The sequence below is a fragment of the Sphingomonas sp. IC-56 genome (assembly GCF_021043375.1).
Taxonomy (GTDB): domain Bacteria; phylum Pseudomonadota; class Alphaproteobacteria; order Sphingomonadales; family Sphingomonadaceae; genus Sphingomonas.
Genome location: NZ_JAJNDV010000001.1, coordinates 222,013 through 276,527, shown reverse-complemented (window position 1 = coordinate 276,527; position 54,515 = coordinate 222,013). Strand labels below are relative to the sequence as shown.

64 protein-coding genes and 1 riboswitch (2 of these 65 only partly in view) are annotated in these 54,515 nt (G+C 64.9%); of the genes, 46 read left to right on the top strand and 18 right to left on the bottom strand.

Going from position 1 to position 54,515, the window contains the following annotated elements; genetic code table 11:
- The 6 genes from LQ953_RS01490 to LQ953_RS01465 all read right to left on the bottom strand — a co-directional run.
- Positions 1-897: the 5' portion of an acyl-CoA dehydrogenase family protein gene (locus tag LQ953_RS01490; RefSeq protein WP_231028671.1), read on the bottom strand. The gene continues 249 nt to the left of window position 1, outside the view; 897 of the gene's 1,146 nt are visible here — the first part of the coding sequence; the start codon lies at positions 895-897; the stop codon falls past the left edge of the window.
- 4 nt (positions 898-901) lie between these two features.
- Positions 902-2,434: a CoA-acylating methylmalonate-semialdehyde dehydrogenase gene (locus LQ953_RS01485; protein ID WP_231028670.1), complete on the bottom strand. Its 1,533-nt coding sequence runs from the start codon at positions 2,432-2,434 to the stop codon at positions 902-904.
- Between the two features lie 100 nt (positions 2,435-2,534).
- Positions 2,535-3,311, bottom strand: a complete 777-nt coding sequence (locus tag LQ953_RS01480; protein ID WP_231028669.1) for an ABC transporter ATP-binding protein — start codon at positions 3,309-3,311, stop codon at positions 2,535-2,537.
- Positions 3,302-4,273, bottom strand: a complete 972-nt coding sequence (locus LQ953_RS01475; RefSeq protein ID WP_231028668.1) for a FecCD family ABC transporter permease — start codon at positions 4,271-4,273, stop codon at positions 3,302-3,304. Before LQ953_RS01475 ends, LQ953_RS01480 begins: the two co-directional genes overlap by 10 nt.
- A complete protein-coding gene (locus tag LQ953_RS01470; RefSeq protein ID WP_231028667.1) occupies positions 4,270-5,019 on the bottom strand; it encodes an ABC transporter substrate-binding protein in 750 nt (249 codons plus the stop codon). The genes LQ953_RS01475 and LQ953_RS01470 overlap by 4 nt, the downstream gene beginning before the upstream one ends.
- A 71-nt stretch (positions 5,020-5,090) precedes the next feature.
- Complete coding sequence (locus tag LQ953_RS01465) at positions 5,091-7,061, bottom strand: TonB-dependent receptor plug domain-containing protein (protein ID WP_231028666.1); 1,971 nt, start codon at positions 7,059-7,061, stop codon at positions 5,091-5,093.
- A 47-nt stretch (positions 7,062-7,108) separates the two neighbouring features.
- Positions 7,109-7,296, bottom strand: a riboswitch (cobalamin riboswitch).
- A 105-nt stretch (positions 7,297-7,401) separates the two neighbouring features.
- Here LQ953_RS01465 and LQ953_RS01460 point away from each other — a divergent pair.
- From LQ953_RS01460 to tuf, 6 genes are all read left to right on the top strand, one after another.
- Positions 7,402-8,724: a methyl-accepting chemotaxis protein gene (locus LQ953_RS01460; RefSeq protein WP_231028665.1), complete on the top strand. Its 1,323-nt coding sequence runs from the start codon at positions 7,402-7,404 to the stop codon at positions 8,722-8,724.
- 75 nt (positions 8,725-8,799) lie between these two features.
- Positions 8,800-9,402, top strand: a complete 603-nt coding sequence (locus LQ953_RS01455; RefSeq protein WP_231028664.1) for a DUF4142 domain-containing protein — start codon at positions 8,800-8,802, stop codon at positions 9,400-9,402.
- A gap of 306 nt (positions 9,403-9,708) precedes the next feature.
- Positions 9,709-10,080, top strand: a complete 372-nt coding sequence (rpsL, locus tag LQ953_RS01450; protein WP_147044308.1) for a 30S ribosomal protein S12 — start codon at positions 9,709-9,711, stop codon at positions 10,078-10,080.
- A gap of 63 nt (positions 10,081-10,143) precedes the next feature.
- Positions 10,144-10,614, top strand: coding sequence for a 30S ribosomal protein S7 (gene rpsG, locus LQ953_RS01445; protein ID WP_231028663.1), 471 nt, complete (start codon positions 10,144-10,146; stop codon positions 10,612-10,614).
- Between the two features lie 192 nt (positions 10,615-10,806).
- Positions 10,807-12,900: an elongation factor G gene (fusA, locus tag LQ953_RS01440; protein WP_231028662.1), complete on the top strand. Its 2,094-nt coding sequence runs from the start codon at positions 10,807-10,809 to the stop codon at positions 12,898-12,900.
- A 97-nt stretch (positions 12,901-12,997) separates the two neighbouring features.
- Positions 12,998-14,194, top strand: a complete 1,197-nt coding sequence (gene tuf / locus LQ953_RS01435; protein ID WP_231028661.1) for an elongation factor Tu — start codon at positions 12,998-13,000, stop codon at positions 14,192-14,194.
- Between the two features lie 588 nt (positions 14,195-14,782).
- On the opposite strand, the gene LQ953_RS01430 is transcribed toward tuf, so the two are convergent.
- Positions 14,783-15,370, bottom strand: a complete 588-nt coding sequence (locus LQ953_RS01430) for an arylesterase (RefSeq protein WP_231028660.1) — start codon at positions 15,368-15,370, stop codon at positions 14,783-14,785.
- A 205-nt stretch (positions 15,371-15,575) separates the two neighbouring features.
- Here LQ953_RS01430 and rpsJ point away from each other — a divergent pair, with 205 nt between their 5' ends.
- The 31 genes from rpsJ to LQ953_RS01275 all read left to right on the top strand — a co-directional run bounded on the left by rpsJ (position 15,576) and on the right by LQ953_RS01275 (position 34,668).
- Positions 15,576-15,884: a 30S ribosomal protein S10 gene (rpsJ, locus tag LQ953_RS01425; RefSeq protein WP_184084671.1), complete on the top strand. Its 309-nt coding sequence runs from the start codon at positions 15,576-15,578 to the stop codon at positions 15,882-15,884.
- A gap of 334 nt (positions 15,885-16,218) precedes the next feature.
- On the top strand, positions 16,219-16,968 hold the full coding sequence (rplC, locus tag LQ953_RS01420) for a 50S ribosomal protein L3 (protein WP_231028659.1): 750 nt from the start codon (positions 16,219-16,221) through the stop codon (positions 16,966-16,968).
- Complete coding sequence (gene rplD, locus LQ953_RS01415; protein WP_231028658.1) at positions 16,969-17,580, top strand: 50S ribosomal protein L4; 612 nt, start codon at positions 16,969-16,971, stop codon at positions 17,578-17,580. It begins immediately after the preceding gene.
- Positions 17,573-17,887 carry a 50S ribosomal protein L23 gene (locus LQ953_RS01410; RefSeq protein WP_231028657.1) on the top strand — a complete coding sequence of 105 codons (315 nt, stop codon included), beginning with the start codon at positions 17,573-17,575 and terminating at the stop codon, positions 17,885-17,887. The genes rplD and LQ953_RS01410 overlap by 8 nt, the downstream gene beginning before the upstream one ends.
- 4 nt (positions 17,888-17,891) lie before the next feature.
- Positions 17,892-18,743, top strand: coding sequence for a 50S ribosomal protein L2 (gene rplB / locus LQ953_RS01405; RefSeq protein ID WP_231028656.1), 852 nt, complete (start codon positions 17,892-17,894; stop codon positions 18,741-18,743).
- Between the two features lies 1 nt (position 18,744).
- Positions 18,745-19,020 carry a 30S ribosomal protein S19 gene (rpsS, locus tag LQ953_RS01400; protein ID WP_029936458.1) on the top strand — a complete coding sequence of 92 codons (276 nt, stop codon included), beginning with the start codon at positions 18,745-18,747 and terminating at the stop codon, positions 19,018-19,020.
- The gene (rplV, locus tag LQ953_RS01395; protein ID WP_231028655.1) at positions 19,020-19,397 is read left to right on the top strand and encodes a 50S ribosomal protein L22; all 378 of its coding nucleotides are present in this window, start codon (positions 19,020-19,022) and stop codon (positions 19,395-19,397) included. Before rpsS ends, rplV begins: the two co-directional genes overlap by 1 nt.
- The gene (gene rpsC / locus LQ953_RS01390; protein ID WP_231028654.1) at positions 19,397-20,107 is read left to right on the top strand and encodes a 30S ribosomal protein S3; all 711 of its coding nucleotides are present in this window, start codon (positions 19,397-19,399) and stop codon (positions 20,105-20,107) included. The genes rplV and rpsC overlap by 1 nt, the downstream gene beginning before the upstream one ends.
- 14 nt (positions 20,108-20,121) lie before the next feature.
- Positions 20,122-20,553 carry a 50S ribosomal protein L16 gene (rplP, locus tag LQ953_RS01385; RefSeq protein WP_231028653.1) on the top strand — a complete coding sequence of 144 codons (432 nt, stop codon included), beginning with the start codon at positions 20,122-20,124 and terminating at the stop codon, positions 20,551-20,553.
- A gap of 4 nt (positions 20,554-20,557) precedes the next feature.
- Entirely contained in the window at positions 20,558-20,761 is a 204-nt protein-coding gene (gene rpmC / locus LQ953_RS01380; RefSeq protein WP_231028652.1) for a 50S ribosomal protein L29, read from the top strand.
- Positions 20,762-20,771: 10 nt separating this feature from the next.
- Positions 20,772-21,041: a 30S ribosomal protein S17 gene (rpsQ, locus tag LQ953_RS01375; protein ID WP_184084646.1), complete on the top strand. Its 270-nt coding sequence runs from the start codon at positions 20,772-20,774 to the stop codon at positions 21,039-21,041.
- Positions 21,042-21,125: 84 nt separating this feature from the next.
- The gene (rplN, locus tag LQ953_RS01370; protein ID WP_184084643.1) at positions 21,126-21,494 is read left to right on the top strand and encodes a 50S ribosomal protein L14; all 369 of its coding nucleotides are present in this window, start codon (positions 21,126-21,128) and stop codon (positions 21,492-21,494) included.
- Positions 21,494-21,811, top strand: coding sequence for a 50S ribosomal protein L24 (gene rplX / locus LQ953_RS01365; RefSeq protein WP_231028651.1), 318 nt, complete (start codon positions 21,494-21,496; stop codon positions 21,809-21,811). The genes rplN and rplX overlap by 1 nt, the downstream gene beginning before the upstream one ends.
- Positions 21,804-22,388 carry a 50S ribosomal protein L5 gene (gene rplE, locus LQ953_RS01360; RefSeq protein ID WP_231028650.1) on the top strand — a complete coding sequence of 195 codons (585 nt, stop codon included), beginning with the start codon at positions 21,804-21,806 and terminating at the stop codon, positions 22,386-22,388. The genes rplX and rplE overlap by 8 nt, the downstream gene beginning before the upstream one ends.
- A 19-nt stretch (positions 22,389-22,407) precedes the next feature.
- The gene (rpsN, locus tag LQ953_RS01355) at positions 22,408-22,713 is read left to right on the top strand and encodes a 30S ribosomal protein S14 (protein ID WP_231028649.1); all 306 of its coding nucleotides are present in this window, start codon (positions 22,408-22,410) and stop codon (positions 22,711-22,713) included.
- An 11-nt stretch (positions 22,714-22,724) separates the two neighbouring features.
- Entirely contained in the window at positions 22,725-23,120 is a 396-nt protein-coding gene (gene rpsH, locus LQ953_RS01350; protein ID WP_184084631.1) for a 30S ribosomal protein S8, read from the top strand.
- Positions 23,120-23,653, top strand: a complete 534-nt coding sequence (rplF, locus tag LQ953_RS01345; protein ID WP_231028648.1) for a 50S ribosomal protein L6 — start codon at positions 23,120-23,122, stop codon at positions 23,651-23,653. Before rpsH ends, rplF begins: the two co-directional genes overlap by 1 nt.
- A complete protein-coding gene (gene rplR / locus LQ953_RS01340) occupies positions 23,653-24,012 on the top strand; it encodes a 50S ribosomal protein L18 (protein ID WP_231029224.1) in 360 nt (119 codons plus the stop codon). The genes rplF and rplR overlap by 1 nt, the downstream gene beginning before the upstream one ends.
- A gap of 2 nt (positions 24,013-24,014) precedes the next feature.
- Positions 24,015-24,776: a 30S ribosomal protein S5 gene (gene rpsE / locus LQ953_RS01335; protein WP_231028647.1), complete on the top strand. Its 762-nt coding sequence runs from the start codon at positions 24,015-24,017 to the stop codon at positions 24,774-24,776.
- Between the two features lie 6 nt (positions 24,777-24,782).
- Complete coding sequence (gene rpmD / locus LQ953_RS01330; RefSeq protein ID WP_231028646.1) at positions 24,783-24,962, top strand: 50S ribosomal protein L30; 180 nt, start codon at positions 24,783-24,785, stop codon at positions 24,960-24,962.
- 124 nt (positions 24,963-25,086) lie between these two features.
- Positions 25,087-25,617, top strand: a complete 531-nt coding sequence (gene rplO / locus LQ953_RS01325) for a 50S ribosomal protein L15 (protein ID WP_231028645.1) — start codon at positions 25,087-25,089, stop codon at positions 25,615-25,617.
- 165 nt (positions 25,618-25,782) lie between these two features.
- Positions 25,783-27,144, top strand: a complete 1,362-nt coding sequence (gene secY, locus LQ953_RS01320; protein WP_231028644.1) for a preprotein translocase subunit SecY — start codon at positions 25,783-25,785, stop codon at positions 27,142-27,144.
- Between the two features lie 31 nt (positions 27,145-27,175).
- Complete coding sequence (locus tag LQ953_RS01315) at positions 27,176-27,835, top strand: adenylate kinase (RefSeq protein ID WP_231028643.1); 660 nt, start codon at positions 27,176-27,178, stop codon at positions 27,833-27,835.
- A 94-nt stretch (positions 27,836-27,929) separates the two neighbouring features.
- Complete coding sequence (locus LQ953_RS01310; RefSeq protein ID WP_231028642.1) at positions 27,930-28,223, top strand: hypothetical protein; 294 nt, start codon at positions 27,930-27,932, stop codon at positions 28,221-28,223.
- A gap of 243 nt (positions 28,224-28,466) precedes the next feature.
- Positions 28,467-28,835, top strand: a complete 369-nt coding sequence (gene rpsM, locus LQ953_RS01305) for a 30S ribosomal protein S13 (protein WP_231028641.1) — start codon at positions 28,467-28,469, stop codon at positions 28,833-28,835.
- Between the two features lie 61 nt (positions 28,836-28,896).
- Positions 28,897-29,286: a 30S ribosomal protein S11 gene (gene rpsK / locus LQ953_RS01300; protein ID WP_066579261.1), complete on the top strand. Its 390-nt coding sequence runs from the start codon at positions 28,897-28,899 to the stop codon at positions 29,284-29,286.
- A gap of 96 nt (positions 29,287-29,382) precedes the next feature.
- A complete protein-coding gene (locus LQ953_RS01295; protein WP_231028640.1) occupies positions 29,383-30,450 on the top strand; it encodes a DNA-directed RNA polymerase subunit alpha in 1,068 nt (355 codons plus the stop codon).
- A 353-nt stretch (positions 30,451-30,803) separates the two neighbouring features.
- On the top strand, positions 30,804-31,382 hold the full coding sequence (locus LQ953_RS01290) for a CGNR zinc finger domain-containing protein (protein WP_269141216.1): 579 nt from the start codon (positions 30,804-30,806) through the stop codon (positions 31,380-31,382).
- Positions 31,383-31,494: 112 nt separating this feature from the next.
- Positions 31,495-31,917 carry a 50S ribosomal protein L17 gene (gene rplQ, locus LQ953_RS01285; protein WP_231028638.1) on the top strand — a complete coding sequence of 141 codons (423 nt, stop codon included), beginning with the start codon at positions 31,495-31,497 and terminating at the stop codon, positions 31,915-31,917.
- Between the two features lie 78 nt (positions 31,918-31,995).
- Positions 31,996-32,418, top strand: a complete 423-nt coding sequence (locus LQ953_RS01280) for a c-type cytochrome (protein WP_330999365.1) — start codon at positions 31,996-31,998, stop codon at positions 32,416-32,418.
- 102 nt (positions 32,419-32,520) lie between these two features.
- Positions 32,521-34,668, top strand: coding sequence for a prolyl oligopeptidase family serine peptidase (locus LQ953_RS01275; RefSeq protein ID WP_231028636.1), 2,148 nt, complete (start codon positions 32,521-32,523; stop codon positions 34,666-34,668).
- A gap of 82 nt (positions 34,669-34,750) precedes the next feature.
- Here the strand turns inward: LQ953_RS01275 and LQ953_RS01270 are convergent, their stop codons facing one another.
- A complete protein-coding gene (locus LQ953_RS01270) occupies positions 34,751-36,271 on the bottom strand; it encodes a serine hydrolase (protein WP_231028635.1) in 1,521 nt (506 codons plus the stop codon).
- A gap of 118 nt (positions 36,272-36,389) precedes the next feature.
- Between LQ953_RS01270 and guaA the strand changes: the two genes are divergently transcribed.
- From guaA to LQ953_RS01225, 9 genes are all read left to right on the top strand, one after another.
- Positions 36,390-37,949, top strand: coding sequence for a glutamine-hydrolyzing GMP synthase (guaA, locus tag LQ953_RS01265; RefSeq protein WP_231028634.1), 1,560 nt, complete (start codon positions 36,390-36,392; stop codon positions 37,947-37,949).
- 108 nt (positions 37,950-38,057) lie between these two features.
- Positions 38,058-38,684: a hypothetical protein gene (locus tag LQ953_RS01260; protein WP_231028633.1), complete on the top strand. Its 627-nt coding sequence runs from the start codon at positions 38,058-38,060 to the stop codon at positions 38,682-38,684.
- Entirely contained in the window at positions 38,669-39,106 is a 438-nt protein-coding gene (locus LQ953_RS01255) for a GNAT family acetyltransferase (protein WP_231028632.1), read from the top strand. The genes LQ953_RS01260 and LQ953_RS01255 overlap by 16 nt, the downstream gene beginning before the upstream one ends.
- Before the next feature lie 73 nt (positions 39,107-39,179).
- Entirely contained in the window at positions 39,180-39,527 is a 348-nt protein-coding gene (locus tag LQ953_RS01250) for an arsenate reductase (RefSeq protein ID WP_231028631.1), read from the top strand.
- A gap of 45 nt (positions 39,528-39,572) precedes the next feature.
- A complete protein-coding gene (gene panB / locus LQ953_RS01245) occupies positions 39,573-40,430 on the top strand; it encodes a 3-methyl-2-oxobutanoate hydroxymethyltransferase (protein ID WP_231028630.1) in 858 nt (285 codons plus the stop codon).
- Positions 40,431-40,485: 55 nt separating this feature from the next.
- Complete coding sequence (locus tag LQ953_RS01240; protein ID WP_231028629.1) at positions 40,486-41,196, top strand: tetratricopeptide repeat protein; 711 nt, start codon at positions 40,486-40,488, stop codon at positions 41,194-41,196.
- Complete coding sequence (locus tag LQ953_RS01235; protein WP_231028628.1) at positions 41,193-42,515, top strand: outer membrane protein assembly factor BamB family protein; 1,323 nt, start codon at positions 41,193-41,195, stop codon at positions 42,513-42,515. The genes LQ953_RS01240 and LQ953_RS01235 overlap by 4 nt, the downstream gene beginning before the upstream one ends.
- Before the next feature lie 173 nt (positions 42,516-42,688).
- On the top strand, positions 42,689-44,077 hold the full coding sequence (gene der, locus LQ953_RS01230; RefSeq protein WP_231028627.1) for a ribosome biogenesis GTPase Der: 1,389 nt from the start codon (positions 42,689-42,691) through the stop codon (positions 44,075-44,077).
- A gap of 83 nt (positions 44,078-44,160) precedes the next feature.
- A complete protein-coding gene (locus tag LQ953_RS01225; protein WP_231028626.1) occupies positions 44,161-44,574 on the top strand; it encodes an Hpt domain-containing protein in 414 nt (137 codons plus the stop codon).
- Positions 44,575-44,580: 6 nt separating this feature from the next.
- Here LQ953_RS01225 and LQ953_RS01220 read toward each other — a convergent pair whose 3' ends face one another.
- The 10 genes from LQ953_RS01220 to LQ953_RS01175 form a co-directional block, all read right to left on the bottom strand.
- Positions 44,581-45,588, bottom strand: a complete 1,008-nt coding sequence (locus LQ953_RS01220; RefSeq protein ID WP_330999370.1) for a glycosyl hydrolase family 43 — start codon at positions 45,586-45,588, stop codon at positions 44,581-44,583.
- Between the two features lie 138 nt (positions 45,589-45,726).
- Complete coding sequence (gene bfr / locus LQ953_RS01215) at positions 45,727-46,212, bottom strand: bacterioferritin (RefSeq protein ID WP_231028624.1); 486 nt, start codon at positions 46,210-46,212, stop codon at positions 45,727-45,729.
- A 93-nt stretch (positions 46,213-46,305) separates the two neighbouring features.
- Positions 46,306-46,476 carry a (2Fe-2S)-binding protein gene (locus LQ953_RS01210; protein WP_231028623.1) on the bottom strand — a complete coding sequence of 57 codons (171 nt, stop codon included), beginning with the start codon at positions 46,474-46,476 and terminating at the stop codon, positions 46,306-46,308.
- Between the two features lie 76 nt (positions 46,477-46,552).
- A complete protein-coding gene (locus LQ953_RS01205) occupies positions 46,553-47,815 on the bottom strand; it encodes a DUF418 domain-containing protein (RefSeq protein WP_231028622.1) in 1,263 nt (420 codons plus the stop codon).
- A gap of 11 nt (positions 47,816-47,826) precedes the next feature.
- Positions 47,827-48,501, bottom strand: a complete 675-nt coding sequence (locus LQ953_RS01200) for a nitroreductase family protein (protein WP_231028621.1) — start codon at positions 48,499-48,501, stop codon at positions 47,827-47,829.
- A 57-nt stretch (positions 48,502-48,558) separates the two neighbouring features.
- Positions 48,559-48,930, bottom strand: a complete 372-nt coding sequence (locus tag LQ953_RS01195; protein WP_231028620.1) for a DUF3052 family protein — start codon at positions 48,928-48,930, stop codon at positions 48,559-48,561.
- Between the two features lie 63 nt (positions 48,931-48,993).
- Positions 48,994-51,213 (bottom strand): phosphoribosylformylglycinamidine synthase subunit PurL, encoded by a 2,220-nt coding sequence (gene purL / locus LQ953_RS01190; RefSeq protein ID WP_231028619.1) that lies wholly within the window; start codon positions 51,211-51,213, stop codon positions 48,994-48,996.
- Between the two features lie 205 nt (positions 51,214-51,418).
- Positions 51,419-53,641 carry a catalase/peroxidase HPI gene (gene katG, locus LQ953_RS01185; RefSeq protein WP_231028618.1) on the bottom strand — a complete coding sequence of 741 codons (2,223 nt, stop codon included), beginning with the start codon at positions 53,639-53,641 and terminating at the stop codon, positions 51,419-51,421.
- A gap of 96 nt (positions 53,642-53,737) precedes the next feature.
- Positions 53,738-54,232 carry a hypothetical protein gene (locus tag LQ953_RS01180; protein WP_231028617.1) on the bottom strand — a complete coding sequence of 165 codons (495 nt, stop codon included), beginning with the start codon at positions 54,230-54,232 and terminating at the stop codon, positions 53,738-53,740.
- Positions 54,233-54,252: 20 nt separating this feature from the next.
- Positions 54,253-54,515 carry the end of a TIGR00266 family protein gene (locus tag LQ953_RS01175; RefSeq protein ID WP_231028616.1) on the bottom strand. It continues 571 nt past the right edge of the window, so the window shows 263 of its 834 coding nt (coding positions 572-834); its start codon lies off the right edge, out of view; its stop codon occupies positions 54,253-54,255.

The following is a 54,515-nucleotide window of genomic DNA, read 5'->3' as shown; positions in this document are numbered from 1 at the left end:
GAGGAGGGCGCGGGCAGCCTCCAGCTCGGTGGCCATGTCGGCCAGGGTGAACTGCGTGTTCTGGAAGTCGGCGATGGGCTTGCCGAACTGCTGGCGATCCTTGGTGTAGCGGACTGCCTCGTCGAGGCAGCGCTGGGCGCCGCCCAGGCTGCACGCGCCGATGTTGAGGCGGCCGCCGTCCAGGCCCATCATGGCGATGCGGAAGCCTTCGCCTTCGGCGCCGACCAGGTTCTCGACGGGCACGCGGACTTCCTCGAGGATCACCGCCGCAGTAGGCTGCGAGTGCCAGCCGAGCTTGCGCTCCTGTGCGCCGAAGCTGACGCCGGGCATGTCCTTTTCGATCACCAGCGCCGAGATGCCCTTGGGGCCTTCCTCGCCGGTGCGGACCATGGTCACGTAGACCTCGTTCTCGCCGCCGCCGGAGATGAACTGCTTGGTGCCAGTGACGACATAATGGTCGCCATCGCGGACCGCGCGGGTTTTGAGCGCGGCGGCGTCCGAGCCCGAGCAGGGCTCGGTCAGGCAGTAGCTGGCCAGCCGGTCCATGGTGACGAGGCTGGGGAGATACTTGTCCTTGACGGTCTGCGATCCGAAGCGGTCGATCATCCAACTCGCCATGTTGTGGATCGAGATGAACGCGCTGGTGGAGGGGCAGCCATAGGCCATCGCCTCCATGATCAGCGCCGATTCAAGCCGGCCGAGGCCGATCCCGCCGCTTTCCTCGGACACGTAGATCGAGGCGAAGCCGAGTTCGGCCGCGGCCCGAATCGTGTCACGCGGGAAGATGTGCTTGTCGTCCCACTCAGCCGCGTGCGGCGAGATGCGGTCGGCGGTGAATTGCTGCGCCATTTCCTGGATCTGGCGCTGCTCGTCGGTGAGGTCGAACTGGTGTGTCATTGCTTCAGCCCATGGTGGGGATGACGAAGGCGTCCTGGATACGGCTGGGGCCGCCATCTTCGCTGCCGCGGGGCAAGTCGACCGAGCCATCAGGCCAGCGCTGGGTGACCGTCTTCGTCTTGGTCCAGAAGCGGACGCCCTCCATCCCATGCTGGTTAATGTCGCCGAACGCCGAGCGCTTCCAGCCACCGAAGCTGTGATAGGCGACGGGCACGGGGATTGGCACGTTGATGCCGACCATGCCGACATTTACCCGGGCGGCGAATTCGCGTGCAGCGTGGCCATTGCGGGTGAAGATCGCGACGCCGTTGCCATACTGGTGCTCGCTGGGCAGGCGAACCGCGGTTTCGAAATCGGGCGCGCGGACGATCTGAAGGACGGGGCCGAAGATCTCTTCCTTGTAGGCGCTCATGTCCGGGGTCACGCGGTCGAACAGCGAGGGGCCGATGAAGAAGCCCTGCTCATGACCTTGCAACTGGAAGCCGCGCCCGTCGACGACGAGCTCTGCGCCTTCGTCGACGCCGGTCTGAATCCAGTTCTCCACGCGCTGCTTGTGCGCGGCATTCACCACCGGGCCGTAATGCGCTTCCGCATCGGTGGAGACCCCGACGCGCAGGGCCTGGATTGCCGGGATCAGCTTCTCGCGAAGGGCGTCGGCGGTCTTCTCGCCGACCGGCACCACGACCGGAAGCGCCATGCACCGCTCGCCCGCCGAACCGAAGGCTGCGCCGGACAGGTCGGCGACAACCTGGTCGAGATCGGCGTCGGGCATGACGATGCCGTGGTTCTTGGCGCCGCCCATCGCCTGGACGCGCTTTCCGGCCTCGACGCCGCGGCGATAGACATAGTGCGCGATGTCCGAGGAGCCGACGAAGCTGACAGCGCTGATGGCGGGATGATCGAGGATCGCGTCGACCATCTCCTTGTCGCCATGCACGACCTGGAGGATGCCTTCGGGCAGGCCGGCCTCCTGGAACAACTCGGCAAGGCGGACGGGAACGCTGGGGTCACGCTCGGACGGCTTGAGGAGGAAGGCGTTACCAGTGGCGATGGCGATGCCCGACATCCATAGCGGGATCATCGCCGGGAAGTTGAACGGGGTGATGCCAGCGCCGATCCCAAGCGGCTGGCGCATGCTGTAGACGTCGATGCCGGGGCCGGCGCCTTGGGTGTATTCGCCCTTCAGGACATGGGGGATGCCGCAGGCGAATTCGATGACTTCCAAGCCTCGCTGGATGTCACCCTTGGCGTCGGCGATGACCTTGCCGTGCTCGGACGAGAGCAGGTGGGCGAGGGCGTCCATGTTCGCCTCGACCAGCTCCTTGAAGCGGAACATGACGCGGGCGCGGCGCTGCGGATTGGTGGCGGCCCATGCCGGTTGCGCAGCCTGCGCGGCGGCGATGGCGCGGTCGAGATCGGCCTGGGTGCCGAGCGAGACTCTGGCCTGGACCTGCCCGGTGTTGGGATCGAAAACGTCGCCGGTACGGGTAGCGGCGCCACCCGCGTTGCCGACGATGAAATGCTCAATGGTGCGCATCAAACTCTCCTGCGGCGGGCTCGCTGACCCGACTCGTCATGTAATTTTGTTGCGCAATGACACAGCGGCGACCGGCACTCAACCGTCGGCTGCGTGAGGGTCAGCCGGTAAGGCCGATGGGCACGGGCAGGAGCCGGCCTTGCTCGTCCGGGACGATCATCACCTCAACACCAAAGGCGTCGCGGAGCGGTTGATGGGCGAGCGCTTCGCGCGCGGGGCCGAAGGCGACGACCTTGCCATCCTTGAGCAGCAGGACGTCGTCTGCTGCACGGGCGGCCTGGATCAAGTCGTGCAGGACGATCACCACGCCCATGCCGGCGGCGGCGAGGGCGCGCAGCTGGTCGAGCAGGCCCAGTTGGTGGACCGGGTCGAGGCTGGCGAGCGGTTCGTCGGCGAGGAGCCATTGCGGCTCGCCGGCAAGAACGCGAGCGAGGAGTACGCGGGCGCGTTCACCGCCCGAGAGGGCGTGGGTGTCGCGGTCGGCGAGGTGGGTAGTGCCGGTCGCGCCCAGCGCGGCGCCGATCGCCATGGCATCCGCGGGGGAGGGGCCCGCGAAGGGCGAGCGGTGGGGCAAGCGGCCGAGCGCGACGAGTTCGCGGACGCCGATGTTCCAATGCACGGACGCGTCCTGGGGTAGATAGCCGAGCAACTGTGCACGCTCGCGTGTGGGGATGCGGTTCAAGTAGCGCTGGCCGAGGCGGACATGGCCGTGATCGGGGTCGAGCAGGCCGGCCACCGTGCGGATCAGCGTGCTCTTGCCCGAACCGTTCGCGCCGAGAATCGCAGTCACTCGGCCCGGGCGGAACCGGGCAGTGACGCTTTCGAGCACGCGGCGCGCGCCTAGGCTAACGCTGAGATCAGTGACGCTCAGATCCATGACGTGCGGCGTCCCTTAAGCAGGAGCACGAAGAAGAAGGGCGTACCGATCAGCGCCATGGCGACGCCCAATCGGATCTCGGTGGCGCCGGGACTGAGGCGGACCAGACTGTCGGCGGCGAGGACCAGGGCTGCGCCGCCGAGTGTGCTGGGCAGGAGCAGGGCGGAGGGCTTGGCACCGGTGAGCGGGCGGAGGAGGTGCGGGACGATCAGGCCGACGAAGCCGACAACGCCGGTGACGGCGACGGAGGCGCCCACCGACATTCCGGTGCCGAGCACGACGAGCAACTGGACGCGGGCGAGGCGAATGCCAAGCGAGCGGGCGGCGTCTTCGCCCAGCGTCAGGGCGTCGAGAGAGCGGCCGGTGAGGAGGAGGAGCGCGCAGCCAAGCGCGATGAAGGGAAGGGCGAGCTGTACTTCGCCGAAGCTGCGGTCGGTTAGGGCGCCCATCAGCCAGTCGATGATCTCTGCGGTCATCCAGGGATTTGGGGCGACCGAGATGAGGAAGGCGGTGAGTGAGCCTGCAAGGGTGGCGAGGACGGTGCCGGCGAGGATGAAGGCGACGGCGCCCTCCGACCGCCAGGCGAGGGCGGCGAGGAGGAGCATGGAGGCGCTGGCCACTATCATGGCGACGCTGAAAATGACGAGGGGGGCCGTGGCCGATAGGAGGACGATGGCCCCTACGGCACCTAGTGCTGCACTGGAGGATATCCCTAACACAGTCGGGTCGGCGAGCGGGTTGCGGAGATAGCCCTGGAGGACGGCGCCGCTCAGGCCGAGGGCGGCGCCGATGGCTGCGCCGAGGATCGCGCGGGGGAGGCGGAGTTCGACGATGATCCACCAGCGGGGATCGCCGGAGAACCAGGCGTCGAAGGGTACCCATGCCTTGCCCGCCATCAAGGAAGCGGCGAAGAGCAGAACGACCACCAAAAGCAGCGATACATTGAGCAAGAAGCGGCTCATTGCGCGATTCCGCGGCGAATCTGCGCCAGTCGCGTCATGGCTGAGGCGATTACCGGGCCGCCGCAATTGACCAGCTGGCGGGGGAAGTTGGCCTGCGTGACCTTTGCGCCGCTGCGGCGAATGGCCCAGCGGCGGAGCTGTGTGGCGCGCGCACCGGCGTCGCGGCCGGGCGCTTCGGGGGCGATCATCACGCGGGGCGGATCGGCAACAACATGCTCGATCGGGAGGTAGCCGGTATAGGTGAGGCCATAATGGGCGGCGTGGTTGCTGAAGCCGGCGGCCTTCATCATTTCATCAAGCAAGGTCTCGTCTCCCGTCGCGAGATTGCCGCCGATCCATAACAGCGCCGTGACAGGTGGCGCCGTGCTGGCGGCGTCGCGGACCGCGGCATCGATGCGCGCGACCATAGCTTCGCCCTGCGCCTTTGCGTTCAGGGCGGCGGCGAGTTCGCGCACCTGTGCCTTGCTTGCCGCAAGCGTTGAGGGGCTATCGAGATAAAGCACTTTCAGCCCTGCGCGGGCGAAAGCCTCGCGCGTGGCGGGCGCGGTGTAGCTGGTTGCGATCACGAGAGCAGGGCGAAGGGTTATCACCTCCTCCGCAGTGCCGGTGGTGCCGGGGAAACGTGCCGCCACATCGGCGGGGATCGACGTGGCGGCTGGATCCTTCGAATAGCGGCTGATTGCCGTGATCCGATCGGGAGGCACCAGTTCCACCAGCATCGCGTCCGCACAAGGATTGAGCGACACGATCCCGCCGGTGCGGGACGGGGGCGCCGCGCATCCTGCCAGAACCAAGCAGAGAAACGCGGCGCACCGCATCAGTAGCGCAGCCGGATGCCGCCAAAGGCCGAGCGGCCATAGGTGCCGTAGCCCGACACGACCTGATACTGCTCGTCGGTGATGTTCTCGACCCGGCCATAGACCGAGAGGAGCGGGCTGATCGGCATTTCGGCGCGGATGCTGCCAAGCGCGAAGCCGTCGAGACGGGTGCGGTTGGCCGCGTCGTTGAAGCTGTCACCGATCATCGTCACCGTGCCGCCGAGCGACAGGCCGAAGGGGAAGCGATAATCCGCCGAGACACTGGCGGTGTCGCGCGGGCGGCGGGCTAGGTCGTTGCCGACAAGGCCGGCCGAGCGGTTCTCGGTATCGGTATAGGTGTAGTTGGCAGTGAAGGTCAGCGCATCGACTGGCTTCAGCGCGAGTTCCACCTCCAGACCCTCGGCATGCGCGCGGGCGATGTTGTCATACGTGCCGAACGGGCGCTGATAACAAGCAGAGGCGGGAGTCGCCACGTCGGCGGCGCGGCAGGAGATGAAGTCGATCTGATTGCGCGTGTTGCGGTTGAACCAGGTCACGCCGAGCTTGGCTGCGCCATCGAGTGCCGACTGTTCGATGCCCACGTCCCAGCTTTTGGCGGTTTCCGGTGCCAGGCCTTCGTTGCCATAGGACGGTGCGAACAGCTGGTAGAGCGTCGGCGCCTTGAAGCCTTCGCTGTAGCTGGCGCGCAGCAGCGTGCCACCGAACGGGCGGATCGCCGTGGAGGCGCCCCAGCTGGTGAAGTCGCCGAAGCGGTTATGATTGTCGTTGCGGACGCCGCCGGTGATGGTGACCTGCTCGATCGGGGTGACGATCGCCTGACCGAAGACGCTGGTGATATTGGCGCGGAACGTGTCGGCACCGTCGTAGAAACGGAGATTTTCCTGCTCGGCGCCGAAGGTCAGACGGACCTGGTCCGAAAGCGCCGCATCGCCGCGATACTCATAGCGCTCGCTCCGGCCGCGGTAGAGATAGACCGGCGTGTCGGCAAAGCCGTTCTGCGGATCGAAATTGTCGCGGTTGATGTCGGCGATGGAGAAGGCGAGCCGGTTGGACACCGGGCCGATATCGGCGAACAGGCCGGCATAGCCGTAGAGTTCCTGCGACGTAGAGAATTCGTCGGTGTCGGCGAAGCTGTAGGCCGGGGCCGGATAGCCATCGAGTTCGACGCGCGAGTCGGCGTAATAGCCGCGCAGATCCATGCCCACGCCGGGGGCGAACTCGACGCGGAGGCGGCCGCTGGCATTGTACTGGCGGAAGCCGTCATTCTCGGTGCCGCTGGCGGCCTGCGAGATGCCGTCGGTCCGGAAATAGCCGGCCGTGAAACCGCCCTGGACACTGTGAGTGCCGCCGGCGATCGCGGCGTTGGCCGAAACCTGGTCGGCATAGCCATATTCGGCGTTGGCGCGGGCTTTGATCCCGCCGATCGGGCTTTCGGTTACGACATTAACGACGCCACCGATCGCCTGGCTGCCCCAGACAACGGAGTTGGCGCCGCGCAGCACCTCTACCCGCTCGATCGAGCTGGTCAGCAGGCTGCCGAAATCGAAGGCGCCGGCGGGCGCGGACGGATCGTTGACGCGCACGCCATCGATCAGCACCAGCGTCTGCGCGTCGTCGGCGCCGCGGATGCGGACGGCGGCCAGTCCGCCCGGCCCGCCATTGCGAGTGGCGCTGACGCCAGGCGTGGTCAGCAGCAAGTCGGAGAGCGAGATCGTCTGACGCCGCTCGATCGTCTCACGATCAAGGACGGTGACGGCACGGCCGGTCACATCGGCGTTCTGGGGCACGCCGCTCGCGACGACGACGATCTGCTCGTCGTCGGGGATTTCCGTCTGGGCGAAAGCGGGGGCGGCGGGCACGAGCGCCGCGCCGGCGTAAAGGAAAAGCTTGAACGTCTTCACTGCAAGACACCTTTGTATAAGGTCGTCTGCCGTGAACATGGCGCGGCGACCCGATTGGGTGTCGCTCACGCGGGGATTTCTCTCCCCGTTCGCCCGGTGCACCCCGCCCGCGCAAAGGAATCGACAGGCAACAGGCAGGTCTCCTGGCTCCCGGGTCTTCGCCTGTTCGCGCCGCCTTCCCAGGTTACCCCAGTGGTACGATGCACGACAACTCGCCGGTTACAGTTGCGGGGGCAGCGTCGGTTTCGCACCGACTTCCCATTTTCATCCTCCAGAAGGAGGACACCTGTTGCTGCGCGGCGCTCTAGAACCTGTCTGAGAATGCTGCAACAGCGAAAAACTTCGCATTGTCTCGGTAGTGTAACTAACCAGCAAGTTCGTCTTTACCGAGCCATGGTCTATGGCGGCTATGCCATCCGCTGCTCTTTCCCTGCGCTCCTCCGATCCGGTCGCCGCCGATGCGTGGCTGCTGGGGTGCGAGATCGATCCTCCTTCGCTGTCGATGGAGGACAGCGTGTTCAAGGCGGTGGAGGCGTTCACCGCCGACCCCGATCTGCGCGTGATGCCGGTGCTGGACGGCACACGGCGGCCGGTGGGCGCGATCTTTGAAAAGGATGTGCGGCGCCTGCTGCTCAATCCGTTTGGCCACGCACTGCTGCGCAACCCGAGCTATGGGCATGGAGTGGCGCGGCATGTGCGGAGTTGTCCGGTAGCGGAAGCGTCGCTGGACATCGGCGCGCTGATCCACGCCTATCGCGGCGCCCATGGTTCGGAAGGCATGATCATCGTGCGGGACGGACGATTGCATGCGGTGGTGAACAACCGGCGGCTGGTGCACCTGGCGGCTGAGCATGAGCGCGAGGCGGCAACGCTGCGGGTCGCGCGGGCCGAGCGGATCGAGCGGGCGAGCGAGCGGTTCGAAGGGCAGGTAGAGGCTTTGGTGGAGGCGATGCGCGGCCTCGCCTCCCAGCTTCAGCAAGGGGCGGCGGACACGGCCGAGCGCGCAGTGAAAGTGGGCGAGCGGGCGACCGCGGTGGCGGCGGCGGCGGCGCAGACCGGCGGCAACATGGCCGAGATCGCCGCGCGGGGCAGCGGGCTCGCCGTGACGCTGACAGAGATCGGGCGGGAGGCGAAGGCGGCGAGCGCGGCGGCGGAGGATGCCGCGGCGTTGGTGCAACTGGGGAGCGAGCGTACGCGCGATCTGCTCCACGCCGCACAGACGATCGACTCGGTCGTCAGCATGATCGGCGACATTGCCGGCCAGGTGAACCTGCTGGCGCTCAACGCCAGCATCGAGGCGGCGCGTGCCGGCGAGGCGGGCAAGGGCTTCACCGTGGTTGCGAACGAAGTGAAGCAGTTGTCGGCGCAGACCCGAGTGGCGGCGGCCAGCGTGGCCGCGCATGTCGGCGACATCCGTTCCGGCATCGAGGACGTGGCGCAGGGCCATGGCCAGGTGGAGCGGGCGATCGGGTCCATGGCGAGCGTGGCGGCCCGCGTCCGCTCGGCGGTGGAAGCGCAGGAAGCGGTCACCCGCGGGATCGCGCAGAATGTCGCTGAGGCGGTGGAGGCAGGGGAGGGCATCCGCATCGAAGTGGAGGCGATCGGCGGATCGTCCCAGAATGCTTCGGCAAGCGCGCGCGACATGGCCGGTGTCGCGCAGCGGCTGCAAGGCGAGGCGGAGGCGCTGTCGAGCCAGGTGGGCGGCTTCCTCGCCGAGCTTCGGGCGCTGTAGGCGGGCGTTCGTCTCGCGGGCGGAACATTCGGGGTGTTTCCGCGTTGTGGCAGCTTCGGAGGAGGACTGCCTAACATGAAGAAGATCCTGACCCTCGGGCTGTTGCCCGCGCTGGCGCTTGCGGCCTGCAATGGCGGCACGACCGAGAACGGCACCGCCAACACCAGCGACACCGGCGTGGCCAATGCAGGTCTGGCGACCGATACGATGACCCCGGGCAACGAGGCCGACAACGCGCTGATGACGGGCGAGGCGGCGACGCCGTCGCAGAAGTTCGCCAACGATGTCGGCGCCAGTGACTTCTTCGAGATCCAGTCGGGCAAGATGGCGCAGGAAAAGGCGCAGAACCAGGCGCTGAAGGATTTCGGCGGCATGATTGTGCAGCACCACACCGAGTCGACTCAGAAGCTGACCGCCGCGGGCGCCAAGGCGGAGCCGGCGATCGTGCCGAACCCGGCGCTGAACGCCGAGCAGGAAGCGAACCTGGCCGCGCTTGAAAAGGCGGAAGGCGCAGCGTTCGATACGCTGTTCAAGCAGCAGCAGGCGATCGCGCACGAAAAGGCGCTGACCCTGCTCAAGGGCTATGAGTCCTCGGGCGATGTCGCGGCGCTGAAGACCTTTGCCGCGGACGCGCAGAAGGTGGTTCAGTCGCACCTGACCAAGATCAAGAGCCTGTAAGCTTTCGATCCACTTTGACAGGAAGGGGCGCGCTTCTGCGGGGAGCGCGCCCTTTGCCGTTTGTGGCGCCGTGGCGCGGGCGGGCAGGGGCATTGACCGCTACCCGCGCGACAGCTATAGGCGCGACCGTTCCGCGAGGAGGCTTTTGGCCGCTAAGCCTCGGGGAGCAAAGAGCTGAACGTTGCTGGGGACGCAATGGCGCGGGGGATCTTCGGACACCCGGCGCTTTTTCGTATTCTCTTCTCTAGGGCTCCAGCAAAGTAACCGCCGGGTTCGCCCGGTAACGTCGAAAAGGTGAAGGGCTTCATGCCAACAATCAACCAGCTGATCCGCAAGGGTCGCGAGCCGCAGAAGGCCAAGTCCAAGGTCCCTGCGATGGAACAGAACCCGCAGAAGCGCGGCGTTTGCACCCGCGTCTACACGACGACCCCGAAGAAGCCGAACTCGGCACTTCGCAAGGTGGCCAAGGTTCGCCTGACCAACCAGCGCGAAGTCATCAGCTACATCCCGGGTGAAGGCCACAACCTTCAGGAGCACTCGGTTGTGCTGATCCGCGGCGGTCGTGTGCGCGATCTTCCCGGTGTGCGCTACCACGTGCTGCGCGGCGTGCTCGATACGCAGGGCGTCAAGGACCGCAAGCAGAGCCGTTCGAAGTACGGCGCGAAGCGTCCCAAGTAATCCAGCCATAGTAAGCCCCAGACGTGTTCTGGAATCGGCTGAAGATTTAGAAGGAAGTTCAAGATGGCTCGTCGTCGTCGTCCCGAAAAGCGGGAAATCCTGCCTGATCCCGTGTACGGGGATGAGGTTCTGTCCAAGTTCATGAACTCGGTGATGCTGGACGGCAAGAAGTCCGTCGCCGAGAACATCGTCTATTCGGCGCTCACCACCGTCGAGCAGCGCGCCAAGCGCGAGCCGATCGGCGTGTTCCATGACGCACTGAACAACATCAAGCCGGGCATCGAAGTCCGCAGCCGCCGCGTCGGCGGTGCGACCTACCAGGTCCCCGTCGAAGTGCGCCCCGAGCGCGCCCAGGCGCTGGCGATCCGCTGGCTGATCGCTTCGGCCCGCAACCGCAGCGAGCACACCATGTCGGGCCGCCTGTCGGGCGAACTGATGGATGCCGCCAACAACCGCGGCAACGCGGTGAAGAAGCGCGAAGATACCCACCGTATGGCCGAAGCGAACCGCGCCTTCAGCCACTACCGCTGGTAAAAAGCGACACTATATGGGGTGGGAGTTTAGGCTCTCACCCCAATCACCGTTCGCCCTGAGCTTGTCGAAGGGCTGTTCTTCTTCCCCAGGGAAGAAGGAAGTACAGGGCTTCGACAAGCTCAGCCCGAACGGGCTGAGGTACGGCCCAAACCAGGTTTCAGCCCGCCCCACTGGCGGCATTGGAGAAGACACATGGCCCGCAGCCATCCCCTCGAGCGCTACCGTAATATCGGCATCATGGCGCACATCGACGCCGGCAAGACCACGACCACCGAGCGTATCCTTTACTACACCGGCAAGTCCTACAAGATCGGCGAAGTGCACGAAGGCACCGCGACGATGGACTGGATGGAGCAGGAGCAGGAGCGCGGCATCACCATCACCTCGGCGGCAACCACCTGCAAGTGGCGCGCCGAAGAGGGCAAGGGTGAAGAGCACCTGATCAACATCATCGACACCCCCGGGCACGTCGACTTCACCATCGAAGTCGAGCGTTCGCTGCGCGTGCTCGACGGTGCGGTTGCATGCTTCGACGGCGTTGCCGGCGTTGAGCCGCAGTCGGAGACGGTGTGGCGCCAGGCGGAAAAGTACAAGGTTCCGCGGATGTGCTTCGTCAACAAGCTCGACCGCACCGGCGCCGACTTCTACTTCTGCGTCAACTCGATCATCGAGCGCCTGGGCGCGCGTCCGGCCGTGCTGTATCTCCCGATCGGCATGGAAGGCGGCTTCAAGGGCCTGGTCGACCTGGTCGAGAACCGCGCGATCATCTGGCTAGAAGAGTCGCTGGGCGCGAAGTTCGAATATCAGGAAATCCCGGCCGACATGGCCGAGAAGGCCGCGAAGTATCGCAGCGACCTGATCGAAATGGCCGTCGAGCAGGACGATGCCATGATGGAAGCGTATCTTGAGGGCAATGAGCCGTCGGTCGCCGACCTCAAGGCGCTGATCCGCAAGGGCACGCTGAACTTCTCGTTCGTTCCGATCGTCTGCGGTTCGGCGTTCAAGAACAAGGGCGTGCAGCCCCTGCTCGACGCCGTTGTCGACTATCTGCCCAGCCCGCTGGACATTCCGGACGTGGAGGGCGTGAAGCTCGACGGCGAGACCCCGGATTCGCGCCCGGCCTCGGACGACGCGCCGATGTCGCTGCTGGCGTTCAAGATCATGAACGATCCGTTCGTCGGCTCGCTCACCTTTGCCCGCATCTACTCGGGCACCCTCACCAAGGGCGGCTACCTGAACTCGGTGAAGGACAAGAAGGAAAAGATCGGCCGTATGCTCCTGATGCACGCGAATTCGCGTGAGGACATCGAAGAAGCACGCGCTGGCGACATCGTCGCGATCGCGGGCCTCAAGGAGACCACGACCGGCGACACGCTGTGCGATCCGGCCAAGCCGATCATCCTCGAGCGGATGGAGTTCCCCGAGCCCGTGATCGAGCTGTCGGTGGAGCCTAAGACCAAGGCCGACCAGGAAAAGATGGGCATCGCGCTCAACCGCCTGGCTGCCGAGGATCCCTCGTTCCGCGTTTCGACCGACCATGAGTCGGGCCAGACCATCATCAAGGGGATGGGCGAGCTCCACCTCGAGATCCTGGTCGACCGCATGAAGCGCGAGTTCAAGGTCGAGGCGAACGTGGGCGCGCCGCAGGTGGCGTACCGCGAGTACCTCAAGAAGGCCGTGGACATCGACTACACGCACAAGAAGCAGTCGGGTGGTACCGGCCAGTTCGGTCGCGTGAAGGTGAAGCTGACGCCGGGTGAGCGCGGCGCAGGCATCATCTTCAAGGACGAGATCAAGGGCGGCAATATTCCCAAGGAATATCTGCCGGCGATCGAAAAGGGCTTCCGCGAGACGGCAGCCACCGGTTCGCTGGTCGGCTTCCCGATCATCGACTTCGAGATCGTGCTGTATGACGGCGCGTACCACGACGTCGACTCCTCGGCCCTGGCGTTCGAAATCACCGCGCGCGGTGCGATGCGTGAAGCGGCCCAGAAGGCTGGCATCACGCTGCTCGAGCCGGTGATGAAGGTCGAAGTCATCACTCCGGAGGACTATCTGGGTGACGTCATCGGCGACATGAACAGCCGTCGTGGCCAGATCCAGGGCACCGACACGCGCGGCAACGCGCAGGCGGTGACTGCAATGGTGCCGCTGGCGAACATGTTCGGCTATGTGAACTCGCTCCGCTCGTTCACGCAGGGCCGCGCGAACTACTCGATGCAGTTCTCGCACTACGACGAGGTTCCTTCGAACGTCGCCGAGGAAGTGAAGGCCAAGCTGGCGTAAGCGCCGGGCTGGCAATCGGTTAAAACAGTCGTTATGGGGCTCGCCTTCCGGCGAGTCCCTTAGCGGCGCGGATATTCAGATCAGAAGGTAGGGAAAAATGGCCAAGGCAAAGTTTGAGCGGAACAAGCCGCACCTCAACATCGGCACCATCGGTCACGTCGACCATGGCAAGACGTCGCTGACCGCTGCGATCACCAAGATTCTGGCCGAGAACGTCGCGGGCAACGCGGCGGTTGATTTCGCCAACATCGACAAGGCGCCGGAAGAGCGCGAGCGCGGCATCACGATCTCGACCGCACACGTCGAGTATGAGACCGATTCGCGTCACTATGCGCACGTCGACTGCCCGGGCCACGCCGACTATGTGAAGAACATGATCACCGGCGCGGCGCAGATGGACGGCGCGATCCTGGTTGTGGCAGCGACCGACGGTCCGATGCCGCAGACCAAGGAGCACATCCTGCTCGCCCGCCAGGTCGGCGTTCCGACCATGGTGGTCTTCCTCAACAAGGTCGACCTGGTCGACGACGAGGAAATCCTTGAGCTGGTCGAAATGGAAATCCGCGAAGAGCTCTCCAAGCGCGAGTTCGACGGCGACAACATTCCGATCATCCGCGGTTCGGCGACCGCAGCCCTTTCGGGTTCGGACGACAAGCTGGGCAAGGACGCGATCCTGGCCCTCATGGCAGCAGTCGACGAGTCGATCCCGCAGCCGGAGCGTCCGCTGGACAAGCCGTTCATGATGCCGATCGAAGACGTGTTCTCGATCTCGGGCCGCGGCACCGTGGTCACCGGCCGCGTCGAGACCGGCGTTGTGAAGGTTGGCGAGGAAGTCGAGATCGTCGGCATCCAGGAGTCGGTCCGCAAGACCACCGTCACCGGCGTTGAAATGTTCCGCAAGCTGCTCGACCAGGGCCAGGCTGGCGACAACATCGGCGCGCTGATCCGCGGCGTCGCTCGCGACGAAGTGGAGCGTGGTCAGGTTCTGGCAAAGCCGGGCTCGATCAAGCCGCACACCGAGTTCCAGTCGTCGGTGTACGTCCTGTCGAAGGACGAGGGTGGCCGTCACACGCCGTTCTTCGCGAACTACCGTCCGCAGTTCTACTTCCGCACGACCGACGTGACGGGCACGATCGAACTGCCGGCCGGCACCGAAATGGTGATGCCGGGTGACGAAGTCGCTCTGGGCGTCAAGCTGATCGCGCCGATCGCTATGGACGTTGGCCAGCGCTTCACGATCCGCGAAGGCGGCCGCACCGTCGGTGCAGGCGTTGTCGCTGAAATCGTCAAGTAATCAGCGCCCGCAAGGGCTCTGAAAAGAAAGCCCGGTCTTCCGAAAGGAAGGCCGGGCTTTTCTTTTGCAGATTGGGATGGGGCGACTCGCGTAGCCAGTGCGCATGTCATTCTTCGGCAACCGTTCCGCTATCCTGGTCCATCTCAGCGCCACCATGCGGCGATAATGATCGCGCTGCTCCCGGAGCGGGACCGCTGGCCAATCCATGTTAATTCCGTGAACTCTCGCGTCCGGAGATGGTTCGCGGGGCATGCAGTATGCAGCACAACTGGAAGGGCTCAGAGCCCTCATCGAAGAGTCTAAAGCCGCAGCCGAACGCGCAAAGCATGACTTGGCGGACTCTTTGGCACGCATCTCTGAGGCTGAGCGCTTGGTCAGCGAAATCGAAGGGCTTCGTGAGGCTGAGGCCGACAAGGGGTCCACGGAGCATTGACGTCCGCTTAGAAGTTGCCGTTCGGCTTTGCTTCCCCTGGCCAGCAAAGGCGCGAGGGCGGCGCATTGAAGCGTAGCTAACGTGGCGGACGGGACATCTGAGTTCTGCCGCCCCCGCCGCGCACTGGAGCCTGCTACTGGCCAGTGAGCTTCATGCTAGGCGGCTTCAGCGCTGTTTCGATTGAGCGCTGCGGTGACCGCCGGCAGGAACGCCGCCGCGATCAGCTCCACGGCATGCGCGTTGGGGTGCAGGCCGTCTGGCAAGACCAGGTCGGGGTGGCCGAGCACGCCGGGTGGGAAGAAGGGGGCGCGGGCGGTGCGGTGCTTGGCGGCGAGCGCTTCGTACATGCCGTCGTAGCGTGCGGCGAGTGGGGTGAGGAAGCGCGGTACCTCGAAGGTGGCGAGAAGCGTGGGGATGCCGCACTGGCCGAACTGCTCGAGGATCGCGTCCAGGTTGGCGCGGGTGCGGTCGGGGGCGATGCCGCGCAGGAGATCGTTGGCGCCGAGCTCGACGATGGCGAGATCGGGCTTGCGCTTCAGGCTGGCGAGCAGGCGAGGCAGGCGGCGTAGGCCGCCTTCTGTGGTGTCGCCCGACACGCCGGCATTCTGCACCGTTGCGCCGGGGTGTTGACGGCGCAGCAGGGCCTCTAGCTGGGATGGAAAGGAGGCGGGGCGGGGCAGGCCGTAGCCGGCCGTGAGGCTGTCGCCGAACGCGAGAATGTACGGCGTTGAGGGGACTGGCATAAGTCGTATGTAGGTACGCCAGCGGTGTTTCGCCACGATCCGGCCTGCCGCCCGCGCCTGCAGGTGTTTGTGCGAAGGGGTTGGCGGAAGGCGGTTTTGAGGCTTGATCCCAAGGCCTTCGATGTGTAGAGGCGCCCCTTCGGTTTTTCGCTCAACAGCAAGAGCCGCGTTTCGCGCGGCCCGCTCTTTCGCATCGGTAGGGACTATGGACAGCAATATCCGCATTCGCCTGAAGGCGTTCGATCATCGCGTGCTCGACCAGGCGACCGGCGACATCGCCGACACTGCGCGCCGCACCGGCGCACTCATCCGTGGCCCCATTCCGCTGCCGACCAAGACGGAGAAGTTCACCGTTCTCCGCGGTCCGCACATCGACAAGAAGTCGCGCGAGCAGTTCGAGGTCCGCACCTACAAGCGGATGCTCGACATCGTGCAGCCGACCCCGCAGACCGTTGACGCGCTGATGAAGCTCGACCTGGCTGCCGGCGTCGACGTCGAAATCAAGCTTGCCTGATTCATTGTCCGTCCTCGCATGCGCGGGGGTGGACAGGGAAGGCGTGCTGACGTAAAGGCGCGCCTTCGCAAGAGTTTCGCGAGTCCCGCAGTGGATTCGCTGGTTCCTCGACAGGGTCTTCCCGATCCGACGCAAGGAGCCGAGAGCGCCATGCTGGCGCGCTCATGACGACATAGGGATACCGCCGGCCTCCTTGGAGTGTCCGGGTCTGCGTCCCCCGTCTCCCTCGCTTCGGCAAGGGTTCAGCCCGGACGGGGGCTCGCACTACAACAGGGCTGAAGCACGCACCCGAGGGAATGGTCCCGCGGGTGCCTATGCATAGGAGCATAAGATCATGCGCACTGGCGTGATCGCGAAGAAGTTGGGGATGACCCGCCTGTTCCAGGACGACGGCCGCCACGTGCCGGTCACCGTTCTGGCTCTCGAAGGCGTTCAGGTCGTCTCCGTCCGCGAGCAAGATCGTGACGGCTACACGGCTGTCCAGCTCGGCGCCGGTTCGGCGAAGAGCAAGAACGTTTCCAAGCCGCAGCGCGGCCACTTCGGCAAGGCTGAAGTCGAGCCCAAGGCTGTGGTCCACGAGTTCCGCGTCGATGCGGATGGCCTGCTGGACGTGGGTGCTGAGATTTCGGCCGATCACTATGTCGCTGGCCAGTATGTCGACATTCAGGGCAAGACCCAGGGTAAGGGCTTCCAGGGCGGCATGAAGCGTTGGGGCTTCGGCGGTCTGCGCGCCACCCACGGTGTCTCGGTCTCGCACCGTTCGCTCGGTTCGACCGGTCAGCGCCAGGATCCCGGCAAGGTCTTCAAGAACAAGAAGATGGCCGGGCACATGGGCGACAAGTTCCGCACCCAGCAGAACCTTGAGATCGTCGGCACCGACGTCGAGCGTGGCCTGATCTTCGTGAAGGGCTCCGTGCCCGGCTCGAAGGGTGGCTGGTTGTTCGTCAAGGACAGCGTCAAGGTTTCGCGCCCCGAGGCTGCACCGTTCCCCGCCGGCCTGAAGGCCGTCGCCAACAGCAATGAAGCTCCCGCTGAAGCGCCTGTCCAGGCCGCTCCGGAAGCTACCGAAGGCCAGGAGGGCTAAGTGCAGGTCAAGGTTCAAACCCTCGACGCAGCAGAAGCTGGCGCCATCGAGCTCAACGACGAGATCTTCGCCGTCGAGCCGCGCGCCGACATTCTGCACCGCGTCGTAACGTGGCAGCTCGAGAAGCGTCGCGGCACCGCCCGCGGCACCCGCGAGCGTTCCGACGTCGCGCGTACGGGCAAGAAGTGGGGTCGCCAGAAGGGCGGCGGCACGGCGCGTCACGGCGATCGCCGCGCTCCGGTGTTCATCGGCGGTGGTAAGGCGCACGGCGCCCGCGTCCGCGACTTCAATCCGTCGCTGAACAAGAAGGTTCGCACGCTGGGCCTGAAGATGGCGCTCTCGAGCCATGCCAAGGCTGGTTCGCTGATCGTCCTGGACGGCAATGCCGGTGAGAAGACCAAGGAGCTCCAGGCGCAGTTCACTGCTCTGGGCTTCGGCAAGAAGGCGCTGATCATCGACGCGGAGGCCGGCGGCTTCCTGGCGGCGCGCAACCTGCAGGGCGTCAATGTCCTGCCGGCGATCGGTGCCAACGTCTACGACATCCTGAAGAGCGACACGCTGGTCCTGACCCGCGCTGCCGTCGAAAAGCTGGAGGCGCGCTTCAATGGCTAAGAAGCAGACTGCCGCGATCGACAACCGTCATTATGACGTGATTGTCGCGCCGCACATCACCGAAAAGTCGACGCTCGTCTCCGAGCACAACGCGGTTGTGTTCAAGGTCGCTGGCGACGCCACCAAGCCCGAGATCAAGGCAGCCGTCGAGGCGCTGTTCTCGGTCAAGGTCACTGGCGTCAACACGATCGTCCAGAAGGGCAAGACCAAGCGCTGGAAGGGTGCTCCCTACAAGCGCTCCGACATGAAGAAAGCGATCGTGACGCTCGCCGAAGGCGAACAGATCGACGTGACGACGGGAATCTGAGGCGATGGCACTCAAGAATTATAATCCGACGTCGCCTGGCGTTCGTGGCCTGATCCTCATTGACCGTTCGGGCCTGTACAAGGGTCGTCCGGTCAAGTCGCTGACCGAGGGCAAGACCAAGACCGGCGGCCGTAACAACAAGGGTCACGTGACCTCGCGCGGCATCGCCGGCGGTCACAAGCAGCGCTATCGCATCGTCGATTTCAAGCGCCGCCTGTGGGACGTCGAAGGCACCGTCGAGCGGATCGAGTATGACCCGAACCGCACCGCGTTCATCGCGCTCGTCAACTATGGCGAGATCGACGGCAAGCCGAGCGTGGCCTACATCATCGCCCCGCAGCGTCTCGCTGTCGGCGACAAGGTGATCGCCGGTCAGAAGACCGACGTGAAGCCGGGCAATGCCATGGAGCTCGCGTCGATGCCGGTCGGCACCATCGTCCACAACGTGGAGATGAAGCCGGGCAAGGGCGGTCAGATCGCACGTTCGGCAGGCACCTATGTGCAGGTCGTCGGCCGAGACAAGGGCATGGTGATCGTTCGTCTGAACTCGGGCGAGCAGCGCTATATCCACGGCAACTGCATGGGTACGGTCGGTGCGGTGTCCAACCCGGACAACCAGAACACCAACCTGGGCAAGGCCGGCCGCAACCGTTGGCTGGGCAAGCGCCCGCTGACCCGCGGCGTTGCCAAGAACCCGGTCGACCACCCGCACGGCGGTGGTGAAGGCCGGACCTCGGGCGGCCGTCATCCGGTCACTCCGTGGGGTAAGCCGACCAAGGGTGCACGCACCCGTCACAACAAGTCGACCGACAAGATGATCATCCGGTCGCGTCATTCGACGAAGAGGAAGGGCTAACATGGCTCGCTCAGTCTGGAAGGGTCCTTTCGTGGACCTCCATCTGCTGAAGAAGGCGCAGACCGCGCAGGAAACCAACGCGCGTGCGCCGATCAAGACCTGGTCGCGTCGTTCGACGATCCTGCCCGACTTCGTTGGCCTGACCTTCAGCGTGTACAACGGCCGCAAGTTTGTGCCGGTGTCGGTTAACGAAGACATGGTCGGCATGAAGCTGGGTGAGTTCGCTCCCACTCGTTTCTTCCCCGGTCACGCTGCCGACAAGAAGGGTAAGCGCTGATGTCGAAGCCTAAGGCACCCCGTCGCGTAGGCGACAAGGAAGCGCTGTCGGTCGGCACGCAGATCCGTGGTTCGGCCCAGAAGCTGAACCTGGTCGCTGGTCTGATCCGCGGCAAGAAGGTTGGCGACGCACTGAACATCCTTCAGTTCTCGACCAAGGCAATGGCGGTTGACGCTCGCAAGGTGCTCGCTTCGGCGATCGCCAACGCCGAGAACAACCACAACCTCGACGTCGACGCGCTCGTCGTCGCCGAGGCATCGGTCGGCAAGTCGATCACGATGAAGCGCTTCGCGACCCGCGGCCGTGGCAAGTCCACCCGCATCCTGAAGCCGTTCAGCCGTCTGCGCATTGTCGTGCGCGAGCAGGAAGAAGCATAATGGGTCACAAGAGCAACCCGATCGGTCTGCGCCTGCAGATCAACCGGACCTGGGACAGCCGCTGGTTCGCCGAAGGCGCGGACTATGGCCGCCTGCTCCTGGAGGATCTCAAGATCCGCCAGTACATCATGAAGACGCTGCCCCAGGCCGCGATCTCCAAGGTGGTCATCGAGCGTCCGGCAAAGCTGTGCCGCATCTCCATCTTCGCTGCACGCCCCGGCGTGATCATCGGCAAGAAGGGCTCGGACATCGAGAAGCTGCGCAAGACGCTCGGCGCGATGACCAGCTCGGACGTGAGCCTGAACATCGTCGAGATCCGCAAGCCGGAAGTCGATGCCAAGCTCGTCGCGCAGGGTATTGCCGACCAGCTGGAGCGTCGTATCGCGTTCCGCCGCGCCATGAAGCGTGCGGTGCAGTCTGCGATGCGCCTGGGTGCCGACGGCATCCGCGTCGCTTGCGGTGGCCGTCTTGGCGGCGCCGAGATCGCGCGTTCGGAAAGCTATCGCGAGGGTCGCGTGCCGCTGCACACGCTGCGCGCCAACCTCGACTATGCCGAAGCGCAGGCACACACCGCCTATGGCGTGTGCGGCGTGAAGGTCTGGGTCTTCAAGGGTGAGATCCTGGGCCATGATCCCATGGCGCAGGACCGGTTGATGATGGAGGCTCAGACCTCCGGCGTGCGCCCCGCGCGCGACGATCATCGCCGCTAAGGGAGTAGAGAAACATGCTGCAACCTAAGCGCACCAAGTTCCGCAAGGCCTTCAAGGGCCGCATCCATGGCGACGCCAAGGGTGGCACGGACCTCAACTTCGGGTCGTATGGCCTGAAGGCGATGGAGCCGGAGCGGATCACCGCCCGCCAGATCGAAGCGGCTCGCCGCGCGATCACGCGCCACATCAAGCGTCAGGGCCGTTTGTGGATCCGTATTTTCCCGGATCTTCCGGTTTCGTCCAAGCCTGCCGAAGTCCGCATGGGCTCGGGCAAGGGTTCGCCCGAGTTCTGGGTAGCTCGCGTGAAGCCAGGCCGCATCCTGTTCGAGCTGGACGGCGTTCCCGGTCCGCTCGCCGCGGAAGCGTTCGAGCGTGCGGCGATGAAGCTGCCGATCAAGGTCAAGGTCGTGGCGCGTCTCGGCGACACCACGCACCTGGAGGGTTGATAGAATGACGAAGGCTACCGATCTCCGGGCCAACACCGACGATCAGCTGAGCGAGCAGCTTGGCAACCTGAAGCGCGAGGCATTCAACCTGCGCTTCCAGGCCGCGACCAGCCAGCTTGAAAAGCCGAGCCGGGTCAAGGAAGTCCGTCGGGACATCGCCCGTATCAAGACGCTGCAGTCCGAGCGTACGCGCTCGGAAGCGAAGTAAGGAAGCGACCATGCCTAAGCGCGTGTTGACGGGACAGATCGTCTCCGACAAGGGCGAGAAGACGGTGGTGGTGCTGGTGGAGCGTAAGGTGAAGCACCCGCTCTACGGCAAGATCATCCGTCGTTCGAAGAAGTACCATGCCCATGACGAGGGCAACGAGTATAAGGCGGGTGAGACCGTGCGCATCGAAGAGACCGCGCCGATCTCCAAGCTGAAGACCTGGAAGGTGATCGAGCGGGTGAACACCCACGCGACCCCCGAGCGGGCCGACATCGCCTAACCAAGGGCCTAACGGCTTTAACTGGAACCGCCGGGCCGGAGTTTACACTGGTCCCGGTAGGCCGAACGAGAAGGAACCGGATCAATGATCCAGATGCAATCCAATCTCGACGTCGCTGACAACAGCGGCGCGAAGCGGGTGCAGTGCATCAAGGTGCTGGGTGGCTCTAAGCGCCGCTTTGCCGGCGTTGGCGACGTGATCGTCGTCAGCGTGAAGGAGGCCGCACCCCGCGGCCGCGTGAAGAAGGGCGACGTTCACCGCGCTGTGATCGTCCGCACCGCCAAGGACGTCCGTCGTACCGACGGTTCGGTGATCCGCTTCGACGGCAATGCCGCGGTGCTGGTCAACAAGAACGAGGAGCCGATCGGCACTCGTATCTTTGGCCCGGTGGTCCGCGAGCTCCGCTCGAAGGGCTTCATGAAGATCATTTCGCTCGCCCCCGAGGTGCTGTGATGGCTGCTGCCAAGATCAAGAAGGGCGACCAGGTCATCGTCCTGTCCGGCAAGGACAAGGGACGGACCGGTGAAGTCGTCAAGTCGATGCCCAAGGACGGCAAGGTCGTCGTGTCGGGCATCAATGTGGCGGTTCGCCACAAGAAGCCGAGCCAGACCAACCCGCAGGGTGGCCTGGAGCGTTCGGAAGCGCCGATGGACGTTTCCAAGCTCGCGCACGTGACCGCAGACGGCAAGCCTACGCGCGTCCGTTTCGAGGAGCGCGACGGCAAGAAGGTCCGTGTGGCCGTCAAGACCGGGGATGTCATCAATGGCTGATAGCTACACGCCGCGGATGCGGAAGCTGTACGACGAGACCATCGTCAAGGCGATGACCGAGAAGTTCGGCTACAAGAACGTCATGGAAGTCCCGCGGCTCGACAAGATCGTGCTGAACATGGGCGTTGGCGAAGCGACCCAGGACAAGAAGAAGGTCGACCAGGCCGCTGGTGAGATGGAGCTGATCGCTGGTCAGAAGCCGGTCATCACCAAGGCGAAGAAGTCGATCGCGCAGTTCAAGCTGCGCGAGGGCATGCCGATCGGCGTGAAGGTCACCCTTCGCCGCGAGCGCATGTACGAGTTCCTCGACCGCTTCGTCACGATCGCGCTGCCGCGCGTTCGCGATTTCCGTGGGCTGAACCCGAAGAGCTTCGATGGACGCGGCAACTATGCCTGCGGCCTGAAGGAGCAGCTCGTGTTCCCCGAGATCAGCTATGACCGTATCGACAAGGTGCGCGGCATGGACGTGATCGTCACCACCACCGCTAAGACCGATGACGAAGCTCGCGAGCTTCTTCGTCTCTTCGGCTTCCCGTTCCCGCAGGATGCGGACCGCGAAGCGAAGCAGGCAGCGTAAGGGAAAGAGAACTTAAGTCATGGCGAAACTGAGTTCCGTGAACAAGAACGAGCGTCGCAAGCAGCTGGTGAAGAAGTACGCCGGCAAGTATGCGAAGCTGAAGGCGATCGCGAACGACGAGAGCGTGGACGAGACAGAGCGTCTCATCGCGCGCCTCAAGATGGCCGAGATCCCCCGCAACGGCAACCCGGGTCGGGTTCGCAACCGTTGCGAGATCACCGGCCGCCCGCGCGCCTATTACCGCAAGTTCCGTCTCGCTCGTGTGATGTTCCGTGATCTGGCCAACAAGGGCCTGATCCCCGGTGTCACCAAGTCGAGCTGGTAAGGATCACGAAGATGGCAGTGACCGATCCCCTGGGTGACATGCTCACCCGCATCCGCAACGGCCAGCGCGCGAAGAAGGACTCCGTCCTGACGCCTGCGTCGAAGCTGCGTGTCCGCGTCCTCGACGTGCTCCAGCGCGAAGGCTATATCCGCGGTTATTCCGAAGAGCAGATGGGCCCGGCAGCGGGCATCCGCATCGAGCTCAAGTATTTCGAGGGTCAGCCGGCGATCAAGCACGTCGCCCGCGTCTCGAAGCCTGGCCGCCGCGTATATTCGGGTTCGCAGGAACTTCCGCGCGTCCGCAACGGCCTGGGCATCACGATTGTCTCGACGCCGCGTGGCGTTCTGTCTGACGCCGAAGCGCGCGAACAGAATGTCGGTGGCGAAGTGCTGGCGGAGGTGTTCTGATGAGCCGCATCGGCAAGAAGCCGGTCACCGTACCGGCAGGCGTCACCGCCTCGATCGACAACCGCGTGCTGAACGTGAAGGGCCCCAAGGGCGCGCTTTCGCTCAACCTGCGCGAAGAGATCAGCTACACGCTCGAGAATGACGGCATCCTGGTGAAGCCGGCGAACGAGACCAAGGCGGCGCGTGCCTTTTGGGGTATGCAGCGCACGATGGTGCAGAACCTGATCACCGGCGTGACCGAGGGCTTCACCAAGAAGCTCGTGATCACCGGCGTCGGTTATCGTGCCGCGTCGCAGGGCAAGGTGCTCAAGCTCCAGCTCGGCTATTCGCACGACGTCAACATCGACGTGCCGGAAGGCATCGAGATCAAGACCCCGGACCAGACCACGGTCGAAATCTCGGGTATCGACAAGCAGAAGGTCGGCCAGATTGCGGCCGAGATTCGCCGCTGGCGGAAGCCTGAGCCGTACAAGGGCAAGGGCATCAAGTACGACGGCGAGTTCATCTTCCGTAAGGAAGGGAAGAAGAAGTGATCAGCACCAAGGGTCTTTCGCTTTTCGAGAAGCGTCGTCGCCGCAACCGTACCGCGCTTCGTGCGCGTGCTGGTGGCCGTCCGCGCCTGTCGATCCATCGCTCGGGCAAGCACATCTATGCCCAGGTGATCGACGACACCGCAGGCCGCACCGTGGCCGCTGCCTCCACCCTCGAGAAGGACGTGCGCGGCTCCACCGGCGCGACCATCGCGGCGGCACAGGAAGTGGGCAAGCGCGTTGCCGAGGCTGCCAAGGCCGCTGGCATCACTCAGGTCGTCTTCGACCGCGGTGGCTTCCTCTACCATGGTCGCGTCAAGGCGCTGGCGGATGCCGCGCGTGAGAGCGGATTGGAGTTCTAAAGATGGCTGACGAGAACAACACGCCAGAAGCTGGCGGCTCGGCCGCTCCCGCGGAAGCCAGCGCTCCGGCGCAGGACGGCGGTTATCAGGGCGGCGGCCGTGGCCGTGGCGGTCCCGGTGGCGGCGGTGGCCGTGGCCGTGGTGGTCCCGGCGGCGGTGGTGGTCGTGGCGGTCGCGATGGCGGCCGTGGCGGTCGTGACAATCGCGGCGGCCCGCGCGGTGCCGACGATGGCGGTGAAGAGCTGATCGAGAAGCTGGTTCACATCAACCGCGTCTCGAAGACGGTGAAGGGCGGTAAGCGCTTCGGCTTCGCAGCGCTGGTCGTCGTGGGCGACGGCAAGGGCCGTGTCGGCTTCGGTCATGGCAAGGCGCGCGAAGTGCCGGAAGCCATCTCCAAGGCGACCGCAGCTGCCAAGAAGACGATGGTCCGCATTCCGCTCAAGGAAGGCCGCACCCTCCATCACGACGGCAATGGCCACTTCGGTGCCGGCCGCGTGACGGTTCGTACGGCGCCTGCCGGTACCGGCATCATCGCCGGTGGCCCGATGCGCGCCATCTTCGAGTCGCTGGGCGTTGCGGACGTGGTGACCAAGTCGGTTGGTACGTCGAACCCCTACAACATGATCCGCGCCACCTTTGAGGCGCTGAACGAGCAGACTTCGCCGAAGTCGGTCGCTCAGCGGCGCGGCAAGAAGATTGCCGACCTGCTCGGCCGCGGTGGTTCGCAGACCGCCGAGGCGGATGCAGCCGCGATCGTGGAGTAACAGATCATGGCAACCATCAAGATCAAGCAGATCGGCTCGCCGATCCGCCGCACCAAGGATCAGCGCGCAACGCTGATCGGCCTGGGCCTCAACAAGATGCACAAGGTCAGCGAGCTTGAGGACACGCCCGAAGTTCGTGGCATGATCCGCAAGCTGCCGCACATGGTTCAGATTGTCGAAGGCTGAGCCTTCGTCCTCTGACCAAGTGACAGATTACCGGTGACAAACCGGGGGAAGGGGGCTAAGCGGCCCCCTTTCCAATTTCAACCAACGTCCTTTAGCGCGACAAAAGCGAAAGCGAGTGCACATCATGAAGCTGAACGATCTCCGCGATAACCAGGGTGCCCGCCAGGGCCGCGTCCGTGTCGGCCGCGGTATCGGTTCGGGTCTCGGCAAGACCGGTGGCCGCGGCCAGAAGGGTCAGAAGAGCCGCAGCGGCGTCTCGATCAAGGGCTTCGAAGGCGGCCAGATGCCGCTCCACATGCGTATCCCGAAGCGCGGCTTCAACAACATCTTCGCGAAGGACTATGCCGAGGTGAACCTGGGCGAGATCCAGAAGATGGTGGATGCAGGCCGCCTGACCGCGACCGACATCGATCATGCGGCGCTCAAGGCCGTCGGCCTGGCGCGTGGCGGCAAGGACGGCGTGCGTCTGCTCGGCAAGGGCGAGTTCTCGGCGAAGCTGAGCTTCACCGTCGCCGGTGTGTCGAAGGGCGCCCGCGAGGCAGTCGAAAAGGCTGGCGGTTCGGTGACCGTGCCGGAGATCGTTCCGGCCGCCGACAAGCACAAGGCCAAGCACCGCACTGCGCAGGCTGCCAAGAAGGCCGGCAACCAGGGCTGATCTTGCTTCGCCCCGGCGCGAGCCGGGGCGAGCTTTTCCGGCCGCTTGCAACTGTCCCCAGGCTTTGCCGGGGAACAGATTGCCCAGGGGGCATCAAGCCCTATATGAGCGGCGGGGGCGGTTGAACGCTTTCCCGCCGTTTTGGTTTCCAGGACAGATTCGCACATGGCATCCGCAGCCGATCAACTCGCCTCCAGCATCAGCCTGGCCAAGTTCGGAAAGGCGACCGAACTCAAGAAGCGCCTGTGGTTCACGATCGGGGCGCTGATCGTCTTCCGGCTGCTCAGCTATGTGCCGCTTCCCGGCGTCGACCCGACCCAGCTGAACCTGCTCGCGCAGCAGACCCAGGGCGGCGTGCTCGACTTCTTCAACAATTTCACCGGTGGCGCACTGAACCGCATGTCGGTCGTCGCGCTGGGCGTGATGCCCTACATCACTGCCTCGATCGTGGTGCAGCTCGCGACCTCGCTGTCGCCGCAGCTCAACGCGATCAAGAAGGAAGGCGAGAGCGGCCGCAAGCGGCTGAACCAGTATACCCGCTACGGCACGGTCGCGCTGACCGCGGTGCAGGGCTGGTTCATCGCCGTCGGTCTCGAAAGCTTCGGCGCCTCGCAGGGGCTGCAGCCCGTGATCGAACCGGGCATGCTGTTCCGCGTCGGCGCGGTGATCAGCCTGGTGGGCGGTACGCTGTTCCTGATGTGGATCGGTGAGCAGATCACCAGCCGCGGCATCGGCAACGGCATTTCGCTGATCATCATGGCCGGCATCGTCGCCCGCCTGCCAACCACCATGGTTCAGCTGTTCGAGAGCGGCCGCACCGGCACGATCGACCCGCTGCGCCTGATCCTGATCCTGGTCGCAGTCGTCGGCCTGGTGCTGTTCATCTGCTTCATGGAGCGCGCGCAGCGCCGCATCCTGATCCAGTATCCCAAGCGCCAGACCGCGCGTGGCGTGCAGGCCGAGCGGAGCCATCTGCCGCTCAAGCTGAACACCGCAGGCGTCATCCCGCCGATCTTCGCTTCGTCGCTGCTGCTGCTGCCGCTGACGATCACCCAGTTCGCCGGCCAGGCGACCGCGGGCGAGAGCTTCATGGGCGACCTGGTGATCAACCTGAACACCTGGCTGCGCCACGGCTCGCCGCTCTACATGGCGCTCTATGGCTTCGGCATCATCTTCTTCTCGTTCTTCTACACCGCCGTGGTGTTCAATCCGGAAGAAACCGCCGACAACCTCAAGCGGCATGGCGGGTTCATCCCGGGCATCCGTCCCGGCAAAAACACCGAGAACTATTTCGATTACGTGCTTACGCGCATCACCGTGATCGGCGCGGCGTACCTGACCTTCATCTGTTTGGTGCCCGAGTTCGCGATCTCGTCGCTGGGCGGTACCTTCCTGATGGGCGGCACTAGCCTTCTGATCGTGGTCAACGTAACGATGGACACGGTTACGCAGATCCAGTCGCATCTGCTGGCACACCAGTATGGCGACCTGATCAAGAAGGCGAAGCTGAAGGGTCGGACGCGCTAACACGCGCGCGCGCATCGAAGGGGAAGTTGCGTTGAACATCATCCTGTTGGGCCCTCCGGGCGCGGGCAAGGGTACCCAGGCGAGTCGCCTGGAGGCCGCCCGTGGCATGGTGCAGCTGTCGACCGGCGACATGCTGCGTGCGGCAGTGAAGGCGGGGACGCCGGTAGGTCTGAAGGCGAAAGCCGTGATGGATGCGGGTGAGCTCGTCTCGGACGAGATCGTGTCGGGGATCATCGGCGAGCGCCTGGACATGGCGGACACAGCAGGCGGCGCGATCTTTGACGGCTATCCGCGCACCTCGGCCCAGGCCGAATCGCTGGAAGGCCTGCTGGCTGAGCGCGGGCGTAAGCTGGATTATGTGATCGAGCTACACGTCGACGAGGAAGCACTTGTCGAGCGGATCACCGGCCGTTTCACCTGCGGGAACTGCGGGACAGGCTATCACGACACGTTCAAGCTGCCGGTGGTGGCTGAGACGTGCGATGTTTGCGGCAGCCACGAGTTCAAGCGCCGCCCCGACGACAATGCCGAGACGGTGCGGACCCGCATGGCGGAGTATCGCGCGAAAACCGCGCCGATCCTTCCTTTCTATGAGGCCCGGGGTCTGGTGCGGCATGTCGACGGCATGGCGGACATGGACGAAGTAACGCGCCAGATCGACGCGGTGCTGGACGGGGTGCCTGCCGCCTAAGCTGCCCGGCGCCGCTTCGGCCGCTTACGTCCATTTGGCTGACAATATCCCCTGCCGCTTCTGTGTATCGGCAGGGAGGTTTCAATGGGAAAGCTTGCGCTTCCTTGCGCGTTTGCTGGCGATGACCGGCGATTTTCAACCACATGACGCTGAACTGCGCGCGCCCGCTGATGAGCAGGCGCTAAGCATCCTCGGTGCGCCGCAGCGGGCGGCGCTGCGCTTGCGTTGGGGAGAGCGGTCCGAAGCGAACGCGGAAGTGGAGGTCACGCCGGCGGGCCTGCTGTCGATTGGCGGCTTGGTGGGCATGATCCTGCTCGGATCGGCTGTGATCGTGCGGGCTGCAGGGCAGGCGCGGGCACGGCCTGCAGGTAAAATGAATGCCGACTGAGACGGGTGGGGCGTGCGCTGCTTGGCGGCCGCGCAACGCTCGTGTATGAATCCGGTTCCGGTTTTCAAACCCGCCTGCGCTTGACAGCATGGCTGCGGCTGCATATGTCGCGCTTCTTCCGAACATCAGATGTTGGTCGCCGTGCCTATGCGCTCGTCGTTTCACCTGCGGTTCGGAGCTAACGCTACGAGATGGGGCGTGTGCTGCCATGCGGCGCCTCGTGGAGCTGGGAGAACATATTTCATGGCACGTATTGCGGGTGTAAACATCCCGACCAACAAGCGCGTTCTGATCGCGCTTCAGTATATCCACGGCATTGGTCCGTCCAAGGCCAAGGAAATCACCGAGAAGCTGGGCATCGCGACCGAGCGCCGCGTGCAGGACCTGAGCGATCAGGAAGTGCTCCAGATCCGCGAAACCATCGACGCCACCTACACGGTGGAAGGCGATCTTCGTCGCGAAACCGCGATGAACATCAAGCGTCTGATGGACCTGGCCTGCTATCGCGGCCTGCGTCACCGCAAGGGTCTGCCGGTTCGTGGCCAGCGCACGCACACCAATGCGCGCACCCGCAAGGGCAAGGCCAAGCCGATCGCAGGTAAGAAGAAGTAAGCCGCTGGGCCGCTCATACGCGGCCCGCCTGCTCTTCGCTTTTCGAAGGATTTCCAAGTAAATGGCACAAGCACCGCAGCGCCTTCGCCGTCGCGAGCGTAAGAACATCACCGCCGGCGTCGCCCATGTGAACGCCAGCTTCAACAACACCATGATCACCATCACCGATGCACAGGGCAACGCGATCTCCTGGTCGTCGGCCGGCATGATGGGCTTCAAGGGTTCGCGCAAGTCGACCCCTTATGCCGCCCAGGTTGCCGCAGAGGACGCAGGCCGCAAGGCTGCCGAGCACGGCGTGCGTACCCTGGAAGTGGAAGTGAAGGGCCCGGGTTCGGGCCGTGAGAGCGCATTGCGCGCCCTCCAGGCAGTCGGTTTCCAGATCACGTCCATCCGCGACGTGACCTCGATCCCGCACAACGGCGTTCGTCCGTCGAAGCGCCGTCGCGTCTGATCTGCCCTGCTCGAACCGCAGGCCCGGGGGCGGGTCTGCGGTCGGCAGTTATTTTCTGGCAGGCCGCCCCAGCCTGCCCAAACATGAGGAAAGCCCGTGTCGGTCAACGCTAAGAACTGGCAGGAACTCAAGAAGCCAACCGGCCTTGAAAAGAAGGCGGGTGGCGACTCCAAGCGCAAGTCGACCTTTGTGGCCGAACCGCTCGAACGCGGCTTCGGCCTTACGCTTGGAAACGCTCTGCGGCGCGTGCTGCTTTCGTCGCTTCAGGGCGCCGCGGTCACCTCGATCAAGATCGAGAACGTGCTGCACGAATTCTCCTCGCTCGCCGGCGTGCGCGAAGATGTGACGGACATCGTCCTGAACGTGAAGCAGATCGCCATTCGCATGCAGGGTGAAGGCGCCAAGCGCCTGCAGCTCTCGGCGACCGGCCCGGCCGAAGTGAAGGCAGGCGACATCGCCGTTTCCGGCGACATCGAAGTGATGAACCCCGAACTGGTGATCTGTCACCTGGACGATGGCGCGACGCTCAACATGGAGCTGACCGCTGACGTTGGTAAGGGCTATGTTCCGGCCGCGTCGAACCGTCCGGCGGATGCGCCGATCGGCCTGATCCCGGTCGACGCGCTGTACAGCCCGGTTCGCCAGGTGTCGTACAAGGTGGAGAACACCCGTGTCGGGCAGGAGCTGGACTACGACAAGCTGACGCTGTCGATCGAGACCGACGGCACCATCACCCCTGAGGACGCCGTGGCTTATGCCGCGCGCATCCTTCAGGACCAGCTGGCGCTGTTCGTGCACTTCGACGACTCGGCGGTCACCCGCCAGGCGCCGGTTCAGGTCGGTGGCGTTCCGTCCGCCGCGCCGGAATCGGGTGGCGACACCGCGCAGATCAACCGTTACCTCCTCAAGAAGGTCGACGAGTTGGAACTGTCGGTGCGTTCAGCGAACTGCCTGAAAAACGACAACATCATCTATATCGGCGATCTGGTCCAGAAGACCGAAGCCGAGATGCTCCGCACCCCGAACTTCGGCCGCAAGTCCTTGAACGAAATCAAGGAAGTGCTGTCGTCGATGGGTCTGCGTCTGGGCATGGAAATCCCGGGCTGGCCGCCGGAGAACATCGAAGAGATGGCCAAGAAGCTCGAGCAGGAGATCATGGGCTAAGCCCCAGGATCTGGTTGTTGAGACTGCAAAAGGGTCGTCCCGCGAGGGGCGGCCCTTTTTGTTGTGGTTTGCGGTGGGCGGTTGGCGAGGAGTGTGCCGTTAGCTACCAGTTCCCCAGCGAAGGCCGGGGCCCAGTTGCGAGCCGGCGGGAGGAGTCTCCCGCGCCATCGACACACCTTGGCAACTGGTCCCGGCCTTCGCCGGGGAACAGCTCGTAGAGAATGCCTCCCCTAGAGTCCTCACCCTTCTGAGGATCTTGCGGGCTTATAGCCGTTACGCGTAACTGCACTCGTGGTTACCGTAACTACTTAACAGGGTTTTATCCCGAACCTGAAGCCGTTACAGTAACGCGTATGACTAACCCAAAGTCGCGCGCTGACCGGGATGGGTTCCGCTTCCGCGGCGGGCACCCAGTGTTGGATCTTACCGCGACGTTAACAGGTCGGGCAAGTGGCCGCGCGTTGGATCTGCTCGCGACACCGGAGGATCTGCGGCGCTGGTTGATCAGCAGCGGCGTTGCGTCGGCAGTGGACAAGCCGGCACAAGCGGATCTGGATGCAGCCCGGCGGCTGCGCGAGGCGTTCTTTGCGCTGGCAAGCGGCGGGAGCGCCAAATGGGCGGTCGCTGCGGTCAACACGGTGGCGGCTGCGGAGGCGGCGGTGCCGGTCCTGTCCGCGGATGGGCACGTGGTTCGCGCCGGGAGTGCGGCATCGCACCTCTCCGTACTGGCGCGCGAAGCAGTGCTGCTGTTCGGCCGCAAGCCTGCGGCACGGGTGCGCGCATGCGAGGGAGAGGGGTGCGGGACCTTGTTCCTTGATGCGTCGCGCAAGGGTGATCGGCGCTGGTGCTCGATGGGCGGGTGCGGCAATCGCGCGAAGGTGGCGGCGTTCCGCAAGCGGGGCAGACGGGAAATGCTTGACTCTGCGGGGTAGATCGGCTCTTGGCGCCGCTTCGCGTTTGCGCGTGGGTTGTTGGCGGTGGCCCTTAACATCGCCTGGTCTGGGGTTCCGTGACACGGCCCCTTAACGAACGAAGGAAACGATCATGCGTCACCGTTATGGCGGCCGTAAGCTTCAGCGCACCTCGGCACACCGCCAGGCCCTGTTCCGCAACATGTCCGCAGCGCTCATCAAGCACGAGCAGATCACCACCACCGTCGCCAAGGCGAAGGAGCTTCGCCCCTATGTGGAGAAGCTGATCACGCTGGCGAAGAAGGGTGGCCTGTCCAACCGTCGTCTGGCGCACGCTCGCCTGCTCGACGACGCGCAGCTGGTGAAGCTGTTCGACACGCTGGCGACGCGCTACGCCGACCGCAACGGCGGCTATACCCGCATCATCAAGGCCGGCATCCGTAAGTCGGATGCTTCGCCGATGGCGATCATCGAGTTCGTCGACCGTGACGTTTCGGCCAAGGGCCAGGATTCGGGCCCGATCTATAACGATGACGATTTCGCCGACGCCGCCTGATCCATTCAGGACGTTGAGAGATTTGGGGGCGGCGGCACTGCGGTGCGGCCGCCCCTTTTCGTTGCTGGGGATGGGATGATGCGAGCGTCGATAGGTGCGGTGGCCTTGCTGCTGGCCGGGTGCGGGGATGATGGCGCGGCGGAGCGGCGCGCGGCAGTGGGCGCGAATGCGAAGCTCGCCGATTATCTGCGGGTAAGCGACGCGGGACGGGGGCGGAAGCTGTTCGGCCAATGCGCGGCTTGCCACACGGTGCGTGCTGGCGGGCAGAACCTCAACGGGCCGAACCTGCACGGCGTGGTCGGCCGCGGGATTGCGCAGGGGCCGGCGCGCTTTGGGTACAGCGCTGCTTTGCAGGCGAAGCAGGGGACGTGGTCGGCCGAGGGGCTGGACGCGTGGCTCGCCTCTCCGCAGCGCTTCGCGCCGGGGACGAGCATGATGTTTGCTGGGATCAGCGATCCGCTCGATCGCGCCGATGTGATTGCCTATCTGAAGGCGAACTAAGCGGGCCGGCAACTTTCGGACACACGAAAAACGGTGACAAGGTCGGCACTTGGCGGATAGCCTTTCGGCTTACCTCATGCACCTTCCGACGAAAGGCCGTTGATGCGCCGCTCCCTGCTCACCCTGCCGCTTCTTTTCGCTTCTCCTGTCACTGCCCAGACCGCACCGGAGCCCCGCCCGACGATGACCAAGCCCGCTTATCCCCAGACCCGCCGAGTTGATGTTGTCGAGGAACAGTTCGGCGTGAAGGTCGCCGACCCGTACCGCTGGCTGGAGAACGACGTCCGCAACGACAAGGAGGTGGCAGACTGGGTCGCGGCGCAGAACCAGGTGACCAACGCCTATCTCGCGACGCTGCCGGGCCGGCAGGTGTTCGCCGACCGTATCAAGACGCTGTTCAATTACGAGCGCTTCGGCCTGCCGACCAAGAAAGGCGGCAAGTATTTCTACAGCCATAATTCGGGGCTGCAGAACCAGGCCGTGCTCTGGGTGCGGGATCAATTGAACGGGCAGGGCCGCGTGCTGATCGATCCCAACGGCTGGTCGAAGGACGGCGCAACGGCGCTGGCCGAATGGCTGCCGTCCGAGGATGGCAAGCTGCTCGCCTATTCGATTCAGGACGGCGGCACCGACTGGCGCACGATCAAGGTGCTCGACACCGCGACCGGCAAGGATACCGGCGACGAGGTCAGCTGGGCCAAGTACACGATGGGGCTGAGCTGGGCCAAGGATGGCAGCGGCTTTTTCTATTCGCGCTATCCCGAGCCGCCGGCCGCCGAGAAGTTCCAGGCGACCAGCGAGAACCACAAGGTGTTCTTCCACAAGCTGGGCACGCCGCAGTCCGCCGACCGGCTGGTCTATGCGACGCCGGAGAACCCCAAGCTGGGCCATTATGCCGGGATCACCGACGACGGGCGCTATCTGGTCATCAGCACGACCGAGGGCACCGACAACCGCAACATGGTCCACATCCTCGACCTGAAGGATGCAGGCGCCAAGCCGCGCACGATCATCGGCAAGCTCGAGAACGACTGGAGCGTGATCGGCAACACCGGCACCCGCTTCTTCTTCTCCACCAACGCAGGGGCGCCCCGCGACCGGATCGTCAGCATCGACCTGAACGATGCCGGGCTCACCCCCAAGGAGATCGTCCCCGAGCAGAAGGAAACGCTTGCCGGGGCGTCGATCGTCGGCGACCGGCTGGTGCTCGATTACATGGTCGATGCTAAGAGCGAGATCCGCCGCTACACGCTGGACGGTAAGGCAGACGGCAAGGTAGCGCTGCCCGGGATCGGCACCGCCAGCGGCTTTGGCGGCGAGATGGACGATCCGGAGACCTTCTTCGCCTTCACCAGCTTCAACTATCCGACCACCATCTTCCGCTATGACGTGAAGACCGGCACGGCGACGCCCTGGGCCCAGCCCAAGGTCGCGTTCGATCCCAGCCAGTACAAGGTCGAGCAGCGCTTCTTCGCGTCGAAGGACGGCACCAAGGTGCCGATGTTCGTGGTGCGCAAGGCGACCACCACCGGACCGGCGCCGACATTGCTGTGGGGCTATGGCGGGTTCAACGTGCCCTATACGCCCAGCTTCTCGGCAGCGCGGGTGGCGTGGATGGAGCAGGGCGGCGTGTTCGTCCTCGCCAACATCCGCGGCGGCGGCGAGTATGGCAAGGCGTGGCACGATGGCGGCCGGCTGGCTAACAAGCAGAACGTGTTCGACGACTTTATCGGCGCGGGCGAGTATCTGATCAAGGAAGGCATTACCGGCAAGAGCCAGCTGGCGATACAGGGCGGCTCTAACGGAGGCCTGCTGATGGGTGCGGTGGTCAACCAGCGTCCCGACCTGTTCGCGGCGGCGCTGCCGGCGGTGGGCGTGATGGACATGCTGCGCTTCGACCGGTTCACGGCCGGGCGCTACTGGGTCGACGATTATGGCTATCCGTCCAAGGAAGCCGACTTCAAGCGGCTCTATGCCTATTCGCCCTATCACAACATCAAGGGCGGCCGCGACTATCCGGCGATCCTGGTGACCACCGCCGACACCGACGATCGCGTCGTACCGGGCCACAGCTTTAAATACACCGCGGCGTTGCAGGCGGCCGACATCGGCGACAAGCCGCACCTCGCCCGCATCGAAACGCGCGCGGGCCATGGCTCGGGCAAGCCGACCGACAAGATCATCGAGGAAACGTCGGACCTCTACGCCTTTGCGGCCAAGTGGACTGGGATGGACGTGAAGGCGCGGTGATCAGCTCAAACCGCCGTGCGCTTCCTTGAGCGGACGGCGGCTTTGGCGCTGGCTGAGCTTCACAGGATTTTTCATCGACCTTTCAGAACGACTGCGGATGCTTGGAATCATTCGCGTTGGTTGAGAGAGAATCGATGCGCTCGATGGCGTGCGTGTTCTTCGGATCAATAGAGACCGATCGGCGATAGGCGAGGATCGCTTGATCAACGTGGCCCGACGCTTCCTCAGCCTCGCCCAGGCTGTCCCAGGCGTTCGCGCTCGCTGGGTATAGTCGCGTTGCGAGGGTGAGCACGGCGCGGCCCTCGCGCTGGCGGTCAGCGTCGAGGAGACGTCCACCCCATTCGTTCAACTCGCTTTCGGGCACCGAGAAGGCCGGCTGCTCGCGACGCACGGCTGCGAGCGCAGCGTCCGGGCGCTCGAAGCCGCTGGCGGACAAGGCGCGATGCAGCGCCAGCGCAGCAGTCGACAGGCCGCCGCCATTTGCCAGCTTCAGTTCGGGGTAGATTGCGCCGGCCAGCTCCTCGATGAAATCCTCGGGCCTGCCGCCGGCAAGATTGGTGAGGACGACAATCGCCAGATCGTCCTGCGGGTAGACGAAGACCGCGCTGCGCCGTCCTCCAATCGCCGTGGCAACGGTGTGCGACGGCCGCACACGAAGAGGCCAGCCCATTCCCCAGGAGGTCGGCTTTCCGTCAGCGAACCGCCCAGGCGTCCACATCTCCCCGAGCGTGGTGCGGTTCATCAATCGCCCGCTCTGCAGGGCGATGATCCAGCGTGCGACATCCTCAGCGCTGCCGTTGAGCCCGCCTGCCGTTCGAAGAAATGGGCTGAACTCGTCGATTGCGTGTTCCAGCGGGCGGTTGCGTGCCGTCACGCCCAGAACGCCCCCCGAATAGCGGTACGTGCGCGTGCGATTGGGCACGACGTCTCGCGCGTCGCCAAATACCAGGCTTTTAGCGCCCGCCGGCGCGAACTCGCGTTCCGCCATGACCATCTGGAAGGGCTTGCCCGTCACATGCTCGATGGCTTTGCCGAGCAGAACGTAATTGGTCTGATTGTAACGATACCGGGTGCCTACGGGAGCCTCCAGCGGGAGCTGGCGCACTGCGTTCCACGCCGAGTCCTCGCCACCGCCGCCCAGCAATGTCCCGGTGCCCTGGCCATTTGCGGGCAGCACGAGAATGTCGGGAAGGCCGGACACATGGGTCAGCAACTGACGCAGGGTGATTGCCCGCCAACTGTCGGGCAACGCACTGACATGGCGGCTGATCGGATCGTCGAGGCTTAGCTCGCCGGCCTCAACCAGCTGCATGATCGCGACCCCAGTGAACGCTTTCGTCGCAGAGTTCAGCGTGAAAACGGTTGCAGGGGTGGCCGGCGTTCCGCTTTCCTTGTCTGCGATGCCCCAGGCACGGCTGAGCGCGATCCGGCTGCCGCGGACCACCGCAAGCTGCATCCCCGGAATGCCGCGGCGGTGCATCTCATGTTTGGCGATGTCCTCGATCTCACGCGTTTGCGCTGCCGTCAGATCCTGCGCAGCAGCCTTGGCCTGCAACGGCGCCGCCGGCACCAGGGTGAGCATCGCAATCAGCACGAAATGCATACGCTTCTTCTCAATGAATTTGAGCTCAGCAACGATTACACTTGTAATCGTCAGTGGTCAAACTGAGTGCAGGCGGGCTCGGCTTTACAGAAACGGCCTCGCTCCGTATCGCCCCGCCATGACGGTCGAGCACAGCGAATCCATCCTCATCGTTGATTTCGGTAGCCAGGTTACCCAGCTGATCGCGCGGCGCGTGCGTGAGGCGGGGGTGTATTCCGAGATTGCTCCCTTCACCACCGCGGCGGAGGCCTTTGCGCGCATGAAGCCGCAGGGGATTATCCTCTCCGGATCGCCGGCATCGGTGCTGACCGATGGCAGCCCGCGGGTGCCGCAGGAGATTTTCGACTCCGGGCTGCCGATCCTGGGCATCTGCTATGGCCAGCAGACTATGACTCACCAGCTGGGCGGCGAAGTCGTGCTGGGAGATTCGGGCGAGTTCGGCCAGGCCTTTGTCGACGTGGTCGACAACTGCGCGCTGTTCGACGGGCTGTGGCAGGTCGGCGAGAAGCACCAGGTGTGGATGAGCCACGGCGACAAGGTCACGCGCCTGGCCGACGGTTTCCGCGCGGTGGCGGTAAGCCCGGGCGCACCGCATGCGGTGATCGCCAACGATGCCAAGCGATACTACGCGATGCAGTTCCACCCCGAAGTGGTGCACACGCCCGACGGCGCGCGGCTGCTCGCGAACTTCGTGCGCCATGTCTGCGGGCTGCACGGCGAGTGGACCATGGCCGAGTTCCGTGCCGCCAAGATCGCCGAGATCCGCGCCCAAGTGGGCACGGGCCGCGTGATTTGCGGCCTGTCGGGCGGCGTCGACTCCGCGGTTGCGGCGGTGCTGATCCATGAGGCGATCGGCGAGCAGCTGACCTGCGTATTCGTCGACCATGGCCTGATGCGCTCGGGCGAGGCCGAACAGGTCGTCAGCCTGTTCCGCGGCCATTACAACATCCCGCTCGTCCATGTGAACGCCGAGACTTTGTTCCTGAACGGCCTCGCCGGGCTCACCGACCCGGAAGCCAAGCGCAAGTTCATCGGCAAGACCTTCATCGAAGTGTTCGAGGACGAAGCCAAGAAGATCGGCGGCGCCGACTTCCTAGCCCAGGGCACGCTGTATCCCGATGTGATCGAGAGCGTGAGCTTCACCGGCGGGCCGTCGGTGACGATCAAGAGCCACCACAATGTCGGCGGTCTCCCTGAGCGCATGAACATGAAGCTGGTCGAGCCGTTGCGCGAGCTGTTCAAGGACGAGGTCCGCGAACTCGGCCGCGAGCTGGGGCTGCCAGACATCTTTGTGGGGCGGCATCCGTTCCCGGGGCCGGGTCTGGCGATCCGCATTCCGGGCGAAGTCACCAAGGATCGCTGCGACATCCTGCGCAAGGCCGATGCGATCTATCTCGAGGAGATCCGCAACGCCGGGCTGTACGATGCGATCTGGCAGGCCTTTGCGGTGCTGCTGCCGGTGCGCAGCGTTGGGGTGATGGGCGATGGCCGCACCTATGACAATGTGCTGGCGCTGCGTGCGGTGACCTCCACCGACGGGATGACGGCGGTGGCGTTCCAGTTCCCCGGCGACTTCCTGCCGCGGGTGGCGACCCGAATCATCAACGAGGTCCGCGGCATCAACCGCGTGACGTACGACTATACTTCAAAGCCGCCCGGCACGATCGAGTGGGAGTGACGAAGACGCGCGATCCTGCGGTGCGGGATCGCGGCTTCGGCGCCTGGCCGCGGCGGTTGTCTGGCTGCGCCTGTGGTGCGACACTCGCCGCAAGGGGAGGACAAAGACATGAAACGGATCGCAACCGCCGCCCTGTTGGGGATGCTGGCCGCATGCAGCGCGCCGGAGGGAGCCAACCAGGCTGAGCAGGCGCAGACGGCAACGTTCGACGGGTCCACCATCATCGTGCCGCAGGGTAATGCCGGCGAGGGCGCCGCAGGCAACCAGGCCGAAGCGGCGGCCGGGCCCGCCATCAGCCTGTCGCCCGATGGTCTGATGCTGGTGTCCGCCAGCGGTTCGACAAGCCCGGTCAGCTTCGGCGTCGCCCAGGATGACGTAATGCGTGCAGCCCAGGCGGTGCTCGGCAAGCCCGAGAACGAGTCGCTCAATCCCGACTGTCCGTCCGGACCGCTCGACGTCGTCGATTTGGCCGATGGGTTGACCTTGTTCTTTGAAGGCGCGCGGTTCGTCGGCTGGGACGTCGACGATACCAAGCCGGGCCGCTTCACGACGATGAGCGGAATCGGGATCGGCACCACGCGAGCTGAGATGGAGCGCTCGATCGCAATCGAAGTGGAGAATAGCAGCTTAGGGCATGAGTTCCGCTCGGGCGCATTGTCGGGCCTGCTCAGTGCGCCCGGTAGTACAGGGCGCGTGATGCAGCTTTGGGCCGGCACGGCGTGCATCTTCCGCTGATCGAGGAAGCGGCACAGGACGATGCCAGCGAGGTGATCGCGCTGTGGGAACGCTGCGGCCTCACGCGGCCATGGAACGATCCCGCAGCCGATTTCACACTAGCACTGAGTGGCGCGGGATCGACCGTGCTTGTGGTGCGCGGCGAGGCAGGTGTCGCGGGGAGCGTGATGGTCGGCTTCGACGGGCATCGCGGCTGGATCTATTACCTCGCGGTCGACCTGGGGCAGCGGCGTGGCGGACTGGGCCGCGCGCTGATGGCAGCGGCGGAGGAATGGCTGAAGGCGCGGGGCTGTCCCAAGATCCAGCTGATGGTGCGCGAGGACAATGAAGCGGCTCTGGGCTTCTATGCCGCACTGGGGCTTGAGCGGCAGAAGGTCGTAACGCTCGGGCGCTTTCTGACTTCTTCGTCATCCCAGCCTTGAGCCGGGCTCAGGAGTGCTTTTCGCGCCCGCAGCCGCTATTCGCCCCTCGAACAACAGCCAAACGAGGCGTGGAATGACGGTTACCGTGTATGGCATCCCGGCCTGCGACACGATGAAGAAGGCACGCGCCTGGCTGGACGAGCATGGCGTCGTTTATGCCTTTCACGACTACAAAAAGGCCGGGATCGATGCGGGGCGGATCGCGCGGTGGCAGGAACTGGTCGGGTGGGAGCCGCTGCTCAACCGCGCGGGCACCACCTTCCGCAAGCTGCCCGACGCCGACAAGCAGGGGATCGATGCAGACAAGGCGGCGGCGCTGATGCTGGCCAATCCCTCGATGATCAAGCGGCCGGTAGTGGAGCATCCCGGCGGGTTGCTGGTGGGATTCGCGCCCGACAAGTTCGCGTCGGCACTGCTGTGAGCGGTGGGCTGGCTGGCGGCGGGGAACGGCGCTAGAACGGGCTCCATGTCCACCTACACGATCGATACCGCGACCAGCCGCGCCACCCCCACGCCCGTGCCGATGAAGCGCCTCACCGTGCCCGCCATCCGCAAGCGCAAGGGAGGCGAGCCGATCGTGATGCTGACTGCCTATACCACCCGCATGGCGCAGCTGATGGACCCGCATTGCGACCTGCTGCTGGTCGGTGACAGCCTGGCGCAGGTGATCTATGGCCTGCCTTCGACGCTGCCGGTCACGCTGGACATGATGATCGCCCATGGCGCCGCGGTCGTGCGCGGGAGCCATCACGCGGTGGTGATCGTCGATCTGCCGTTTGGAAGCTATGAGGCGAGCCCCGAACGCGCCTTCGAAACCGCCGCGCGCGTGCTCGCGGAAACCGGTGCGGCAGGCGTCAAGCTGGAAGGCGGCGTGGCGATGGCGCCGGTGGTCGAGTTTCTCACCCGCCGGGGCATCCCGGTCATGGGGCATGTTGGCCTCACCCCGCAGGCGGTGAACGCGCTGGGTGGCTATGGCGCGCGCGGACGCAGCAATGCCGAGCATGCCCAGATCATCGACGACACCCGCGCGATCGCCGAGGCGGGCGCCTTCGTGATCGTCGCAGAGGGCGTGGTGGAAGGGCTGGCGGTCGAGCTGACCGCTGCCGTGCCGGTGCCGGTGATCGGGATCGGCGCGTCGGCACAGTGCGACGGACAGGTACTGGTGAGTGAGGACATGCTGGGCCTGTTCGAGCGCACCCCGCGCTTTGTGAAGAAGTTCGACGATCTGGCTGGCCGCATTTCCGCCGCGGTTGAGACCTATGCCGCCGATGTGCGGTCCCGGACCTTTCCGGGACCCGATCAGGTCTATGCGGCGCGCGATTGAAGGACTAGGCGAGCAGCACTAGAGTTTCGCCGCACGACACCCATGGAGTTTGATCTTGGCGCTTCCCCCGACCGGCACGACTGACCAGACCTTTCTGCGTGAGGTCGACGAGGAATATCGCCGCGAACAGGCCGCGCAGATCTTTCGCCGTTATGGCAAGCTGATCATTGGGGCGGTCGTCCTCGCTTTGGTGGCGCTGGCAGGCTTCCTGTACTGGCAGCATCACAAGCAGAACGTCGCCGGCACGCAGGGCGAGCAATATGATGCCGCGCTTCGGCTGGCCGAAAGCGGCGCCGCCGACAAGGCGCTGCCTGAGCTGAGCAAGATCGCTGCGGACAATGACAGTGGCTATGCGGCGATGGCCGTGATCGCGCAGGGCAGCCTGCTGCTCCAGAAGAACGACGCCAAGGGTGCGGCGGCCAAGTTCGCGCAAGTGGCGGGCGAAGACGATTATCCCAAGCCGTTCCGTGACCTGGCGCTGATCCGCCAGACCAGCGTCGAGTTCGACACGCTGAAGCCGGAAGTGGTGATCCAGCGCCTCAAGCCGCTGACCGATCCCAACTCGCCCTGGCTCGGCACCGCGGGCGAGATGGTCGCGACGGCCTATCTCAAGGCGGGCAAGCGCGCCGAGGCCGGCAAGCTGTATGGCCAGATCGCCCAAGCGGGTGACAAGGTGCCGGACTCGCTTCGTCAACGCGCGGTTCAGCTGGCCGGTGTACTGGGCGTAGACGCCATCGATCAGTCGAAGGAAACCAAGACTCAATGAATACCAAGTTGAGGGTGGGCACCGCCCTCGCGGCGCTTGCGCTGGTCAGCGGCTGCGGCGTCCTGAAGGGTTCGTCCAAGAAGACTCCCGTGCTCGGTGAGCGCGTGCCGATCCTGATGGCGGAAAACGACATCACGGCGGACGCATCGCTGGCGGGTGTCGACGTGCTGTTGCCCGAAGCCGCGGCGAATGACGCTTGGACGCAGCCCGGTGGCAACGCCGCCAAGGCGATGGGCCATCTGGCCGTGGGCGAAAGCCTGTCGCGCGCCTGGAGCAAGAACGTTGCCAAGCCCAGCAACCGCGAGCGGCTGGCCGCATCGCCGGTAGTCGCGGGCAACACGCTGTTCGTGATGGATACCGACGGCGTCGTGCATGCCATGGCCTCCGATACCGGTACGGAGCGCTGGCGCGCCGCAACCTCCAGCGACGACAGCAACAAGCCGGCACGCTTTGGCGGCGGCGTGAGCGTGGAGGGCGAGCGCGTGTTCGCCACCAACGGTCTCGGCGACGTGGTGGCGCTGAACACCGCGGACGGCAAGGAGATCTGGCGCAAGCGTCCCGGCGGCCCGCTGCGCGGTGCACCGACGCTGGCGAGCGGCAACGTGTATGTCGTGACGCAGGACAACCAGCTGTTCGCCCTGACGCAGGAAGCCGGCGACGTATCCTGGACCGGTTCGGCCAGCATCGAATCGCAGGGCGTGTTCGGCGTGGCCGCCCCGGCGTCGGCGCAGGGCACCGTGGTCGCGGGCTTCTCCTCGGGCGAGCTTAACGCCTATCGCTATGAGAATGGCCGCTCGCTCTGGGCCGAAGTGCTCTCGCGCACCAGCATCTCGACCTCGGTCTCGACGCTGTCCGACATCGACGCCGCACCGGTGATCGACCAGGGCCGCGTTTATGCCGTGGGGCAGGGCGGTCGCATGATCTCGATCGATCTCGCCAGCGGCAACCGCATGTGGGAACAGAACATCGCCGGCATCTCGACCCCCTGGGTCGCAGGCGAGTGGGTGTTCGTGGTGACCGACAGCGCCCGGCTGATCTGCCTGTCGCGCGGCAGCGGCAAGATCCGGTGGATCGCCGACATGGGCCAGTACCGCAACGCCAAGAAGTCCAAGGGCCTGATCACCTGGGTTGGTCCGGTTCTGGCCGGCGGCAAGCTGGTGCTCGGCAATTCGGACGGCAAGCTGGTCTTCGCCTCGCCCAAGGACGGCAGTGTGCTGTCGACCATGGACGTGAAGGCGCCGGTGACGCTGACTCCGGTCGTGGCGAACAATACGCTGTACGTGCTGGACGGCAAAGGCACGCTCTCCGCGTACCGTTGAGCTACGCCTCCCCGCGTTTAGGGGAGGATCAGGATGTGGGTTGCAGTAGCGGGTGGAGCCGGGCGCTCTGCCCGCTACTTTATTGATCCGCTGCTTCAGTCTATCAGGCGCGCAGACGCGCACACCCACCCCCAAGCCCTTTCCTGTACGCAGGAGGGCAGCGAGTTGATTTCATGTCTCTTCCCACTGTCGCCATCATCGGGCGTCCCAATGTCGGCAAGTCGACGCTGTTCAACCGCCTGGTCGGCAAGCGGCTGGCGCTGGTCGACGACCAGCCCGGCGTGACCCGTGACCGGCGCGAGGGCGACGCGACTCTGCTCGGGATGGATTTCCGCGTGATCGACACCGCGGGCTATGAGGATGAGGATGTCGCGACGCTGCCCGGCCGCATGCGCGCCCAGACCGAGGCTGCGGTGCAGGACGCCGATGTCGCGCTGTTCGTCATCGACTCCCGTGCCGGCGTCACGCCGCTGGACGAAGAGATTGCCCGCTGGCTGCGCAGCACCGACCGCCCGATCGTCGTGATGGCGAACAAGGCCGAGGGCCGTGCAGGCGATGCCGGCGTGTATGAGGCCATGGCGCTTGGGTTGGGCGATCCGATCCCGTTTTCCGCCGAACATGGGGAAGGCGTAGTCGACTTGTTCGAGGCGCTGCGTCCGTATCTGGAGCGCGAGGAAGCGGAAGAGCCCGAGGAGGATTCGGACTCTCCCGACGCGATCCTGAAGCTGGCGATCGTCGGCCGGCCGAATGCGGGTAAGTCCACCCTGATCAACCGCCTGCTGGGGCAGGACCGGCTCATCACCGGTCCGGAGGCGGGAATCACCCGCGACTCCATTGCGGTTGATTGGGAATGGACCGACTTCGAAGAGCGTCAGCGCCCGGTGCGGCTGATCGACACCGCCGGCATGCGCAAAAAAGCACGCGTCGAGGAGAAGCTGGAAAAGCTCTCGGTCATGGACACGCTGCGCGCGATCGACTTTGCCGAAGTGGTGGTGCTGCTGCTCGATGCGACGCGCGGGCTGGAGGTCCAGGACCTCAAGATCGCCGACCGCGTGCTCCAGGAAGGCCGCGCGCTGATCATCGTGCTCAACAAATGGGACGTGGCGGAGAACGCCTCCAGCCTGTTCAACGGGGTCAAGGGCGCGCTGGACGAGGGCCTCGCGCAGGTAAAGGGCGTGCCGCTGCTCACCGTGTCGGCAGTGACGGGTAAGGGGCTCGATACGATGATGAAGGTCGCGTTCGAAACGCGGGACGCCTGGTCGCGGCGCGTGTCCACGGGCCAGCTCAACCGCTGGTTCGAGCGCGCGATCGAAGCCAATCCGCCACCCGCGCCCGGCGGCAAGCGGATCAAGCCGCGCTACGTCACGCAGAACAAGACCCGGCCCCCCAGCTTCGTGCTGTTCGGCACCCGCGTCGACCTGTTGCCGACCAGCTATCAGCGCTACCTGATCAACGGCCTGCGCAAGGAATTCGATTTCGGCGCCGTACCCGTGCGGCTCACGCTGCGCGCCCCCAAGAACCCGTTCGATCAGGACCGCGCGCGCGACCGCGGCAAGGAGTGAATCTGAACGGCATCAACCGCCTGTTTACCGGCTTCCCCTAAATAGGTTCCCATCGCGAGGGGGACGACGGGGTAGTGAGTGGCATGGGCAACGATCCGCTGGTGAACTGGGGCGCGTTCGCGCAGGCACGCGCGGAACTCGGCGTCAATTTCGTGCGCATCCTCGGCTATTTTCGCGAGGATGGCGTAAAATCGGTTTCGCAGATCGAAGAAGCGATGCGTGCGCAGAATGCGGCGGCGCTGGTGATCCCGGCGCATACCCTCAAGGGCGAGGCGCGCCAGTTCGGCGCCGATCCGCTGGGCGACTTGGCCGAGACGATCGAGACGATCGCGCGCGACTGTGTCGAGCTGCACGAGACGCCCACCGAGGCGCTGGAGCATGTGGTGCGGCTGCGTCCCTTGTTTGAGGCGACACTGGCGCTGCTGGAGCGCGACGCCAATCCGCTGGCGGTGCGCCGCCCGGCGGCAGGCTTCGGGCGCCGGCCGCTGGCGGGCTGAACCACGTCAGCCGTTGGGGAAGGCGGCGCGAAGCGCGTCATATTCCTTGCGGCTGATCTCCAGCATCGAGCCATGCCGCGTGCCCGCCGGCACCTCATAGCGGTTCCATTCGGCAACGCCGCTATTGCCCGACACCTGATACCAGGGCCCCTGCAGCGTCGGCGCCATCGACAGTCCGTAGCTCGTGCCGGCATATTGCTCGTAATAGAGCAGCCAGTCCTGCGCGTTGGGCGCGCGGATCAGTGTCGGCGCTTCCCGGAAGTTGGGGCTCAGCGGCGCGCCGGGCAGGGGATACGGGCCGAGCAATCGTGATGCACAGCTGATCCGGATCGTCTTGCCCGTCGTCCACTCGTACGACGGATAGCGTTCGTCCTTGATGACCGCACAATAGCCGCCGCGGGGATCGGGCTGGATGACGGTGTCGATGGTCGCCATGTCCCAGCTGAACAGTCGCCGCGGCTTGGCGGCAAAGGTCTTCAGGTCCTTGGACAGGACGTACAGCGTGCGCTGGCTGGCCCAATAACGCTCCGGATCCTCGCGATTGCCGTCCTCGTTGGGCGTGTGCCAGCTGAGCAGGAACTGCCCTGAAGGCTTATCGAAATAGAGCTTGGGCGCGCCGATCCGCGCCAGTGTGTGCGGGTGGCCGGGGATGTTGCTCAAGTCAGGTTGGTAGGTGCCGAACGGCGTCCAACGGATCAGGTCGTCCGAGACCCAGAAGCGGATCAACGGGTCTTCGTCGCTCTTGTTGCCGACTAGATAATAGCGGCCATCGCCGCCCTGCGCGATCGAGGCATGGCCGTGATAATCCTGCGACACCGGCTTACCGCCATTGATGCGGGTCCAATGCAGCCCGTCCAGGCTGACCGAGTAATACAGGACGCCGTAGCGCTCCTTGGTCATGTGGGCGAAGAGATAGGCCTTGGCCGGATCGACATAGGGAGTCGCCGGCCCCCCGGGCGCGACCTGCGCCATGGCCGGCGCAAGGGCGCTGGCCGCCATGGCGATCGCCGGCATCACCCAGCGTCTGAATCTGCGGCTTGGCATGGTCCTCTCCCGTTCTTTTCCGGGAGGTATAGCGGCGGCAGGGGACGGGTTGTCCAGCCTTGCCGCCGCGAAGGATTATTCCGGCGGTCGCCGGGGTAATCGCGTGGATCAGCTATGCGGCTCTTCAGCGCGGCTGTTGAGCTGGATATAGTTTTCGATACCCATGCGGGCGATCATGTCGAACTGGCGCTCCAGCGTGTCGATATGCTCTTCCTCGCTATCGAGGATGCGGCGGAACAGGTCGCGGCTGACATAGTCGCGAACGTTTTCGCTGTGCTGGATGGCGTCGCGCAGCACCGCCACCGCTTCCACTTCAACGGCGAGATCCGCGCGCAGGATCTCTTCCACCGTCTCACCGATGCGCAGGCGGCCGAGCATCTGGAAGTTGGGCAGGCCATCCAGGAACAGAATGCGCTCCGCCAGCCAGTCGGCGTGCTTCATCTCGTCGATGGATTCGTGGCGCTCCAGCTCGGCGAGCTTCTTGACGCCCCAATTGTCGAGCAGGCGATAGTGCAGCCAATATTGGTTGATCGCCGTGAGCTCGTTCTTGAGCACCTCGTTAAGATATTCGACGACCTTCGCGTCACCCTTCATCGCACTGCCTTTTGCTGGAAACCACCTAAGGCTTTACAGGCAAATTAGGTGTGCGAGAACCGCAGAAATCTGCGATTTTCGCAGTTGCGAACGCTACGCAGCCGCGCGTTCTTCGCGGATGATCTCGCGGGCAAAGGGGACGCACTGGCCGCATTTGGAGCCCAGGCCGAGCGATTTATAGGCCTGGCAGGCACTCGTCACGCCGCCACGCGCGGCCTGACGCACATCATGTTCCCGGATAGCATTGCAAACGCAAACGACCATCGAAAGCCTCACTCTTGTTGAGCGTGCTCTAGGCCTACTGCGACTGATTCGCAAGCCTAATGCGAAGCACTCGCAGTTATACGGAGGCGGTTCGTCGCATCGGCTGAAGGTTGCGGCCGACAAGGCTACGCCACAGCCATTCGAACGGGCCGAATCGGAAATGGTCGAGGCACGGCTTTGACCAGAGCAGGATGACTGCCCACACCCCCACCACAATCGGGTAGAGCTGCCAGCGCGAAAGCTGCCCGAACCAGCCCAGGCCATAGCCATAGAAGATCGTCGTGCAGATCAGGCTGGTGAGCAGATAGTTGGTGAACGCCATCCGCCCTGCCGCTGCCAGTCGCACCGTCAATCTACCGCCCGATCGTGCGGCCAGTTGTAGCAGGCAGATCCAGCCGACGATCATCAGCAGCCGCAGCGGCGCGCTAAGGGCAAGGCTGGCGACCGCCACCGGCAGCAACGCAAACCCCGTCACGATCAGCCACCCGGCAAGCGCACCATAAGCGGGCAGGGCAACGCTCCAGCACCGCACCAGCCACACTCGATACCGGTGCCGCGGCCAGGCGCCGGTCAGCAGCCCGCTGCGAAACGCGGCCATGCCGAGCAGCATGTACGCCAGTGTCTCAGGCCCAAAGAAGAACAGCATCGCGAACGGCATCGTCGCGTTCTCGGCGAAACGCGCGCGGAGGATGTCGGCATAGCCGGCGCGATACTGCGCAAGCTCTTGGGCGATCGCCTGGGGCGATGGCGTACCGAAGGTGTCGTTGAAGCTCTGGAGCTGGCGGGCATGCGCCTGCACCTCCGCCGCAGCCGCACCGGCCTGCTGCACCGTCCACACCTGAAGCGGCACAAGCGCGAACATTGCCGTGGCGGCAACGGCGAGCAGCAGGCCGAGCACGATCAACCGCTCGGTCGGCAAGCGGCGCAGTGGATACGCGATCATCCCCACCAGCCCATAGTGCGCCAGGATGTCACCGTCCCAGACCAGCCAGAGATGCGCGAGGCCAAACACCAGCAGCCACCCCATGCGTGCATAATGCACCCGCGCCGGATCGCGCCCACCCGCTTCCGCCCGCTCGATGACCAGCAGCATCGAGGCGCCGAACAGAAAGGAGAACAGGCCCCGCATCTTGCCGTCGAACAGGACGAAGTTGACCGCCCAGGCGAGCAGGTCCGCCCCATGCCAGCCGCCATAGGTGCGCGGGTTCTCATATGCCGCGCCCGGCATGGCGAAGCCGACGATGTTGAGCAGCAGGATGCCGAGCACCGCCACGCCGCGGATGATGTCGAGCGAATCCAGCCGGATGGAAGCGGGAGAGGCGGGGGGCGGCGCGGTCATGCCCCTCCGGGCTACAGCCAGCTGGTGATCTGCTCCAGCGACTTCTTGTCCAACGCGCGCTTGGGAATGACGGCATCGGCGGCGGCATGGCCAGCGACGATCATCATCAGCGGCTTTTCCTGTGCGGGCCGCCCGCACACCCGGTTGAGGAAGCGCATCGGGTTGGGGGTGTGCACCAGCGTGGCAATGCCGGCCTGGTGGAGCGTCGCCAGCAGCAGCCCACAGGCGATACCGACGCTCTCGGTCACATAGTAATTCTGCTCTTCATCGCCCTCGCCACGACCGCCCCAACGCTGGGCGAAGGCGATGATGATCCAGGGCGCAGTTTCCAGATATGGCTTGTCCGGCCCGGTGCCGAGCGGCCACAGCGCGTCGAGCCATTGTCGCCCCGCGCGCCCTTCGTAAAAGCGCCGCTCCTCTTCCTCGGCGGAAACCCTGATGGTGCTCTTGGCCTCGGGCGAGGACACGACAACGAAATGCCAGGGTTGCCGGTTCGCGCCATTGGGTGCCGAGCCCGCGGCCCGTAGTGCCGCCTCGATAATCTCGCGGGGAACGGGGGTGCTGGCGAAAGCGCGGCAGCTATGCCGAGTGCGCATCGAATCGCTGAAACGCACTGCCTGCGCGACACGCTCGGAGTCGCTCAACTCGGCATAGGGTCGCCAAGGGAGCGTCGCCTGTTCTTCCATCCCATTCCCTGCACACGCTTCGTCGACGCATCGGTACTGGAGCGGGAGATACGTACGTCATCTCGCGATCAACTTCAGTCCTGACCAATTGTCTCCCAGACTGCAAGAGTCAGCAAGTACGAGGTGCAACGGAGCGGCCAGGTCACCAATTCTTTGGGTTTGCAGTTCCCCGTCGCCAGGATGGACGACCCAGAGGAAGCCATTGGTCGCCAGCAGCGGCGCCGCGGCGGCAAGTTCGCGTTCCAGCGTCCGGTCATCCGCGACGCACAATATCGCGCACTGCATGCCGTCCGTTGCGGTGGCCTGTTCCTCAACTCCGAGCGCGTCGGAATCGAGTCGTGCGCGCAGTCCATCGGGCAGGTTGTGGAACCAGCAGCGGATGCCGGGCTTCAGCCCCAATTGCTTTGCGAGTGCGTGGTCTGCGGCCATGAAGCGTCTCCCTCTCGTTCGCAGCCTAACGCGCGAACAAGAGGGAGGAACCCCTCATGTTCGTTACGCCAATGCGGCGTCTTCCCCCATCAGCGTCGGGAAGAAGCCCTCATGCGCGTCGCGAAGGTCCGCGATGGAAACGCAGTAGTCACCCTCTTCCAACTCAAAGATGAGCCGGTTGGCGATGGTGCGCCCGATCGGATCGGCGACCAGGCCCGCTTTGTCCGCAGCGACCAGGAAGTCGGCCAGCGCCTCGTCCTTCACGGTGACGACATACAGGCCTTGATCCTCGCCGAACAGCGAGCCGGCGATGCCGAAGGGCTGGGGCTGGTCGATGATCACGCCGATGTTGGAGGCGAGCGCCATTTCGGCGAGCGTGACCGCAAGCCCGCCGTCCGAAACGTCGTGGCAGGCGGTGATGCAGCCGGTGCCGATCGCCGAGCGGACGAACGCGCCCAGGCGGCGCTCCATCATCAGGTCGACTTCAGGCGCCGGGCCTTCCTGGCGGCCATGGATCTCGCGCAGCCAGATCGACTGGCCGAGATGGCCGGCGCGCTCGCCGAGCGCGATGACGATGTCGCCGGTGCCCTTGAAGCCGATCGTGCAATTCTTCTGCCAATCCTTGAGCAGGCCGACGCCGCCGATCGCGGGAGTGGGAAGGATGGCGGAGCCGCCGCCGGTCGCCTTGCTCTCGTTGTAGAGCGAGACGTTGCCCGACACGATCGGGAAGTCGAGCGTGCGGCACGCTTCCGACATACCCTCCAGGCAGCCGACGATCTGGCCCATGATCTCGGGCCGCTGCGGATTGGCGAAGTTGAGGCAGTTGGTCACCGCCAGCGGGGTGGCGCCCACCGCCGACAGGTTGCGATACGCCTCCGCAATCGCCTGCTTACCGCCCTCGACCGGGTCGGCGAAGCAATAGCGCGGGGTGCAGTCGGTGGTCATCGCCAGCGCCTTCTGCGTGCCGTGAACGCGGACCACCGCGGAGTCGCCGCCCGGGCGCTGCACGGTATCGGCGCCGACCATGTGGTCATACTGCTCCCAGATCCAACGCCGGCTGGCGATGTCGGGCGAGCCCATTAGCTTGAGCAGGTCGGCGGCAGGATCGACGCTCTCCGGCACATCGGTCAGCTCGGCCGGCTTGGGCGTGGGCACATGCGGACGGTCGTAGAGCGGCGCTTCGTCGGCGAGCGGGGCGAGGGGGATGTCGGCGACGGTGTCGCCCTTCCACTTCAGCACCATGCGGCCAGTGTCGGTGACATGGCCGATCACCGCGAAGTCGAGCTCCCACTTGCGGAAGATCGCCTCAGCAAAGTCCTCGCGGCCGGGCTTGAGCACCATGAGCATACGCTCCTGGCTCTCCGAGAGCATCATCTCGTACGGCGTCATGCCCTCTTCACGCTGGGGCACATCGTCCATCACCAGCTCGATGCCGACGCCGCCCTTCGACGCCATCTCGACCGAGGAGGAGGTAAGGCCGGCCGCGCCCATGTCCTGGATCGCGACGATCGCGTCGGAGGCCATCAGTTCCAGGCACGCCTCGATCAGCAGCTTTTCGGTGAAGGGATCGCCGACCTGCACGGTGGGGCGCTTCTCTTCCGAGTCCTCGCCGAAATCGGCCGAGGCCATGGTCGCGCCGTGGATGCCGTCGCGGCCGGTCTTCGATCCGACATAGACGATCGGATTGCCGATGCCCGAGGCGGCCGAATAGAAGATCTTGTCCTGGTCGGCAACGCCCACGGTCATCGCGTTGACCAGAATGTTGCCATCATAGGCCGGGTGAAAGTTCACTTCGCCGCCCACCGTCGGCACGCCCACGCAGTTGCCATAGCCGCCAATGCCATGGACGACGCCGGCGATCAGGTGGCGCATCTTGGGATGGTCAGGCCGGCCGAAGCGCAGCGCGTTCATGTTGGCAATCGGCCGCGCGCCCATGGTGAACACGTCGCGCAGGATGCCGCCGACGCCCGTCGCTGCGCCCTGGTACGGTTCGATGTAGGACGGGTGGTTGTGGCTCTCCATCTTGAAGATGGCGGCCTGGCCGTCGCCGATGTCGATCACGCCGGCATTCTCGCCGGGACCGCAAATGACCTGCGGACCGGTGGTCGGCAGCTTCTTCAGGTGGATGCGGCTCGACTTGTAGCTGCAATGCTCGGACCACATCACCGAGAAGATGCCAAGCTCGGTCAGGTTGGGCTCGCGGCCCATCGCCTTCAGGACGCGCTCATATTCCTCAGGGGACAGGCCGTGCTCGGCGACGATCTCGGGGGTGATCTGAGTCATGGCTGGAGCCCATAGCGAGGGCTTTTGACGGCGTCACCTGTTCGCGTGCGACCAAATCCAAACCCTCCCTGAAAGGGAGGGGCGAGGGGTGGGTGTAGAAAAGGCCGGGGTCGATCCCCCGGCCTTTTCTCTTGTGGCAGGTAGGGCTCGCTGCGCTCGCACCCACCCCCGACCCCTCCCTTGCAGGGAGGGGAGTGTGTTGCCTTTAGTCCAGCAGATCAAACCGATCCGCGTTCATCACCTTTACCCACGCGGCCACGAAGTCGCGGACGAACTTCTGCCCGGCATCATCGCAGGCATAGACCTCGGCGATCGCGCGAAGCTGGCTGTTGGACCCGAACACCAGATCGGTGCGCGACGCGGTGCCGACCTGTTCGCCCGTGTGGCGGTCGGTGCCGACGAACTCCTGGTCGCTTTCTTCCGACACCTGCTTCCAGGCGGTGGCCATCTGGAGCAGGTTGATGAAGAAGTCGTTGGTCAGCGTGCCCGGGCGGGTGGTCAGCACGCCGTGCTTCTCGGCCTTGGGGTGATTGGCGCCCAGCACGCGCAGTCCGCCGACCAGCACCGTCATCTCCGGAGCCGAAAGACCCAGCAACTGCGCGCGGTCGACCAGCAACTCCTCGGTCGGAACGGTGAACCGCGTCGACAGATAGTTGCGGAAGCCGTCGACCTTGGGCTCGAGCACCGCAAAGCTCTCTATGTCGGTCTGCTCCTGGCTCGCATCGGTACGGCCAGGGGTGAAGGGCACCTCGATGGCATGGCCAGCCGCAAGTGCCGCCTTTTCGATGCCCACCGAGCCGCCGAGCACGATCAGATCGGCGATCGAAACCTTGCGTCCCTGCGCGTTGCTGCTGTCGAACTCGGCCTTAATGCCTTCATAGACCTGGAGGACACGGGCGAGTTCCTCGGGACGGTTGACCTCCCAATCCTTTTGCGGCGCCAGGCGGATGCGCGCGCCGTTGGCGCCGCCGCGACGATCCGACCCGCGATAGGTGGAGGCCGATGCCCAGGCGGTGGTGACCAGCTCCGCAACTGTAAGGTCGGACTTGCCAATTAGCAGGCGCAGGCCCGCGGCGTCGTTCGGAGTGATCGCATCGCGTGCGGGGGCGGGGACCGGGTCCTGCCAGAGCAGGTCCTCCTGCGGGACTTCGGGGCCGATGTACCGGCTCTTGGGTCCCATGTCGCGGTGCGTCAGCTTGAACCAGGCGCGGGCAAAGGCATCGGCGAAATAGGCCGGATCGGCGCGGAACTTCTCCAGGATGGCGCGGTAATTCGCGTCGTCCTTGAACGCCTTGTCCGCGGTCGTCATCATCGTCGGGACCTTCTTGCCCGGCGTATGCGCCGCCGGCGCCTGGGTCTCTTCGGGATTGCCGACCGGCTGCCACTGATGGGCACCCGCCGGGCTCTTCACCAGCTCGTACTCATGGTCGAGCAGGTTGTCGAAATAGGTCATGTCCCATTCGGTAGGGGTGGGGGTCCATGCCCCCTCGATCCCGCTGGTGATGGTGTGGTCACCCATGCCGCTTTCATGGCTCGACGCCCAGCCCAGGCCCATCTGCGCGATGTCCGCAGCTTCAGGCTCGCGCCCGAGTTTGGACGGATCGCCCGCACCATGCGCCTTGCCGAAGGTGTGGCCACCGGCGGTTAGCGCCGCGGTCTCCTCGTCGTTCATGCCCATGCGCTTGAACGTCTCGCGCAGGTCACGCGCCGACCCCTTGGTGTCAGGCTTGCCGCCCGGGCCCTCGGGATTCACGTAGATCAGGCCGTGCTGGATCGCGGCAAGCGGGTTCTCAAGCGTGAGGCCCGCTTCCTCGTCGATGCGGGTCTGGCCGAGCCATTCCTCTTCGGTGCCCCAATAGATGTCGCGTGCGGGCTCGAACACGTCCTCGCGGCCGCCGGAGAAGCCGAAGGTCGGCCCGCCCATTGACTCGATCGCCACATTGCCGGTCAGGATGAAGAGGTCCGCCCAGCTGAGCCGCGCGCCGTACTTCTGCTTCACCGGCCAGAGCAGGCGGCGGGCCTTGTCGAGATTGCCGTTGTCGGGCCAGCTGTTGAGCGGCGCGAAGCGCTGACCGCCCGAGGAGGAACCGCCCCGACCGTCGCCGGTGCGATAGGTACCAGCGGAGTGCCACGCCATGCGGATGAAGAACGGGCCGTAATGCCCGTAATCGGCCGGCCACCAGGGCTGGCTGTCGGTCATCAGCGCCTTGAGGTCTTCCTTCACCGCCCAGTAATCGAGCTTCTTGAATTCCTCGCGATAGTTGAACTCGGGGCCATAAGGATTGGGCGACACCCCGTTCTGGGTAAGGATTTCCAGGCTGAGCTGTTCGGGCCACCAATCACGCGGCGTCTGGCCGAGCAGGCGGCGAAGCGCCTCGGGCTGTTTATTGGGATCGTTGATCGGGCTGTTCTCGGTGACGGCGTCCATGGGGAGGCTCCTCTCTCGCTCAAGTACGAACAGGCTAAGCGCACAACGCGTCAGTGGAAAACGATCTCCGTTGGTCAGACAGATTGACGCGGTCGATCACTCTCGCCGGCGCGAGAAGAGCCAGCGCCAGAAGCGCGCCTCTGCAAGCATCATACGGGCAAGGATCGGGGGCACGCCCCTGTCGGTGAGCGCTTGAGGGGTGGGATCTTTGGAGAAGGCGACTCGCAGCATGGCGATGATCGCACCGGTTTCCAGTAGGAGAAGCCCGGCAATGCCGACGCCCCGAAGCCACGCCCAGTCACGGAGCAGTATTTGCGCCGGGTCCGGCACCATATGACCAGCGACCCAGATGCCCGCGCAGGTCAGCGCCAGAACCCGGATCGCCACCGCCTTTGCCGGCCGGCTCTTGCGGTAGCAAAGCACATAAAGCGCCGGGACGAACAGGCACCAGTCGAACAAGGCGACTGCCTCACCAAGCTGAGGCCGTGCCTGCCAGTCATGCGCGGATTGAAAGTTGAGCGACGCCGCGAGCCAGAGCGGGATGAGCGCATAGAACCAGTGTTGCCGTAGCCGAGCCGTCACCTGCACCATGCCCCTGCTCCTGCTCCTGTTTAGCGGTTGCCCCCAATGAAATCGCCCAGGCCGCCGAGCACCGACCCTTCGCCGCGGTTACCGCCGCCCATCGCGCCCGAGGCTGCGAACATCCGGCCCGCCAAACGGGAGAAGGGCAGGGACTGGATCCACACCTTGCCCGGGCCGGTGAGCCGCGCGAAGAACACGCCCTCGCCGCCAAAGACCATGCTCTTCACCCCGCCCGCGGCGATCAGGTCGAAGTCGACGCTGGGCGTGAACGCCGCGATGCAGCCGGTGTCGA

Coding starts and splice junctions, on each gene's coding strand:
- LQ953_RS01485 (WP_231028670.1), bottom strand. CDS start 2,434: ATGCGCACCATTGAGCATTTCATCGTCGGCAACGCGGGTGGCGCCGCT.
- LQ953_RS01480 (WP_231028669.1), bottom strand. CDS start 3,311: ATGGATCTGAGCGTCACTGATCTCAGCGTTAGCCTAGGCGCGCGCCGC.
- LQ953_RS01475 (WP_231028668.1), bottom strand. CDS start 4,273: ATGAGCCGCTTCTTGCTCAATGTATCGCTGCTTTTGGTGGTCGTTCTG.
- LQ953_RS01460 (WP_231028665.1), top strand. CDS start 7,402: ATGCCATCCGCTGCTCTTTCCCTGCGCTCCTCCGATCCGGTCGCCGCC.
- LQ953_RS01455 (WP_231028664.1), top strand. CDS start 8,800: ATGAAGAAGATCCTGACCCTCGGGCTGTTGCCCGCGCTGGCGCTTGCG.
- rpsL (WP_147044308.1), top strand. CDS start 9,709: ATGCCAACAATCAACCAGCTGATCCGCAAGGGTCGCGAGCCGCAGAAG.
- rpsG (WP_231028663.1), top strand. CDS start 10,144: ATGGCTCGTCGTCGTCGTCCCGAAAAGCGGGAAATCCTGCCTGATCCC.
- fusA (WP_231028662.1), top strand. CDS start 10,807: ATGGCCCGCAGCCATCCCCTCGAGCGCTACCGTAATATCGGCATCATG.
- tuf (WP_231028661.1), top strand. CDS start 12,998: ATGGCCAAGGCAAAGTTTGAGCGGAACAAGCCGCACCTCAACATCGGC.
- LQ953_RS01430 (WP_231028660.1), bottom strand. CDS start 15,370: ATGCCAGTCCCCTCAACGCCGTACATTCTCGCGTTCGGCGACAGCCTC.
- rpsJ (WP_184084671.1), top strand. CDS start 15,576: ATGGACAGCAATATCCGCATTCGCCTGAAGGCGTTCGATCATCGCGTG.
- rplC (WP_231028659.1), top strand. CDS start 16,219: ATGCGCACTGGCGTGATCGCGAAGAAGTTGGGGATGACCCGCCTGTTC.
- LQ953_RS01410 (WP_231028657.1), top strand. CDS start 17,573: ATGGCTAAGAAGCAGACTGCCGCGATCGACAACCGTCATTATGACGTG.
- rplB (WP_231028656.1), top strand. CDS start 17,892: ATGGCACTCAAGAATTATAATCCGACGTCGCCTGGCGTTCGTGGCCTG.
- rpsS (WP_029936458.1), top strand. CDS start 18,745: ATGGCTCGCTCAGTCTGGAAGGGTCCTTTCGTGGACCTCCATCTGCTG.
- rplV (WP_231028655.1), top strand. CDS start 19,020: ATGTCGAAGCCTAAGGCACCCCGTCGCGTAGGCGACAAGGAAGCGCTG.
- rpsC (WP_231028654.1), top strand. CDS start 19,397: ATGGGTCACAAGAGCAACCCGATCGGTCTGCGCCTGCAGATCAACCGG.
- rplP (WP_231028653.1), top strand. CDS start 20,122: ATGCTGCAACCTAAGCGCACCAAGTTCCGCAAGGCCTTCAAGGGCCGC.
- rpmC (WP_231028652.1), top strand. CDS start 20,558: ATGACGAAGGCTACCGATCTCCGGGCCAACACCGACGATCAGCTGAGC.
- rpsQ (WP_184084646.1), top strand. CDS start 20,772: ATGCCTAAGCGCGTGTTGACGGGACAGATCGTCTCCGACAAGGGCGAG.
- rplN (WP_184084643.1), top strand. CDS start 21,126: ATGATCCAGATGCAATCCAATCTCGACGTCGCTGACAACAGCGGCGCG.
- rplX (WP_231028651.1), top strand. CDS start 21,494: ATGGCTGCTGCCAAGATCAAGAAGGGCGACCAGGTCATCGTCCTGTCC.
- rplE (WP_231028650.1), top strand. CDS start 21,804: ATGGCTGATAGCTACACGCCGCGGATGCGGAAGCTGTACGACGAGACC.
- rpsN (WP_231028649.1), top strand. CDS start 22,408: ATGGCGAAACTGAGTTCCGTGAACAAGAACGAGCGTCGCAAGCAGCTG.
- rpsH (WP_184084631.1), top strand. CDS start 22,725: ATGGCAGTGACCGATCCCCTGGGTGACATGCTCACCCGCATCCGCAAC.
- rplF (WP_231028648.1), top strand. CDS start 23,120: ATGAGCCGCATCGGCAAGAAGCCGGTCACCGTACCGGCAGGCGTCACC.
- rpsE (WP_231028647.1), top strand. CDS start 24,015: ATGGCTGACGAGAACAACACGCCAGAAGCTGGCGGCTCGGCCGCTCCC.
- rpmD (WP_231028646.1), top strand. CDS start 24,783: ATGGCAACCATCAAGATCAAGCAGATCGGCTCGCCGATCCGCCGCACC.
- rplO (WP_231028645.1), top strand. CDS start 25,087: ATGAAGCTGAACGATCTCCGCGATAACCAGGGTGCCCGCCAGGGCCGC.
- secY (WP_231028644.1), top strand. CDS start 25,783: ATGGCATCCGCAGCCGATCAACTCGCCTCCAGCATCAGCCTGGCCAAG.
- rpsM (WP_231028641.1), top strand. CDS start 28,467: ATGGCACGTATTGCGGGTGTAAACATCCCGACCAACAAGCGCGTTCTG.
- rpsK (WP_066579261.1), top strand. CDS start 28,897: ATGGCACAAGCACCGCAGCGCCTTCGCCGTCGCGAGCGTAAGAACATC.
- LQ953_RS01290 (WP_269141216.1), top strand. CDS start 30,804: ATGACTAACCCAAAGTCGCGCGCTGACCGGGATGGGTTCCGCTTCCGC.
- rplQ (WP_231028638.1), top strand. CDS start 31,495: ATGCGTCACCGTTATGGCGGCCGTAAGCTTCAGCGCACCTCGGCACAC.
- LQ953_RS01280 (WP_330999365.1), top strand. CDS start 31,996: ATGCGAGCGTCGATAGGTGCGGTGGCCTTGCTGCTGGCCGGGTGCGGG.
- LQ953_RS01275 (WP_231028636.1), top strand. CDS start 32,521: ATGCGCCGCTCCCTGCTCACCCTGCCGCTTCTTTTCGCTTCTCCTGTC.
- LQ953_RS01270 (WP_231028635.1), bottom strand. CDS start 36,271: ATGCATTTCGTGCTGATTGCGATGCTCACCCTGGTGCCGGCGGCGCCG.
- guaA (WP_231028634.1), top strand. CDS start 36,390: ATGACGGTCGAGCACAGCGAATCCATCCTCATCGTTGATTTCGGTAGC.
- LQ953_RS01260 (WP_231028633.1), top strand. CDS start 38,058: ATGAAACGGATCGCAACCGCCGCCCTGTTGGGGATGCTGGCCGCATGC.
- LQ953_RS01250 (WP_231028631.1), top strand. CDS start 39,180: ATGACGGTTACCGTGTATGGCATCCCGGCCTGCGACACGATGAAGAAG.
- panB (WP_231028630.1), top strand. CDS start 39,573: ATGTCCACCTACACGATCGATACCGCGACCAGCCGCGCCACCCCCACG.
- LQ953_RS01235 (WP_231028628.1), top strand. CDS start 41,193: ATGAATACCAAGTTGAGGGTGGGCACCGCCCTCGCGGCGCTTGCGCTG.
- der (WP_231028627.1), top strand. CDS start 42,689: ATGTCTCTTCCCACTGTCGCCATCATCGGGCGTCCCAATGTCGGCAAG.
- LQ953_RS01225 (WP_231028626.1), top strand. CDS start 44,161: ATGGGCAACGATCCGCTGGTGAACTGGGGCGCGTTCGCGCAGGCACGC.
- LQ953_RS01220 (WP_330999370.1), bottom strand. CDS start 45,588: ATGCCGGCGATCGCCATGGCGGCCAGCGCCCTTGCGCCGGCCATGGCG.
- bfr (WP_231028624.1), bottom strand. CDS start 46,212: ATGAAGGGTGACGCGAAGGTCGTCGAATATCTTAACGAGGTGCTCAAG.
- LQ953_RS01210 (WP_231028623.1), bottom strand. CDS start 46,476: ATGGTCGTTTGCGTTTGCAATGCTATCCGGGAACATGATGTGCGTCAG.
- LQ953_RS01205 (WP_231028622.1), bottom strand. CDS start 47,815: ATGACCGCGCCGCCCCCCGCCTCTCCCGCTTCCATCCGGCTGGATTCG.
- LQ953_RS01200 (WP_231028621.1), bottom strand. CDS start 48,501: ATGGAAGAACAGGCGACGCTCCCTTGGCGACCCTATGCCGAGTTGAGC.
- LQ953_RS01195 (WP_231028620.1), bottom strand. CDS start 48,930: ATGGCCGCAGACCACGCACTCGCAAAGCAATTGGGGCTGAAGCCCGGC.
- purL (WP_231028619.1), bottom strand. CDS start 51,213: ATGACTCAGATCACCCCCGAGATCGTCGCCGAGCACGGCCTGTCCCCT.
- katG (WP_231028618.1), bottom strand. CDS start 53,641: ATGGACGCCGTCACCGAGAACAGCCCGATCAACGATCCCAATAAACAG.
- LQ953_RS01180 (WP_231028617.1), bottom strand. CDS start 54,232: ATGGTGCAGGTGACGGCTCGGCTACGGCAACACTGGTTCTATGCGCTC.